Raw genomic sequence first — 57671 nt, forward strand, 5'->3', positions numbered from 1 at the left:
GCGCTGAAGTCAATGGCAAGCAGCTACGCTGTGGCCGTCCATTTTACTATATAAAGTTGGTTGAAAATGTTGTAATAACTTTTACACAATATTATGGACTTGACTGTCGTCACGACGAATTGGAAGTGAAATTCACCTTAAACTGGTTGAGATAGAGCTTCTCACGACGAATTAGAGGTAAAAGTCAACATGAATCGGTCATGATAGAGCTCCTCACGACATATTTGAGCTTGAACTCTCCACGAACTGGTTGAGACAAAGTCCGTCGTCACGTTTTCTAGGAAGACTCACCTACAATCTGCAGAGATAAAACCGAGTCATTTCGTTGTTCTATCCACGTAAAACGCGCTCCTAAAAAAAGCTATATTTCGAAGGGGGAAATACTAGTCATTGAACGGTTTTTATCAAATCAAAGTGATGGTATCCTAAGTAAAATTACGTTATCGGAGGTTTGAAAATTTGCTTGAATACGTTAAGAAATATAAATGGTTAGTGATAGCATTACCCCTTATTGTTGCCCTCACGATAGTCATGGTGATAGTAATTAAAAAAGATGATCCTATTCCGGTCACAAAGGAGCCACAAGCGGTCGATAAAAATGACGCAAACAACGACCATGTTTCAAACGACAATGATTCAAACGAAGAAAATGAGGAACCACTTGATGAGCAACCGGAAGATCCAGGACCGATTGTGATTGAAGAAAATATCCCCTCTTTGCAAGATGTATTCAAGGACAATTTCATTTTAGGAACTTCCCTCGGTGTGAATGAAATATATAACACGGAAGGTCCAGATGCACAGTTAATAAAAAAACATTTTAATAGTTTAACTCCCGCGAACGAATTGAAGTGGGATGCAACAGAGCCTCAAGAAGGAAAATTCAATTTTACAAGATCTGATAGAATAGTAGAGTTCGCTGAAGAAAATGACATAGCAGTACGTGGACATACTTTAATTTGGCACTCACAAACCCCAAATTGGGTTTTTTACGATGGAGAAGGAAATCTAGCAAGTAAGGAATTGTTGTACGCACGTATGAAACATCATATAGAGACAGTTGTTGGTCGATACAAAGGGAAGATTTATGCTTGGGATGTTGTCAATGAAGTACTAGAACCTGCTGATGGATTACCAAATGGTTTAAGGAATAGCCTATGGTATCAAATTGCTGGTGAAGAATATATCGAGAAGGCGTTTGAATTTGCCCATGAAGCAGATCCTGAAGCAATTCTTTATATCAATGATTACAATACACATATTCCGGAGAAGCGCGATTATTTATATGATCTAGTAAAAAGACTCAAAGATAAAGGGGTGCCTATACATGGGGTTGGGCATCAAACTCATATTGGCGTCTTTTATCCTCCTGTAAGAGAGCTTGATCAAATGATTGAGAAATTTAAAGATTTAGATGTAGAACAGGAAGTTACAGAAATGGATATGAGTATTTATCTAAATGATAATCAGAAATACGATACTTTTCCGGAGTATCTACAAATCGCTCAAGCTAATCGATATAAGGAAATCTTTGATATATTTAAAAAGCACGCAGATGAGCTGTCAGCTGTTATATTCTGGGGAAAAGATGATCTAAATACATGGTTACGTACATTTCCTGTCAGACGAAATAACTGGCCACTATTATTCGATGAAAGGTTACAAGCGAAGTATGCCTACTGGGCAATTGTGGATCCTAGCAAAGTACCTACAGAAGCAAGTGATAATTAGCCTATATGAAAACTTAAACGAATCAAATGATAGAGTTGTACAAATATTGTCAATAAATGAAAATATTTGTTGTCGTAGTTAAATAGAATTGCTATGATGAAGAGGATAAAGTAGGTGATATCATTGAAAATCCGTAATTGGAAGCGATTACTCTTGAGTCTGCTTTCTCTACTTATGATTATCAATATTACAAGCTGCTCCAAAAATGAGTCCAGTGTAAAATCTGCTCTACAAAGCGAAACTACTAGTATGGAAGATAATGTATATAAAGAAGTAGGTTTACGTAAATATAACCCGCCCATTGAAGTTCATTTTGTGAGAGAAATGACGGATAGTTTACAAGGCCTCTTAGACAATCTTCCTGATGAAACGCTTAATGATAATAGATGGAGCAACTTATTTGAAGAAGTGTTAGGTGTTCATATGAACAATGAATGGGTGGAAAGTGGAGAGATTTTTGCCTTGAAGCTAAACCATACGATATCCTCTGGAGAAATACCAGATATTATTAAAGTAAATGCTGATCAGTTAAGAATTTTATATAATGATGGTTTAATTGAAGATTTAACTCAAGTATATGAAGAATACGCAACACCATTAACGAAAGCGATATTTAGTCAGGAAGGTAATGCTCCATTTGATCTCGCGACGATGGAAGGGAATTTAATGGCCATTCCTGTCACAGGATCATCGATTGAAGAAGCAACTTATATATGGATTCGTACAGATTGGCTGGATAGTCTTGGATTAGAAGCACCTAAAACTATCGATGATTTGCTAAAAATATCAAAGGCATTTACCACGGAGGACCCTGATCAAAATGGAGAAGATGATACGTATGGGCTCATGCTCTCGAATTATTTATGGGATCCAATCGCAGATATGGAAGGATTTATGGCAGGGTTTGAGGCATTTCCACGTCTATGGGTGGAAGATGAGTCAGGTAAACTAGTATTTGGTGGCATTCAACCAGAAGTGAAAGATGCATTACAAGAATTGCAGAAAATGTATAAAAACGGCGAAATTGAAAATGAGTTTTATTATAAAAATGGTACTGATGTGAAGGAAATGGTGGTACAAGGCAAATTAGGAATGTTTTATGGAGAACAAGGAAGTTCTTCATTCTTGGAGGAAAGCCGTAAGTTTGATAAACAAGCTGAATGGCAGGCGTTTCCTATTGTTTCTGGTGCCAAGGAATCTGCGAAGGTGCCACTGAAATATAGTACGTCAGAATTTTTTGCCGTTAAAAAAGGGTTTGAACATCCAGAAGTGATTGTGAAACTAATAAATCTATACTTAGAAAAAGTGTGGGGAGAGACAGCTGAATTTGATACATATCATAGCAGTCCTTTACCTGTATGGCAGTTATCCCCTGTATCGCCGTATCCAGCTAGGAAAAATCTAGAGGCGTTCCGACAAATTGATTATGCACGCAAAAATGGAGATATGAGTCAGTTAACTATTCAAGCTAAGCACATTCAAACGTTTGTTGAGAAATACCTAAAAGATAGCGTGGAAAGTTTTTGGGGATGGGAAAGAACTTATGGAGAGAACGGTGCTTTCGCAATCCTTGACCAATATGAAAAAAATGGCCAGTTTTTATATGATAAATTTACAGGACCACCTACGGCCACAATGTTAGAACGTGAATCTTTCCTTGTTGACCTTCAGCATGAAACTTATTTTGATATTATTTTAGGAAGTCCAATAGATGAATTTGATAATTTTATAGAAAAGTGGAACAAGCTCGGTGGGGAGCAAATTACAAAAGAAGTAAATGCATGGTACACACATAATAAGTAAATACACAGAGGCTCGGGGGGGAAGCCGTGCTTAAGTTACCGAATATACAATGGAGGAAGTCTATCTTCTTTCGATTAGTCATCACATATTTGCTTGTTAATATTCCAATCGTTTTGCAAGGCTTTTACTTGTACAATTGGAGTTATAATAATGCTAGTGAGAATATTTCAAGAGCTACATACACAGAATTATCCTATTATCTCGATGACTTTAATAGTGGTGTTGACTGGATGGAGCGCCAGAAATATCAGCTCTTAAAGGATAATGAACTTACAAAGCTAGCAGTCTCATGGAATATTATCACGAGTGTGGAACGAAGAAAGAGTATGAGCTATGTGCTACATCGAATTTATTCCATTAAAAACAGTAGTAAATATATAAAAGATATAAAAGTATATGTTCCTCCGATCTCGAAAACATTCTCTACTACTAATTCTGTATATGATTTAGATGAGGCAGAGTTTAGAAGCGCTTATTTGAATTTGAATATAAGTAATCAGCAGATTATTAGTATGAAAGACAAATTATATTTAATGGATGTTCGCTATAGTGGTGGAAAAAAAGGGGGAGTATTGTTTGTCGTACAATTTGAACTCGATACCGAATATATTAAGGAAACATTACGACAGTTAAGTTTGTATCCTGGCAGTGGATCCATCCTGTATTCCAAAAAGGGAGTATTTGCTTTAAGTAGTAATCAAGATATTTATAACAGTGTTCAATTTGATTTGCCTGAAATACTAGAAAAAAATCCAGCAATGTCAATGATGAAAATAAATGGTGAAAACTTCCGTATTTATCAAGATTACTCACATAATTTAAATGTTAATATAATGACTTTAGTTCCTGAAAAAACATTAGAAAAGCCATTAAGCTTTTTCTCTGTATGGGCTTGGTCGTTTGTATTGTCTTCCCTTATTGCAATTCTACTAGTATATTTTAGTACGTATAGAATCATTCATAAACCGTTAGTACAACTTATACAAGGATTTAAGCGGATGGGTGCCGGTGAGTTAAACAGTCCGATAAAACATGATAAAAAGGATGAGTTTGGTTACCTCTATTCGTCCTATAATAATATGATCAAGCGACTTCGAACATTGATTGATCAGGATTATAAGCAGAAAATGATGATGCAAAAATCAGAGCTGAAGCAATTACAATCACAAATTAATCCACACTTTTTATATAATAGTTTTTTTATTCTTAATTCTTTAGCAAAAATAGGAGATGTGGAGCGGATTGAACAATTTACAATCATGCTTGGGGAATACTTCCGTTTCATTACTCGTAATGGGAATGATTTAGTTTCCCTATCAGAGGAAGTGAAGCACTCACGTGTGTACACTAGTATACAAGAATTGAGGTTTTCTAGACGGATAAAAGTAGAATTTGAGGAGTTACCGAAGGAAATGGAGAATATTAAGGTACCGCGACTCATTATTCAACCAATTATCGAAAATGCATATGAGCATAGTCTAGAAAATAAAGTAGAGGATGGCCTATTACGGGTAACCTTTGAGCATCATGAACAAGCAATTTGTATCATCATTGAAGATAATAATGATGATTTGAAGGATGAGCAGTTGAAAGAAATACAACGACGGATAAACAATCCAGCTGAAACAGCGGAAGTGACAGGGATGATAAATATTCACCGTAGATTACAACTCACTTTTGGTGAACAGAGTGGTCTTATTTTAGAGAGAAGTGAACTTCAAGGGCTCAAAGTAATTATATATATAGAACTTAGGGACTAGTAGAAGCAGCTTAATATAGAGCTGCTTCGTCTTTTTTTAGAAAAGAACTATATATCCACAGGTATAACACTATAGAAAGTAAGGTTGTTGGGATATAGGAAGAAAGATACAATCATTTATGTAAGCGCTTAACTTCTAAAAAATACAAAGGGGGAATAGGATTGCGTAAAAAGAAAGTGTTGCTAATGATGTTTTCATTGTTGATGGTTTTAATTTTAGCAGCATGTAAAGACAACGCAAAGCCAACAGAGTCAAACAATCAAGGGGATTCAAATGATGATGATAAGAAAGCAGAAGTGGATTATTATCAAACACCGGAAATGGATTTTGATTTAGGTGGGAAGACAATTAAGATAGTATCCTGGTTTGATATGGAGATAAAGGATGATAATCCAGATAGTATTAAGAAACTGGAAAATCTAGAAGCATTAAAGAAAAAACACAATTTTGATATTGAGTACGTATTGCTTGATTATGGTGAGTATCAAGATAAGGTAGTCGCTTCATTACTTGCAGGTGAGCCATTAGGGGACATTGTTCGCTTAGAAAAATTTTATACAATTCCTTCATTAGTTAAGCAAGATTTATTATGGCCAATTGATGAGTATACGAAGAATACAAATGCATTTAACCAAAAAGTGACGAATGAAATTATGACATTTGAAGGTCGAGGATACGGTTTTACAGATGATCAAGCCAACTTTTACTCTGGGATCTTCTATAATCGCACCCTAATGAATGAGCTAGGTATTACGCCATTACAAGAATATGTAGATGCAGATAATTGGAATTGGGATACATTTATTGATGTGGTGAGAGATGCAAACAGGGATACAAATAATGATGGTAAATTAGATGTTTGGGGCCTTGCCCAAGGGGAAGGGCTTCTAGATTCCGCATTATATTCCAATGAAACGGATTTAACAAAGGGTGATCAGCAAAACTTGGAAGATCCAAAAACCATTGAAGCATTTGAATTCATGGTACGTATAGGTACAGAGGAACTTGCTCGTCCAACAGAGGGTGGAGACTGGACAGAACCAAGTATGTTCTTCCGTCAAGGGAACACATTGATGTATGCTGGAGCATTCTGGGAATTAGATGGTTTTAAAGAAGATATGCCAGATTATGATATTGGTTTCTTGCCATTCCCGAAAGGACCTAGTGCGACTGCATATCATTCAGGTGAAACCCGATTCAATTCATCTGCTATTCCGAAAGCAGTAGATAATCCGGAACAACTGATGTATATAATGGAAAAAATCCATGATATTGAATCCATGTATGATTATCCACTTCAGAATCGTCTAGAGACTCAATATGTAAACGAAGATGATATTAACAATGCACTATTGGCAGCTGATGGATTTGTAGTACTGGACAATCAAACATTCCCATCTATGGATTATTATGGTCTTCGCTATGAGCTTGCTCAAGGGACTTCTGTATCGACTGTCATTGAAAAGTATAAAGATCAATATCAAGCAGCAGTTGATGAAGTGTATAATCAATAATAAATATTAAAAAGTAAGCTTCGGAAATACACTTCGCTAGTAACTTAACATTACTATTGTAGACAGACTCATCTTGTTAGAATAGTACATTTATATTGAAATGAAACCGAACTATCTTAAATTTTTTTGAATGATAGTTCGGTTTTTTTATTTCATCACGATTCTTAATGCCCTTTGATTTTTTTTGTAACTGAACTAATTTAGTGAATGTAAAGTCTGGGAAAAATCTGAATTTTTACATGGACCTATACTTTGACATGTATTAATCAATAATTTGAGGGGTTGTGAAATACCCAACTATTATTTAAAATCTTTTGTAAGCGCTTTTAAAAAGTGTTTTAAAAATATTCGAAATAGGGGGGCTGGCAATGAGGCTTAACAAGTTTTTTCTTTTGTTGTGCGCACTAATGTTCGCGATGGTGCTAGCAGCGTGTAGTGGAGATTCAAAACCAACAGATTCAGATTCAGATGATGGAAAAAAAGGTAGCAATGATGATGAATCAGCGCAAGTGGATTACTATCAAACACCTGAGATGGATTTTGACATGGGTGGTAGAACAATCAAGTGGGTATCTTGGTATAGTGAGGAGATTCCAGAAGATAATCCAGACAATATAAAGAAGAAGGAAAATCTGGAAGCTTTAATGGAAAAACACAATTTTTCTATTGAATGGGTTGTCGTTGATTATGGTGAATACCAAGAGAAGGTAACTACTTCATTGCTTGCAGGTCAACCTATCGGTGATATCATCCGTTTCCCAAGACCGTGGATGATTCCGACATTGACGAAGCAGGATCTATTCTGGCCAGTCGATGAATATACGAAGAATGACCATGTGTTTATACAACAGTATACACACGATTATTCCTTATATGAAGGTAGAGGATATGGGTTTAGAACAGGAATCAACGGAGCGTCTTCTGGTATTTTCTATAACCGTACATTAATGGAAGATTTAGGATTAACACCTCTACAAGAATATGTGGATAATGATAATTGGAATTGGGATACATTCATTGAAGTTGCAAAAAGCGCTAATAAAGACACAAATAATGATGGAGAACTCGATGTTTGGGGTCTTGCGACAGATGCACTTATAGTTCCAGCATTGGCAGCGAATGAAGCAAATTTAGTATATGAAGATAAACATGGGTTGGAAGATCCTAAAACAGTTGAAACCTTAAATTTCTTATCCCGTCTAGCTACTGAAGATGTAGCCAGACCTACAGAAGGTGGCGACTGGACAGAACCTAAGCAATTCTTTATGCAAGGTAATACGTTAATGTATTCTGGTAGCGATTATGAAATGAATGATTTTAAAGCAGATATGCCAGATTATGATATCGGATTTGTGCCATTCCCGAAAGGACCTAGTTCGGAGGGATATCGTTCCTTTGTTACGATTCCGAACTACTTGACGATTCCGAAAGCAGTCGAAAATCCAGATCAATTAGTATATATCTATGAAAAGATTAATGATATTCAATCAATGTATGATTATCCGAAACAAGCTTCGTTAGAGTCCTTATTTACAAAAGAAGAAGATATTGAAAATGCTAGAATTGCTGGGGAAGTGATTAATGTTGTTGATAACATTAATGGGTACCCTACAATGCCATACTATGAATTTGAAGGCGAAATTCGCGAAGGCACTTCTATTTCAACGATCATTGAAAAATATAAAGATCCATTCCAAGCATCGATCGACGAAGTTTGGAAGGACTAGTAAGTAGTCTTATAGATAAGCAGCTTCATTTCGAGGGTGCTTTTCTTTTACCCAATCCTATATATTCACAGGTATTTCTCCACCAATTCAACAGGTTGTACTGACAAATAGAAGAAGCTAACATTTAGGCAAGATCTATATTAAGGAGAAAAGGGTGGATGTTAAGAAAGTTTTGTTATTATAGTTTCTTATTGTTTTTGACCATGACTTTAGTGAGTTGTAATAAAGAGGCAAACAGAAAAGTTGATAGTCAGGAGTCGATTGGCGAAATGAAAAATGAAGTGAAAGAAAAAGTTGAGAAATTTCAGCCAGCATTGGCTGTAGGTAAGAATGTGGGAAATGGAAATCCTTTAGTATCCCATAAATTCGGTGCTGATCCATATGCGCTCGTATTTGAAAATCGAGTATATATTTACACGACAGCTGATACGATCGAGAAGGACAGCGAAGGAAATGTAAAAGATAATACTTACGCATCCATTAATAAGCTGTCTGTTATTTCATCTGATGACTTGGTCAATTGGACAGATCACGGATTTATACATGCAGCAGGTCCGAATGGTGCGGCAAAATGGGCAACACAATCATGGGCTCCAGCGATTACGCATAAGAAAATTAATGGTAAGGACCAATTTTTCCTCTATTTTGCTAATAACGCGAGTGGAATAGGAGTGTTAACAAGTGACAGTCCTTTGGGACCTTGGGTAGATCCAATTGGGAAACCATTAATCGGTAGACATTCTCCTGAGGCAAAAGGGGTTACGTGGTTGTTTGACCCGGCTGTTCTAGTTGATGACGACGGAACAGGATATTTGTACTATGGTGGTGGTCTACAAGAAGGGGAATGGGAAAGTCCCAATACAGCACGTGTGATTCAGCTCGGGGATGATATGATTAGTCTAGTTGGTGAACCAGAAGTTATACCAGCTCCTTTCATGTTTGAAAATGCTGGGATTAATAAAATAAAAGATAAGTATTATTATACGTATTGTTCTAATTTCTATAATGGTGAGCGTCCAGAAGGTAGTCCTCCTGCAGGGGAAATTGCCTATATGGTAAGTGATTCTCCAATGGGACCTTGGACATATAAGGGGACAATATTAAAAAATCCAGGGCATTTCTTTGGAGTTGGTGGTAATAATCACCATGTGATTTTTGAATGGCATAATCAATTATATATTGCCTATCATGCACAAACATTAGCGAAAGCGATGGGAATCGTAAAAGGCTACCGTTCAACTCATTTAAACTATGTAAATATGAATGAGGATGGAACAATACAAGAGATTGTTGCAGATTACAAAGGTGTTGAACAACTGCAAACATTAAATCCTTACAAAAAGGTAGAAGCGGAAACGATTGGTTGGCAAGCTGGTGTTAATACAGAGCCTGTTGCAATTGAAATGTTGGAAGAAAATTCATTAGCGAATCGTGTGTTGTCAGATGTGCATGATGGTGATTGGGTTGGCTTATCCAAAGTAGACTTCGGTGATCGAGGAGCACAGCTTTTTATAGCATCTATTTTAGCTGGTGAAGTGGATAGTACCATAGAGTTACATTTAGACAGCCCAGGAGGCACGCTCATAGGTACATTATCGATTCCAGCACAAGAAGAATCACAATATGAAGAATATGAAACTACGATAAGTGCTGCACAAGGAGTGCATGACTTATACCTTGTATTTAGAGGAGAAAAAGATAGAGAATTATTGAAGTTGGATTACTGGAAATTTACAGAATAAAATTGAACATGTACAAGTTACAACTAGTGAAGAACCATTTAACATAGGTGCATTTTTTGACAATTCCTGCACTTGTTTACCACTTGTATGTTAGTGAAATGAATTACACCGCATGAAATAAGGATACCTATAATTTGTGGGGTATAACTTCTAAACAAAGGCAGGTTGTTGGGGTATCAATGTAAGCGTTACACTTTCTTTGAAATGATATTTTAGTAGGGGGGAAAATAGGATGAGGTTGAACAAAGTATTTCTTCTCATGCTCACTAGCATACTTATTTTCGTGTTAGCAGCATGTAATGGAGATGCAAAACCAACAGATAGTGGTTCAAAAGATGGAGAAGACAAAGGCTCAGACAAACAAGTAGCAGATTATTACCAAACGCCAGAAATGGACTTTGATATGGGAGGTAGAACGATTAAAGTTGTTTCTTGGTGGGATATGACGATTCCAGAAGACAATCCAGATAATATTAAACGAAGAGAAAACCTGGAAGCTTTAAAGAAGAAGCACAACTTCGAAATGGAATATATATTTATTGACTATGGAGAGTATCAAGAAAAAGTAGTTGCATCCTTACTTGCAGGCGAACCAATTGGCGATATTGTTCGCCTTGGAAAAACATATACTATTCCTTCATTAGTTCGTCAAGATCTTCTATGGCCAATTGACGAATATACTAAAAATCCAAATGCCTTTAACCAAAAGGTAACGAATGAGTTTATGCAATATGAAGGAAGAGGCTATGGTTTTACAGAGGATCAATCAAACTTTGTTTCAGGAATTATCTATAATCGTACGTTAATGAATGAACTTGGAATTACACCATTACAGGATTATGTGGATGCAGACAATTGGAATTGGGATACTTTCATCCAAGTTGCAAAAGAAGCAAACAGAGATACGAATAATGATGGGAAAACAGACGTATGGGGACTTGCTCAAGGTGGAGGTTTAATGGATCAGGCTCTTTATTCAAATGAAGCGCAGCTAACATTAGGAGATAAACAAAACCTAGAAGATCCAAAAACAATAGAAGTATTAAACTTCAATTCCCGCTTAGCTACGGAACAAGTAGGGCGTCCATCAGAAGGTGGAGATTGGACAGAACCTGGTCTGTTCTTCCGACAAGGAAATACATTAATGTATGCAGGAGCACAGTGGGAAGTTGGAGGATTTAAAGAAGATATGCCTGATTACGATATTGGTTTTGTACCTTTCCCTAAAGGACCAAGTGCAACAGCATATCATACAGGTGAGGCATTGTTCCAATCATTAACAATTCCGAAAGCAGTCGAAAATCCAGATCAATTAATGTATATATGGGAGAAAATTTTCGATATAGATTCAATGTATGATTATTCTCTACAAGCTACTCTTGAGAGCAGTTATACAAATGAAGATGATATTGAAAATGCTAGATTAGCAAGTGAAGGAATGTTAGTACTAGATCATAATACATTCCCTAATTTCCCGTATTATGAAATTATTGGCGAGATAAATGCAGGTACTTCTGTCTCTACGGTAATTGAGCAATTTAAAGCACAAGCTCAAGCTGCAATTGATGAAGTATATGCGCAATAAGAAATAAGAATTGCTGGAACAGTCACCATACTTTGAAAGAAATATGGTGACTGTTCATTATTAAAACTCTTCTTCGTAAGGAGGGAAGACGATAGTGAAGATTTTCAAAAAGAAATCCGTAATTATTCTCCTAGTTTTCATTTTAGTAATTTCATCATTTGTTATCTTTAACCCTTCCAATTCAACCGAAACAAATATGGTATATGCAGTAAGTGAATTTGAGGCAATTACTAATAGCAAGAATGATGATGATTATGACCATTATTTAGAACAACACTCTTCAAAAGCTAGACCTAACCTGTCGATTCGAATTGAAGGGGAAGATTATAGCGAAATTGAAGGAGATGGCTTTGATGTAGTAAGTCAACTTGGAGGAGAAAGTAAGGAGTCAGTTGTCACACCTGAAACTGGATCCATCACATGGAAAGTGGATGTCCCTGAAGCAGGACTATATAATATCCGTGTTCATTATTACCCGTTAGAAGGGAAAAGTTCAGCAATTCAACGAGAATTCAAAATAAATCAGGAAATACCTTTTGACGGTGCGGACATATTACTTTTTGACCGTGCTTGGGATGATGCTGAAGGCGGAGTAAAGCGAGATGATCGCGGAAATGATATTACACCAAGACAAGTAGAAAAGCAGTATTGGCAAACTACTCCCCTGAAAAGTAATAATGGATATTATGAGGATCCGTTTTTATTTTATTTTGAGCAAGGGGAACAAGAAATTACGTTTACAGCTTTAAGAGAACCAATGGCGATTGATTACATTGAGTTATATCAAGAAGAACAACCACTTAGTTATGAAGATATAACTAAACAGTACGAAGAAAAAGGCTATAAAGAAACTAGTGGACAAAAGATCGTCATTCAAGCAGAGCAAGCAGCACAAAAATCTTCTCCTACACTTTATCCATTACAAGATAGATCAAGCCCTTCTGTGGAACCATATCACGTTTCTAAGCTTCGGATTAATGCGATTGGCGGAATCAATTGGAAGATGCCTGGTCAATGGATTGAATGGGAATTTGAGGTTGAAGAAGATGGACTCTATCAAATTGCCTTAAAGCGCAAGCAAAATCTACTACGTGGAGTCTACTCAACTCGTAGCTTGATGATTGACGGTAAGTATCCATTTGAAGAGATGAAACGTCTCCGCTTTAATTTTAATATGGACTGGCAAATGGATGTACTTGGTGGAGAGGAACCATTCCTTTTCTATTTAACAGAAGGAAAGCATACGATTCGTATGGAAGTGAAGATGGGTGATATTGCACCACTATTACGTACGATAGAATCTAGTGTCCTTCAGTTAAATGAAATGTATCGAAAAATATTGATGATTACATCGAATTCACCGGATCCATTCCGTGACTATCAATTAGAGCGAAGGATTCCAGATTTAATAGAAACATTTGAGGAACAAGCAGAGGTTATCAAAAAAGTTGCTACATATCTGGAAGAGTTAACAGGTGAACGTAGTGACAAAGTAGCACCATTACACTCTTTAGTGAGGCAACTAGAAGATATGGTAGAAGACCCTGAAACGATTGCATCTAGATTAGATACGTTCAAAGTGAATGTTGGTAGTTTAGGTACATGGATATTAACGGTGCAGGAACAACCTCTAACTCTAGATTACTTAATTGTTTCATCACCTGATGTTAAATTACCGAAAGCTGAAGCAAATATTTTAGCAGAGATAGGGCATGAAATTGGCGGGTTATTCGCATCATATACAGAAGATTATGACAGTATTGGTAATATTACCGAACATGAACAATCCATAGATGTTTGGATTACAACGGGTCGAGACCAAGCACAAGTAATGAAGAGATTAATAGATGACTCATTTACTACAGAATCAGGTATTTCTGTTCAACTACGTCTAGTACCTGGAAATATTTTATTACCAGCTACATTAGCAAACGAAGGGCCAGATGTTGCGATGCAAGTTGGGGAAGATATTCCAATCAACTACGCGATGAGGAATGCTGCTGCTGACTTAACACAGTTTGATGATTTTGAGGAAGTTACGAAGAGGTTCCGAGAAAGTGCGCTCGTTCCTTATCGCTATAACGATGGGGTGTATGCGCTACCAGAACAACAAACATTCCCAATGTTGTTTTACCGAAAAGATATATTAGAAGAGTTGGGATTAACTCCTCCAGAAACGTGGCAGGACGTATATAATATGATTTCTGTTTTACAGAAACATAACATGGAGTTTTATTTACCACTAGAAAGCGGAGCGACAAACATTACAATGGTGCCTAATGCAACCTTTGCAATGCTTCTTTACCAAAAGGGTGGAGAATTCTATCGCGATCAAGATAAGAAGAGTGGATTAGATTCAGAGATTTCAATGGAAGCCTTTAATATATGGACACAGTTCTATACGAACTATAAATTCCCTCTACAAGCTGATTTTCCAAACCGTTTTAGGGTAGGAGAAATGCCGATTGGGATTGCAGATTATACAACATACAATTTATTAACCGTTATGGCACCAGAAATTCGTGGACTTTGGGATTTTACGATGGTCCCAGGAACGGAAATGCCAAATGGATCTGTTAATAGACAAGTTGCTAGTGCCACTACAGCAGTTGTTATGTTGGAAAATGCAGAGAATAAAGAAGCTGCATGGGAATTTATGAAATGGTGGACAGATAAAGAGACACAGATTCAATATGGTCGTGAAATGGAAGGATTAATGGGTGAAGCTGCTCGTTATCCAACTGCTAATATTGAAGCTTTAGAGGAATTACCATGGCCAGTTAAAGATTATCAGAAACTAGAAAATCAATGGCAATGGGTAGAAGGAATTCCACAAGTTCCTGGTGGTTATTTTACAGGACGTCATTTGGATAACGCCTTCCGTAAAGTTGTTAATAACAATGAAAATCCACGTGAAGCGTTAAATGATTACATTATTTACATTAATGATGAGATACAGATTAAACGTGAAGAGTTTAATTTACCCTATTAGTTTGGAGGTGGAAGCTGATGCAAGGTGAAACAACTAGTCAAACCGTACAGGGCTCCATCCAGCCTATAAAGAAAACACGACGGGCTCATATAATGTCGAACTTAAAAAGAGACAGACATTACTATTTCTTAATGGCACCGTATATGATCATTTTCTTTACGTTTACGGTCATACCTGTCGTCTTTTCTTTAGCTTTAAGTTTCTTCTATTTTAATATGCTGGAATTCCCGAGATGGGTCGGCTGGCAAAACTATTCGAGGTTATTTTTAAATGATGATGTTTTCTTAATAGCCTTAAAGAATACATTCTTGTTCGCTGCTATAACAGGTCCAATTAGCTATATTGCTTGTTTCGTATTCGCTTGGATCATTAATGAATTGTCTCCGAAAGTAAGGGCGTTTATGACATTAATATTTTACGCCCCTTCGATTTCAGGAAACATATTCTTCATCTGGTTAATCGTGTTCTCGGGTGATAGCTATGGATATATGAATGGTATTTTAATGAAGCTTGGAATTATATTAGAGCCGATTCAATGGTTAGCGGATGAGAAATGGATATTGGCCATCCTAATTTTAGTTCAACTTTGGTTGAGTTTAGGTACGAGCTTCCTAGCATTTATTGCCGGACTTCAAAATATTGATAAGTCACTTATTGAGGCTGGAGCAATGGATGGAATTAAGAATAGATGGCAGGAATTATGGTTTATCACACTCCCATCTATGCGACCAATGTTAATGTTTGGTGCGGTTATGCAGATTACACAAGCTTTTGCTGTAGCAGATATCTCCATTGCGTTAGCAGGGTTTCCAAGTGTTAACTATGCTGGACATACAATCGTAACGCACTTGATGGACTTCGGTACTATTCGATTTGAAATGGGATATGCATCAGCAATTGCTACAGTGTTGTTTGGTCTAATGATTGGAACGAACTTAGTAACTCAGAAACTATTAAGAAAGGTTGGTGAGTGATGATGGCAGTAAAAGCTTTAAGAAGGTTCGGTGTAAAAAGAAGATTGAATCGTTCTTTCTCCGTTAGTTTTATGCTCTTCGCACTCCTAGCCGTATTTGGTGCTTTTATGGCATTACCTTTAGTGTATGCGGTAAACAATGCGTTCAAGCCGCTGGATGAGATCTTTATTTTCCCACCAAGGTTTTTTGTTCGAAATCCAACCTTGGATAACTTCTTCGATTTAGTAGCCTTGATGGGAGATTCCTGGGTACCATTTTCAAGGTATGTTGTAAACACTTTATTAATTACTTTAATAGGTACAGCTGGCCATATTATTTTGGCATCGGCGGCAGCTTATCCATTAGCGAAATATCGTTTCTATGGATCGAAAATTTTATTCCAAATCGTTGTACTAGCATTAATGTTCTCTCCTCACGTAACAGCGATTCCTAACTATATGGTCATGTCCTGGTTAGGCTGGATTAATACGCATGCTTCGATTATTGTTCCTTCGTTAGCATTTCCGTTAGGGCTGTTCTTAATGAAGCAGTTTATGGAGCAACTTCCTGACTCGATGCTAGAAGCTGCAAAAATAGATGGAGCAAGTGAGTATCGTATTTATTGGACGATTGTCATGCCAAATGTAAAGCCTGCTTGGTTAACTCTCTTAATTCTTCAATTCCCAGCATTATGGGGAACTGACGGAGGGAACTTTATTTACAGTGAGAATTTAAAAACTTTACACTATGCACTTGGACAAATCTCAGAAGGTGGGATTGCGAGGGCTGGTGTAGCTGCTGCAGTCGCCCTGATATTAATGATTGTGCCAATTACACTCTTTGTAATTTCCCAAAGTAGTGTCATGCAAACAATGGCGACTTCTGGGCTGAAGGATTAGAAAGGAGGAGCTTGCATGATGTGGAATTGGAAACGATCTGTACGAAGCTTTCTTTGCTTTTTGATAGGTGCAGTAGCGTTATTTAGTATAGATACTCAGCGGGCTGCAGCAGAGGGAGCAACAGATACTTATAACTACTCCTTCTGGGGGACTACCGTTAAATCTCCAGCCGCATATACTGCGGAAAAAATTATTAATGGCCAGCAATTCGATATTGGAGCATTTGCGGACCCAAATGATATTCATGTAACGGAAAATCAAGATATCTATGTAGTAGATACTGGAAATCAACGTATCGTTATACTTAATAAAAATCTTGAACTAGTTCATGTAATAGATTCTTTCATGAACAATGGGCAAGAAGATACATTTAATCAGCCAGAAGGGATTTTTGTTAATGAACTAAATGACATATATATTGCCGATACCGGTAATAAGCGCATTGTACATTTAAATGATAACTATGAACTTGAAAAGATAGTGGATTCACCACAATCTGAAGTTATAAAACAAGATTTTGATTTTAAACCAGTACGTGTCGTTGTGGATAAAGCACAAAGAATCTATGTAATGGCATCAGGAGTTTTCGATGGATTTATGGAGTTTAACGCAGATGGAGAGTTTACAACGTTCATCGGTGCAAACCGTGTACAAGTAAATCCAATCGAATATTTATGGAAGCAACTTGCTACGAAAGAACAGCGAAGTCAAATGGTGCAATTTATACCAACTGAATTTACTAATTTGGATATAAATGAGCAAGGCTTTATATATGCAACAAATGGTGATTCATTTGGAGATACGATTAAAAAACTGAATGCCCAAGGGAACGATATTTTACGAAGAGAAGGATATTTTAATCCTCGTGGAGATGAAAACTATTATGTCGATGATGGACCATCTAGATTAATAGATATCGATGTTTGGCACAGTGAAATCTATTCTGTTTTGGACTCTAAGCGAGGGCGTGTTTTTACCTATAATGGTGATGGGCACTTAATGTATATATTTGGTGGATTAGGAAACTTAAGAGGGGAATTTGTAAATCCAATTGCGATTGAAAGACTTGGAAATGACTTCCTCGTTCTAGACAGAGCACTAGGTGAAATTACTGTTTTCGAGCCAACTGTATACGGTACTACCTTAAACGAAGCCGTTAAAGCTTATTATAATGGCGAAGAAGAAGATGCTTATCATTTATACCAGGAAACAATTAATATGAATGCGAATTTAGACTTTGCTTATACAGGGATTGGAAAAGCATTGCTTCGACAAGGTAAATATAAAGAAGCGATGGAATATTTTAAGGTGAGTAAAGATCAAATGAATTATTCAAAAGCATTCTTACTACATCGGAAGCAAGTACTCAGAGGATATTTTCCATACATTATGACTGGAATCGTGGCATTTGTTCTGCTTTGGTTTGGTTGGAAAGTATTCCGAAACGTGAGAGGAGGTAGACGCATTAATGCTGTGGACTAAAGAAACGTTAAAATACCCTTTTTATGTAATGCTCCACCCCTTTAACGGTTACTGGGAACTAAAATATGAACGTAATAACAAAATAAATGTCGTTGTTTCACTCATTATTTTAATTCTACTTGCTTTGACTAATATTTTGCACAGTCAATATAGTGGATTTGTAATCAATATTTACAATCCAAAAGAAATGAACAGCATTATGGAAGTCGTATATGTAATAGTACCTGTTCTGTTTTGGTGTGTAGCTAATTGGTCCTTAACCACTTTAATGGATGGGAAAGGAAAGTTTATAGAAATTTTTAATGCGACTTGTTTCGCTCTAGCTCCAATTGTGCTGATACATTTTCCGTGGATATGGATCAGTAATTTCATATCAATTGAAGAATCAACATTTTATTATTTTTCAACAGGTTTTGCTTTATTTTGGTTCCTATATTTAATGTTTATAGGAAATATGACAGTCCATCAGTTTACACCATCGAAAACAATTGCAACGATGCTACTTACAATCGTAGCGATGGGCTTTATGGCATTTCTATGCTTACTATTTTTCAGCCTAATCCAACAGATTGTTTCCTTTGTATATGTACTTTACCAGGAAATTGTAATGAGAAACTAGGAAAGGAGGAGATCATTCATGCAGATAAAAAAATGGACACTTGTAATGGTTATGTTAATAATGATTGCCGGCTGCTCTTCAGCTTCCACTAGTACAAGTAGTATTGGTTATGAAGATTATGACTTAGCAGTTGGCGAACCTATTTCCTCACGTTTTCAAGATCAATCTTTACCTGGTATGAAGGGGATTGCTGAATCTAGTAGTATCCGCTTATTTATTGAAGAGGAAACAGGAGTAGTAGCGATAGTAGATAAAAACTCCGGAAAAACGTATTATACCAATCCACCTGAACGTGACTTGGATGCATTAGCAATGGGAGTGAATAAGGATATATTAAACTCTCAAATACGGTTAAACTTCTACAATCAATTTGGCCAGTTAAATAATATGAATTCCTATTCTGATAGTGTTGCTTATGAGCAAATTAGCTATGAACCTATTGATCAAGGAATTCGTATAAATTATAAATTTGGGACAAACCAAAGGTCTGCCGAAGATTTACCAATGTTATTAAGTTATGAGCGCTTTGAGGAACTATCCAATCAAATGGATAACGCAGGTAAACGGGCTCTAACAATTGGTTATAAGGAAAATAAGGAAAAAGAAGTATATGAACGGAATGACAGTGCATTATCTGGGATGCAATTACAGAGAGCATTAGAAGCGTTCGATGCGATTGGCTATTCAGAGGAAGATTTGGCAAAAGATGCTGCTGAGCATGGAATTACACAAGAGCAAGCTGGTTCACGTACATTTCTAGTATCGATTGAATACAAGGTTGATAATGATAGTTTAGTAGTGCGTATTCCGATTGATTCTATTAAGTTCCCTGCAGATTACCCGATTCACAGGATTTCAGCATTAAGCTTTTTAGGTGCTGCGGGTACAGAGGAAGAAGGTTCGATTTTTGTACCAGATGGATCAGGTGCACTTATTCATTTTAATAATGGTAAAGTGAAATATCCTGCATATGAGCAATCTGTGTTTGGTGCTGACCAAGCATTAGGTGTTACAGAAAGTGCTAGTCATGAGCTGGGAGCAAGATTACCTGTCTTTGGAATGGTGTATGAAGATTCAGCGATGCTAGGTGTAATTGAAGAAGGTGCTGAAGTTGCTTCGATTAATGCGGATATTAGTGGAAGATTAAATAGTTATAACTATGTGTATCCGTCATTTATAGTAATCAATAAAGACGATGTTACACTCGATGCGAATGGGAAGCAACGTTCACTACCAAAATTCCAACAAGAAATGATGACATCTGATTTTGTAGTTCGCTATAAATTTCTATCTACTGATCAAGCATCATATCAAGGATTAGCACAAGCGTATCAGAACTATTTAATCGAACATAATGGATTACCAGAAAGAGAAACAGTTGCCAAAGAGAATAGCCCATTTTATTTAGACTTAATTGGTGCTCTTACTCGTCAAAAACATTTTCTTGGTATCCCATATAAATCATTGGAATCTTTAACTACTTTTGAAGATGCGATGAAGATAATCGATAAGCTTCAAGCGGAAGATATTGATAATATTCAACTTAAATATTCTGGTTGGTTTAATGGTGGATTAGATCAGAAAGTACCAGAAAAAGTAAAAGTAGATAAAGTTATTGGTGGCAGTAAAGGGCTAGAGGAATTCATCGAATATCTTGAGGAGAAAGACATTCCGTTTTATCCTGAAGTTTCATTCGCAGAGGCCCGTTCTAAGAAAGGCTTTAATGAGAAGAAAGAAGCAGTACGCAATTTGAAACGAATTCCTGCGTCTGTATATCCAGTTGACCTAGCTATCAATCGAAGAGATAGAGAGAAAGATCCGTCTTATCTTGTGAAACCTACTTTGATTAAGGATTATGTTTCTTCTTATATTGATGAGGTGAAGGATTACTCATTAAACGGAATTGCATTGAGTGACTTAGCAAGCAAGCTTCATAGCGATTTTTATATTAAAGATAACATTGACCGAATGGAGTCTAAGCAAATTTCAGTAGAATCGATGAAACTCTTGAAAGAAGCTGGATTTGAATTAATGTCAGATAAAGCTAATAGCTATGCTTTTCCATACACTTCATTAATTACAAACACACCAATGTCCAGTAGTGGGTTTAAAATTCAAGATGAAAGTATTCCATTTTACCAAATGGTAGTGCGCGGGTTTGTCGATTACACTGGAGAACCATATAATCTAACTGCATTTAAAGATGCACGAGAATATGTGTTGAAAAGTTTGGAATATGGAGCAGGTGTCCATTTTGAATGGATTTATAAACCAAACCATTTGTTAAAAGAGACAAATCATGATCATTTATTTGCGGTCAATTATGAATTATGGTTCGATCAGTCGGTAGAACTATATCATGAAATAAATGAATTTCTGAAGCAAGTTCAAGGTGAGAGATTAGTAAATCATGAGAAGCTAGCTGACAATGTATATAAATCAACGTATGAAAATGGCTTGCATGTGATTGTAAACTATAATTCTACCTCAGTAACGGTGGATGGGGTTGTAGTTAAACCAGAAGGATATGTAATAGGTGGTGAGCAAAGATGACGAAAAAGAAGCGCTTTACATTAAAACCAAAAACGTATCAAGAACAGAAAGCTTTTTGGGGATTTATCTTTGTATTGCCATGGCTTCTTGGATTTATCTTTTTCTTCCTGATGCCATTAATTAATTCATTCCGATATAGCTTAAGTAAAATAACTGCTAATTCAAGTGGGATGATGATTGAGTTTATTGGTTTTGATAATTATGTAACCGCATTAACGAAAAATACAAGCTTTAACCGTACGTTAGTAGAATCAATTGGTGACATGCTTATTAATGTACCGTTAGTAGTTATCTTTAGCTTGTTCCTAGCAGTTTTACTTAACCAAAAATTCTTTGGAAGATCACCAGCACGTGCTGTTTTCTTCCTCCCTGTTATTTTAGCTTCTGGTGTTATTCTTACATTAGAAAGTACAAGTTTAATTCAAGCTGTGAATGATCAAAATGCTGGAGAATCAGGTATCACGGGTGCATTTACAAGTTTTGAATTACAAAGGCTAATGCTGCAGGCTGGGGTTAGTGAAACAATTGTCCTTTATTTAACGGGAGCAGTTGACCGCATATATGAAATTATTAGTATGTCCGGAGTGCAAATTCTAATTTTCCTTGCAGGCATTCAAACAATCTCACCACATTTGTATGAGGCTTCAAAGGTAGAAGGTGCAACTGGATATGAATCATTTTGGAAAATTACTTTTCCAATGGTAAGCCCATTAATTCTTGTTAATGTAATTTATACAATAATAGATTCGTTCTCACACAATGACTTAACGACACTCATACGTGATACTGGTTTTACATCATTTAATTTCGGACTTAGCTCTGCAATGGCATGGATCTACTTCATATGTATCGCGATTATACTAGCCATTAGTACCTGGATTATTTCGAAACGAGTATTCTACCATGAATAGAAGGAGTGTGAGATGAACGTGTCTAAGTTATTAATACTAGAAAGCTGGAAGAAGTGGTCATGGATTGTTGTTCGTGCGGTTCTTATTATTGGATTATCATTTGTTATCTTATTTCCAATAATACAGAAAATATCCACAGCAATTAAACATCAGAGTGATTTATACTCACCAATTGTTGTGTGGATACCACAAACGATAACACTAGATAATTTTAAAGAAGTAATTCGTATTATGGATTACTGGGAGACACTGTTGAATACCGTTTTATTATCATCAATGACGACCATTCTTACAGTAGTCTCCTGTGCATTAGCTGGTTACGGTTTTGCTAGATTAAAATTTAAAGGGAGTAATATTTTATTTGCTGGTGTACTCTTAACAATCCTTGTACCACCAACAACAATTCTTATTCCTATCTATATGAACTTGAAGGATTTTACATTGATGGGGATCATTCCGTTGATAACAGGAAAGCCAATTAATTTACTAGATTCTTATTGGCCATTTATACTCACTTCTGCAACTGCGAATTCTCTAAAAGCCGGTTTATATATCTTTATATTCCGTCAGTTTTTTAGAGGGATCCCGAAAGAAGTGGAAGAGGCTGCATATATCGATGGAGCAGGAATCGGAAAGACATTTACAACCATTATGTTGCCAAATGCCATTCCAGCAGCGATCACAGTTACATTATTCTCATTCGTATGGCAATGGAATGACAGCTTCTTTACGACAACATATTTAACGTCAAGTAAGGTAATGTCAACGCAATTATCATCCTTACCACACAATTTGCAAATTCAATTAGAAAGTACAACATCTGGGGTAGATCCGTTTTACTTAAGTTTGGCTCAAGATACAGGAATTTTATTAGCCATCTTACCGTTAATTATCATCTATCTATTTGTACAAAGATATTTCGTAGAGAGTGTGGAAAGAACAGGTATCGTTGGATAATTTAAAAAAAAGTGAGCTAGGTAAACAGTGTGTTTACACTAGCTTATTTTTTCGCTCGTATGAAGGACGCAATTAAATAGAAGTTGAAGTGGGAGTGGAGTTACTATGAAGATTTTGTGCTATACAAGGAAACCAAAAGATGATGCAGTATATTCAGAGAAATTAGCCTATAGCATGCACCTAGCATGGAGTGAAGATGGCGAGTACTTCCAAGCATTAAACCATAATTCTGGTGTTTTGTTTGCAAAAGCGACAGAAAATGTAGATGGGACAATGAACCCAAAAAGCTTGAAATCCCCATATATGTTTCCCATGAACAATGGTTTATTTGGAGTAGTTGCTATTCGTACGCAGGCAAACGGAGAAAATGATGATGAAAGTATAGGTAAGGTGTTGTTTTTTCAAACAAGTGATTTTTTACAATATGAAGAAATAGGCTTAGTAGATATTTGTGAGAATGAATATATCATGGATGTTACTTGCCATTACGATGAATTGAATGATGTATTTATTATTAATTGGTGTAATGAAAAAGGAAATTGGTACAGAAGTGAGATAGTAAAAATAAAGAGCGGAGGAAAAGCTTCTAAACCAAGCACCATTCATCAAGTAGAGTTAGAAGAAGTAAATACAAATATTGAGGGGATTGTACCGCGTAATATGATTCCAGTTTCAACAGAGATTGGGAATAGACTAAAATATCGGCTGTCTCCTCCAATAAATACAACAATTAATGTTCCTAATAGTATTAATGCATCTTCCCCTGACGAATTAAAAAATATAAAGGCTACAGCTATATACAATGATGGTACTACCTCAGACAAAAAAATAGATTGGCAGTTGGAAGAAGTAGATTGGGATAATCCAGGCATATATGAAATAAATGGAACAGTTTATCAGGACGAGTATACATTTCCTGCTGCAATAAACCGTGCAGATCCAAATGTCGGTAAATGGGATGGTAAGTATTATTTCATTGCTACGAATGATGAAAATGGTAATAAAACATTATCTATTAAGGAAGCAAATTCTATTCCGGAGCTAGTAAATGCGAAAGAAGAGTTGATTTTAGACACTGTGACATATGAACATATTGGAAATCTTCTTTGGGCTCCAGAATTACATGTCATAAATGATGATTTATATATTTTCTTTGCTGCTACTCCAGAACAATTCCTACATGAAGAAGCACATGTGATGAAGCTGAAAAAAGGTGGTAACCCAATTTGTAAAGATGATTGGACGGAACCTAAACGAGTCGTAAAAAGGGATGGATCTTTTTTATGTGAAGCAGGCAAGACAATTTCACTGGATATGACGGTTTTCAAATACAACGGAGACTATTATGCCTCGTGGTCAGAACGACAATTTGTTCCTGTTGATATAGGTGCTTGGATATATTTAGCTAAAATTGATCCATTAGAACCTTGGAAGCTAATCACAGATCCAATTCTATTGACGAAGCCTGATTACGGGTGGGCGAATAATCATACTTTTGTAGATGAAGGGCCGTTCGTTATTCAAACAGATAAGAAAATATTTATGACATTTTCAAGCGCTCTTGTGGATGCTACTTATTGTGTTGGACTTCTTACAGCCAATAATGGTGCAGATTTATTAGACCCTAAAAGCTGGACGAAATCCAATTATCCATTATTAACAAGTAGAAGTGTTAGTGGAGAATATGGTCCTGGACATAATTCATATGTGATGGACGATGATGGAGTATTATGGAATGTATACCATGCGCGTAATGGTATCGACGGACCACGCTGCACAGGCATAAGACGAGTGCATTTTGATATAGATGGGTATCCTGTTCTTGACTTAACGGAAGAAAGGGATATTAACCCAGAACTAAAACACGTATCAACAAAGCTGATTGTACAAAAATGAATAACAAACAGGATGGCCTAGGAAAAAAATATATAACTAGAAGAAAATCCGAAAATTGTTAGTGCAACTATCCCGCTACGGAAATACACTACGCTGGTGTTTTATTTAATCATTCATTTAAAATTTATCACCAACAGTCCTTCCTGTAAAAACAGCACTTCGAAGATATAAGGAGATACACTTTTAGTAAAAGTTATATCTATAGAAAAAAGCCAAACTATCATAATTCAAGTAGTTTGGCTTGTAATTTCATCTATATTCTGTTGTTCTAGTTTAAATAATATTATGCCATTTTTTTGCGGTATTCTTTTGCGCTAACACCGGTATACTCTTTGAATTTCTTATAAAACCAATCCATTTCGGTATAGCCGACTTTATTCGCTACTTCATATATTTTTAAGTCTGTTTGTTTTAGTAATTGCTTTGCTTTTTCCATTCGTTGTTGTAAAAGATATTCATTAAAAGTCATATTCTCATGTTGTTTAAATTTTTGTCCTAAATATGCACTATTAAAATGTAATAAACGTGAGATCTTCTTTAATGTGATATTTTGGTTCATTTCAGCACTTACATAATATTTCACTTTCTCAATGATGGAAGCCGCAGACTGATTGGTGTTTTTCCCAGGTTGTGGTCTATAAAATTGAGAATCTATCGTATGTTTGAAGTCTAATTCTTTTTTCAATGTTAATAAGCTTTTTGTTAATGCTTCCTTATCAACCGGATCTGTCAGATAATCTCTCACTTGATATGTTAAAGCTTTCCTGGCAATTTGGAAGTCGTCGCTACCACCAATAAGAATAATTGGGATGTTATGTTGTTTGCGAATACGATGTACCAGCATAACCGCGCTAGAATTATAGTTCTTCATATTAATAATGATGAGAGAAAAGTTCCATTCCGCAAGTAAAGGAATTACTTCAGAGAATTGATCGGTACTCTCACTAACTTGAAAGCCGATGGATTTCCAATCAAGTAGAGTCTTCGTACGATTCAAGGCATGTTTATTCTGGTCGACAAGTAATACACTATACATGGATACATACTCCCCCTTTAAATATCGTAAGCGCCTTCTCTGTACATATAATTATGGATTTAAAACCCAATATTCTCAATGTCCAATTCTTTGCTCTTGTTACATCTGTTTACTTGTTTCTAATTATTCATAAAATAGCTTGGACAGTTATATTGGTTCTCTTTATACTTAACTTGAAACTATGTTTGAAACCGCTATCAATAAAAATGTGAATCAGGAGGTTCGTTACATGGCTATTCATAATGTAGTAGATCAGATGGATGTGAAGGAGGCTTATAATTGCTGGTTACAGTATAGAAAAGTAGATAATGACAAGTTATTTCAATTGTATTTTAAGTCAGTTGCTGCTGTAAGTAATTCGCTTATTATTCAATCTGTAATACAAGAACTTGAACTGGCTTTTCACTCCATGTATGGCAAGGGTCCAGATATTTCACAACAAATACATGAGCAAACAACTCTTATTTTAGCAACTTATCAAGATATCAAATTAGCTGACTATGGATTGAATGGTGATATTTTTCAGGAAATAAACGATGAAGGATATGTTATCAAATCATCAAAAAATGGCGATAAAGAAGCGATTTTACTAATAGGAAAAACAGATAAAGGTGTGCTATACGCAACCCACCATTTATTACGGCTTATCCAAACAGGAGAAACACTAAAAGAACTAAACATTTTGGAATCCCCACGAAATAAAATTCGAATGATTAATCAATGGGACAACATGAATGGCAGTATAGAACGTGGTTATGCAGGGAAATCCATTTTCTATGAGAATAATAAAATTACTTCCAATATGGAGCGAATTAAAGATTATGCGAGATTATTATCTTCCGTTGGGGTTAATGCCATTTCTATTAATAACGTAAATGTATGGAAAGTGGAAACAAATTTAATAACAAATGTATTACTGCCTGATGTGGCTAAAATTGCGGATATTTTACGAGCTTATGGAATCAAAACTTTTCTAAGTATTAATTTTGCAAGCCCAATCGAAATAGGTGATTTAACAACTGCTGATCCACTCGATAACGATGTAAAACAATGGTGGAAGCAAAAAGTAGAAGAAATCTACCGTTATATCCCAGATTTTGGAGGGTTTGTTGTAAAAGCTGATTCTGAGCATCGCCCAGGTCCGTTTTCATATAACAGAAATCATGCAGATGGAGCAAATTTATTAGGAGAAGCATTACAACCTTTTAATGGAATAGTTATTTGGAGATGTTTCGTTTATAACTGCATGCAAGATTGGCGAGATCGTTCTACAGATCGTGCAAGAGCTGCATATGATCATTTTAAACCATTAGATGGTCATTTCTTGGACAATGTTATTTTACAAATCAAAAATGGACCAATGGACTTCCAAGTACGTGAGCCTGTTTCACCGCTATTTGGAGCATTGGAAAGTACGAACCAAGTGCTTGAATTCCAGATTACCCAGGAATATTTAGGGCAACAGAGAGATCTGTGCTATTTAGTACCAATGTGGAAGGAAGTGCTTGAATTCGATACGTATAGTAAAGGTGCAGGTTCAACTGTAAAAACGATTGTGGATGGTTCGCTTTTTAGTTCTAAAATTAGCGGAATAGCTTCAGTCTCCAATATAGGAAATGATGTGAATTGGACAGGGCATACATTAGCACAGGCGAATTTATTCGGGTATGGACGTCTCATTTGGAATCCGGACTTAGCGGCGGAAGAGATTTCGAGGGAATGGATTCAACTGACATTTGGTAATGATGAAACTGTCATCGAACAAATTAATCATATGTTACTAGACTCATGGGGAATATATGAAAACTATACAACACCATTAGGAATCGGATGGATGGTGAATCCAAACCACCATTACGGGCCAAATGTTGATGGTTACGAGTATTCAAGATGGGGCACCTACCATTTTGCTGATCGAGATGGAATTGGAGTAGACAGAACGATGGAAACAGGAACAGGTTATACAGGTCAATATTTCTCTCCTAATAAAGAAATGTTTAACTCGTTAGATACATGCCCAGATGAATTATTACTATTTTTCCACCATGTGCCATATACACATACATTAAAGTCTGGAGAAACAGTTATTCAACATTACTACAATTCTCATTTCAAAGGTGTAGAGCAGGTAGAAGAATTGATTGCTAGATGGATTCTCCTCGAAGATAAGATAGATTCATATAGATTTCACAATGTCCTGGAGCGTTTGAAAATGCAATTAAAGAATGCGAAAGAATGGCGTGATCAAGTTAATACGTATTTTTATCGTAAATCTGGAATTCCCGATGAAAAAAACAGAAAAATTTATTGAGGATTGTGATCATAATGAATTCGAAAGTGCTTTTTAATAATGGATGGGAGTTTGCCATAACGGCTCTAAATGAATCATATAACAAAGAGCTACCTTTCGAACCTATCGATATTCCACATGATTGGCTTATTTATAACACATTGAACCTTTACGAAAATAGTATTGGCTGGTATCGAAAGCGTTTCTCTTATGTAAAGAATGAAAACGAAGAAGTTCTCTTATGTTTTGATGGTGTCTATATGGATTCTTCTGTATTTATAAATGACCAGTTTGTTGGTGAATGGAAATATGGATATTCATCCTTTGAGCACGAGATAACGGAAGCGTTGGTAGACGGAGAAAATGAAATTATTGTAAAAGTTGTATATCAAAGCCCGAACAGTAGATGGTATTCAGGTGCTGGAATCTATCGTAATGTTTGGCTAAAGACCAGAGGTAAAACACATATCGATACGAATGGTATTTACATTTCCACGAAAAAGCAAGAGCAAGGTTGGACCGTGGAAGTAGATACATCATTGAAAGTGAAGGAGGATGTACAGCTCTCTCATACCATCATGTATAAAGGTGTGGAAATCACTAGTTCGAAATCACAGATTCATGTAGAAGATAAAAGTGAAAAGCTAAATGAACAAAGTCTATTCGTTGCGGATGCTTTATTATGGAGCATGGAAGAGCCGATTCTTTATGAAATACGAACAGAACTAAAGAGTGAAAATGGGACGCTAATCGAAACGATAACACAAAAAATTGGATTTCGAACACTTGAATTAGATGCAAATGATGGTTTCCTCCTGAATGGAGTAAGGATGAAGTTAAATGGGGTATGTGAGCATCATGATTTAGGAGCATTAGGCGCAGCTTTTAACAAAACAGCGTTAAAAAGAAGGCTGGATATTTTGAAAGAGATGGGTGTTAATGCAATTCGTACTGCTCATAATATGCCGGCTAAGGAATTAATGGACTTGGCGGATGAAATGGGATTTCTTGTGATTACAGAAGCTTTTGATATGTGGGAAAGACCGAAAACACGTTATGATTATGGGCGTTTTTTCAAGGAATGGGCACCTGTTGATGTGAAAAGTTGGGTGATGAGAGATCGTAATCATCCAAGCTTATTAATGTGGAGTATTGGAAACGAAATCTACGATACACATGCGGATGAGCGAGGACAAGAAATTACTAGAATGTTAATGACAGAGGTACAAAAATATGATCCGAAAGAGAATGCAAAAATTACAATTGGGTCAAATTATATGCCATGGGAAAATGCCCAAAAAGTAGCTGATATTGTGAAGGTCGCTGGCTATAATTATGGTGAAAAATATTATCATACTCATCATGCAAAGTATCCAGATTGGATAATTTATGGGAGTGAAACAGCGTCTGTCGTCCAAAGTAGAGGAATTTATCATTTTCCATATGAGCAATCCATCCTTGCAGATGATGATGAGCAATGTTCTGCACTTGGAAATAGTTCAACGAGTTGGGGTGCTAAATCAGCAGAAGCTTGCATTATAGCGGATAGGGATGCTCGATTCTCACTCGGTACGTTTATTTGGACTGGATTTGATTATATTGGTGAACCTACACCATATCATACGAAGAATTCATATTTTGGTCAGATTGATACTGCTACATTTAAAAAGGATTCTTATTATGTGTATCAAGCTGCATGGACAGATTACAAGAAAAAGCCAATGGTACACATTTTACCTTACTGGGATTGGAATGAAGGACAAATAATCGATGTTCGTGTTTGCTCGAATGCTCCAAAAATTGAATTAAAGCTGAATGGAAAAACGATAGGAACTCATAAGATTGATCATCAAAAAGGTTTTGAAATAACTGGTTGGTGGAAAGTACCGTATGAGCATGGCGAATTAAAAGCAATAGCTTATGATGAAAATGATGTTGTAATTGCAACAGATGTAAGAAAATCATTTGGGGATGCTGCGAAAATTCGCTTAAAAGCAGATAAAGAAGGCCTTGTCGCCAATGGCACTGACTTACTTTTTATAGAAATCAGCATGGAAGATAAAGACGGAAATCCAGTAGAGAATGCAAATAATCGGGTTCATGTAAATGTGACAGGCGCAGGTCGTTTAGTTGGACTTGATAATGGGGATAGTACAGATTTTGACCAGTACAAAGGTACAAGCAGAAGACTATTTAGTGGAAAATTGATGGCTATAGTTGCCTCTACATTGGAGTCTGGAAGTGTTCAAATAGAAGTGACGTCGGAAGGTTTGGAAAGTGAGAAACTTGAGTTTGTGATATTACCAGCTGAAGAGGAAATATTGGAAGGAATTTCAGCTAGCACCAAAAATATAGAAGCTCCTATAGTGATAGGGGAAATGGAGAAGGAAATCCCGCTTCGCAAGTTAGAGATAATTAGTGATACAGGACAGAATTTCCACCCTGAGCTAAAGGAAAGGACAGTTCGAGTCAAACTGCATCCTGAAAATACTTCCTACCGAGAAGTAGAGTGGAGTGTAGTAAATGATGCAGGTATAGAATCGAATATCGCTAAAGTAGAGCCAAGTAGTCATGAAGTGAAGGTAATTGCTTTAGGGGATGGCCATTTTAGGCTGAGATGCACAAGTAAGAACGGTACAGAGAAAACAAAACTTATTTCAGAATTGGAATTTTCTGCAGAAGGTATAGGAACTGCATACAAAGATCCTTATAGCTTTATTTCTGGTGGATTGTTTGACTATAGTAAAGGTGAGGTAACAAATGGGAATGACCGCGGTGTTGCCACTAGTAGAGATGGTGAGACACAAGTAGGTTATAGAAATATTGACTTTGGCCCATATGGTTCAGATACAATCACAATTCCAATCTTTGCTTTGTCTAGCGAGGAATATCCAATTCAGATTTGGGAAGGTATGCCAGAGGAAGCAGGCAGTGAACTACTTGCTGATGTGATATATCAAAAAGAATCTAGATGGAATGTATACCAAGAAGAAACGTATACATTACCGAAAAAGTTAAAAGGTATTACCTCCATATGTTTTGTTCTAAACAATAAGGTTCATATTAAAGGTTTTTCTTTTGAAAAACAAAATAGAGCTTTTATAGAGAATAGCGCAAATACTTGTGACCATATTTATGGTGATGCATTTACAATGACAGATTGTAGTGTAGAAGGTATTGGCAACAATGTTTCATTGGAATTTAATGAAATGGATTTTACTACAGATGGAGCTACGAAACTAGTAATCAATGGGAGAACTCCGATTAATAATACGATTCATGTGCGCTTTACTAGTGAGACAGAGGAAAGTAATCAAATTGTAGAATTTATTAAATCAGATGAGTATGTGGAACGAATATTTGAACTCGAAAAAATACCAGGTCTACAAAAAGTAACGTTTGTATTCCTACCTGGAAGTAATTTCGACTTCAAAGCGTTTAAGTTTGAAAAATAATGGGATAGTAAAAACCAATGTCCTGTGTGTAAATATGGACGGTGATAATGCAACAATTCCGCTACGGAAATACACTTCGCTGATTTTTTAAGTTTTTATTAATTATTTCTATTGTTAGACAGCTCCTTCCTGTAGTACAACAATTCAAGCACTTCAGGAAAGTCATCTTGCTAAATAATCTATCAAAGAAAGCCAAACTATTCTGATTTACTTCAGCTTAGTTTGGCTATATATTTATTATCTTATTTCTGTTGTGAATGGTGATGCTGGGAGGCCTTCTTTGTTGTATAGGTTTGCTCCTTCTGGGTTGGATGCCCATGCGTAACGGACGCTGGTTGGTTGTTTTACATGGTTGCTGCTTACTATCACTTTATCTCCGCTGATTTCGGCCATAGCAGGTACGAAGTTTCCGTCTTCACCACTAATTACAAATGTTTTTAGTTCGCCACCATGTGCAACTAATCCACTGCCAATATTAGTAAAATATAAATGGATGCTACCATCGATAATCTCCATCTTCTCGTACAATGGGCCACTATAAACGAGCTCTTCCCCATAAGCAATTTTCATTGCTCCTAAAGCGAGGCGCTCACCTACCGTTTTCTTATCTTGAGGATGAAGGTCATTATGCTCACCAGCATCTATTATAACAGCCATCGCAGTGTTTGGAACATGTAGCGATAATCGTTGCTCATCACGAAGTAATGCCCAATGACTGAAATTCGCATCTTTTTCACCAGTGTCTAAACTTGTTAATTGTGTAAATAGAAAAGGAAGATCTCCTTGTCTCCAATTTTCTCTCCAGTCCTTTACCAAATTCGCAAAAAGGTTACTATAACCAATAGGTCTTCCAGTATTTGATTCACCTTGATACCATGCAAATCCTTTAATTCGGTAATCCCGAAGTGGTGTAATCATCGCATTGTATACTCCTGTAGGTTTAAATTGGAAGAAGGTCGGAGGTCCTAATGGTTCAGTAATCGCTCCAATTTTATACTTCCATGTCCCCTCTAAGTTGAGTTCTTCACCATTTGCAGCTATTTTATAAGGCATGTCTTTAATAAAGCCTCCAGCTGAACCGGAACTAATAACACGAACCGTAATGGAATTTTTCCCTTCACGAAGTACACCTGCAGGTATGGAATAACGTCTTGGTGGGTAACGATAGCCTGTTGTCCCTACTAGTGTCCCATTAATATACGTTTGATCAGCGTCAATCAGCGTACCAAGGTATAACTTTGCTTCTGTACCTGCAAGAGATTTTGGTACCTCAAATTCACGTTTACACCAAACTGCTCCTCTAATATCTAGGTCGCTATTTTCCCATGTATTGGGTACTTCCAACTCACTCCAATTATTTGTATCTACTTCCTCCGTAAACCAATGTTCTTGTAATCCTATATCTTTTTCATTTAAATTGCGGTGCCAATCTTGCATCCGCTTCTCATCGTTTTCCTTTGTTTTTCTTACATACTCATCATCTTTGATTTGGTCTAACTCTTCATCATAACCGCCGATTTCTCTAAGTGTTATTTCACTCATCCAAGCTTCGATTGGAGTTCCTCCTACAGCAGTATGGATTAATCCAATTGGCACGCCATGTTTTTTATATAATTTTTGCGCAAAAAAATAGCCAACTGCGCTGAAGTTCATCACGTTTTCACCAGTTGCATTCATCCAACTACCACCATCTAACTCATTTCTTGGACCTTTGAAATCATATATTTGCGGCACATTGAATTGTCTTATATTTGGTTCGTTTATATCTTTTACCTCATCGTATAATAAATCTAGTGTTCTATTAATAGGTAATTCCATGTTGGATTGCCCACCAAGCACCCAAACATCTCCAATTAATATATCTGAAATTACAACTCTTTCATCTTCTGTAGATATCTCCATTTCATAAGGTCCGCCGGGTTGTAAATTAGCTAGTTCAATCGACCATTCCCCACTGTGATTGGATAATGTCGTGTATGTTTCGCCTAGGAAAGAAAGACTAACTTCCTTAGAAACTTCAGTCTTCCCGGAAATAGCTATTTGTTCATTACGTTGGAGAACCATCCCGTTACTAATTAACGTTGATAATTTCATTTGACTTCCTTCTTTCATTTTAATAGTTCGTTATATTTTGATAATATGCCAAATAAAACTAAATCAAAAGACTTCTAATAAAGGAACTATACTTTGAGGGGTAATTGAGTAGAGAGAGTAGGGTAATTTTGTTAACTGAAACGTTTATAATGGTACATGACTATGCTAGTAATATAAATATTTAGGGGTGGACAGAATGAGTGAGGCTGCATTTTATAGCGGGAAGTATAGGAATGTCTTTCGTGAATATGGCTATTCGGAAGAAGAAATAAATGAAAGATTACAAGATACTTGGGATAAATTATTTTCTGATAAGCATCCAGAAACACAGATTTATTTCACAGTTGGTGATGATGAGGCATATATGCTAGATACTGGTAATAACGATGTGAGAACAGAAGGCATGTCTTATGGAATGATGATGGCAGTTCAATTGGATAATAAAGAAGTTTTTGATCGCTTATGGAAGTGGACCTATAAAAATATGTATATGACAGAAGGAGTTCATGCAGGCTATTTTGCATGGTCATGTAACCCTGATGGCTCAAAGCGTGCATACGGACCAGCCCCGGATGGAGAGGAATATTTTGCGATGGCACTCTTCTTTGCCTCACATCGATGGGGGGATGGGGAAGGAGTATTTAATTACGGCCAACAAGCAAGAGATTTATTGAGATCTTGTCTACATAATGGCGAAGACGGAGAAGGATATCCAATGTGGAATCCGGAAAATAAATTGATCAAGTTTATTCCGGAGGTCGAATTCTCTGATCCTTCCTATCATTTGCCGCATTTCTATGAACTGTTTGCATTGTGGGCGTATCCAGAAGATCGTGCTTTTTGGAAGGAAGCAGCAACTGCTAGTAGAAAGTATTTAAAGATTGCCTGTCATCCAGAAACAGGATTAGCACCAGAATATGCATATTATGATGGTACACCAAATAATGAAAGGGGTTACGGACATTTCTTCAGTGACTCCTACCGTGTTGCCTGTAATATCGGATTAGATTATGAGTGGTTTAAAGATGAGGAATGTCCAGTTGAAATTAATGAACGAATTCAACAGTTTTTTGTTGATAAGGATCCAGAGGATTTTCGTAGATATACGATTTCAGGAGAGCCTTTTGAGGAGAAATCTCTACATCCAGTAGGACTAGTGGCTACAAATGCAATGGCATCACTTTGTACGAGTGGCCCAAATGCCCAGAAATGTGTGGAATTATTTTGGAATACACCAGTTCGTACAGGAGACAGAAGATATTACGATAATTGTTTATATTTATTTAGCTTTCTAGCATTGAGTGGAAATTATAAAATTTGGATGCCTACTGAATAAGTGTGTAGAATTGGGCATTTCGAAAGGGTCGATATAATGAGTAGATTTATATTATCTGCTTTTGCAGATGAAATTGATAGTAACTTAGATACACAAATGGACGTGCTGGACGCACATGATATTAAACATATTGAAATGAGAGGCGTTAATGGCAAACTTTTAGTTCATTATACTTTGGAAGAAGTAAAAGAAATTAAGAGAAAACTAGATGATAGAGGTTTTAAACTGTCTGCTATTGGTTCGCCTTTAGGAAAAATTGGCATTACGGATGAATTTGAACCGCATTTAGAGTTATTTAAACATACATTAGAAATTGCCAAATTAATGGAATGTAAGTATATTCGTATGTTTAGCTTTTACATTCCAAAAGGCGAGGACCCTAGTAATTATCGAGATGAAGTGATGAGCCGTTGGCAAAGCTTTGCTGATGCAGCAGAAGGAAGTGGAGTAATTCTTCTCCACGAAAATGAATCTGGAATTTATGGGGATACACCGGAAAGATGTTTAGATTTGATGAAGACATTGAATCGCCCACATGTTAGGGCAATATTCGATTTCGCAAACTTTGTTCAATGCAATGCGAAAAATTATCCAGAGGGCTATGAGCTTCTCCAAGATTATATCGAATATATTCATATAAAAGATGCCTTGTATAGCAACCATCGTGTCGTCCCTGCAGGAGAAGGCGATGGGAATGTAGCTGAAATTCTAAAAGTATTACATGAAAGAGATTTTGAAGGTTTTTTATCACTTGAACCACATCTTTGGGGATATTCCGACTTCTCTTCACTTGAACCTGGAGATCCAGGATACGAATTAGAAGAAAGCGAAGCAAAAAGATTTGCAGTTGCCGTAAAAGCTTTGAATAAAATAATAAAAACGATAGTTTCATAAACATCAAGTTAAAGGAGTTCAATAAAAATGAAAACATTTGAAAATCCAATACTACCAGGATTCTATCCTGATCCATCAATTTGTAGAGTAAACGATGATTACTATTTAGTAACATCCACTTTTGCTTATTACCCGGGAGTTCCAATTTTTCACAGTAAGGACTTAGTGAATTGGGAACAAATAGGACATGTACTGGATAGGCCATCACAATTACCATTAGATGGTTTAAGGCAATCAGAAGGAATTTTTGCACCAACCATTCGCTATCATGATGGTGTATTCTACATGATTACGACAAATGTAGGTAGAGGTGGGAACTTTTTTGTAACCGCTACAGATCCTGCTGGACCATGGTCTGATCCCTATTATTTAAAAGCACCAGGTATCGATCCATCATTGTTTTTTGATGATGATGGAAAAGTTTATTATACGGGAACGAGACCAGCACCAGAAGGGGAAAAATACTTTGGTAACTATGAAGTATGGTTACAAGAATTAGATTTAGAAACGAAACAATTAGTAGGAGAACCTGTTGGGCTGTGGCGTGGTGCTCTAAAGGATGTTGTTTGGCCAGAAGGACCTCATATATACAAAAAAGACGATTACTATTATTTGTTAATTTCCGAGGCAGGGACTGCTCATCACCATGCAGTTACGGTTGCTAGAAGTAAAAAAATTGATGGTCCATACGAGGGGAATCGCGGAAATCCAATTCTTACTCATAGACATTTAGGTAAAAACTATCCAATTGTGAATGTTGGTCACTGTGATTTAGTTGAAACACAAAATGGCGAGTGGTGGGCTGTAGGGTTAGCTTCACGACCATATGGTGGCTATTATCGAAACTTAGGAAGAGAAACATTTTTAATCCCTGTCACATGGGAGGACGGCTGGCCAGTCATGTGTGAAGGAACCGGTAGGCTGGAAGCAACATACCCTGTTCCTAATCTACCAATTGGAAAACCAGCATTACAATCTGCTTGTGACCATTTTGAGAGTGAAGAACTCGATTTCAAATGGCATATACTTCGTACACCAAAGGAGAAGTTTTATAGTTTATCAGAACGACCTGGATATTTAAGTTTACAATTAAGACCGCAAAAAATTACAGAACTAGATCAACCAAGTTTTATTACTAGAAGACAACAGCATATTAACTTCTCTGCAACAACAGTAATGGAATTTTCTCCAGAAAATGAAAATGAAGTGGCGGGAATTGTGTTACAACAAAGTAATGAATATCACTTCAGCTTTATTTATACACAAAAAGGTGATGAAAAGATTATAAAACTAGTTAAATGTTCAAATAAGGAAGAAGAAGTACTGGCAGAAGCACCAATTCAGTCCAATAAACTGTATTTAAAAGTAACAGCATATGGACAAGATTATAATTTTTACTATGGTGAGAGTATAAATAATTTTGAAACTCTCATTGAAAATGTAGATGGAAGAATATTGAGTACTGATGTAGCAGGTGGTTTTGTCGGAGCTGTAATTGGTTTATATGCTAGTTCAAATGGAGCGGAAAGTAATAATAAAGCATATTTTGATTGGTTTGAATATGTAGGGTTATAAAGAAGGGATTGCAAATCATGACAAATGTTACTCGTAACAATAAATTGCTTTGGTATCGACAGCCTGCTAGAAATTGGAATGAAGCATTGCCAATTGGGAATGGAAGACTAGGTGCTATGGTTTTTGGTCTAGTTGGAAATGAGCGGATTCAGCTCAACGAAGATTCTGTATGGTACGGAGGCCCAAGAGATAGAAACAACCCTGATGCACTTAGCAATTTGTCAAAAGTAAGAGAATTGTTAGCTGAAGGTAGGATAAAAGAGGCAGAAGAATTAGCTGCACTTGCACTCGTTGGAATTCCAGAATCACAGCGTCATTATGAACCACTGGGAGATGTATGGATTAACTTCCATCATCGTCAGGAACTCGCTACTAACTATAGACGGGAATTAAATCTTGCCAACGGATTAGTAAATGTTGAATACGAATACAATGGTGTCGAATATAAGCGTGAGATATTTGCGAGTTATCCTAATGAAGTCATCATGATGCGAATCACTGCTTCTGAAAAACAAGCAATTTCATTTCAATTGCACTATGATCGCGGGAATACGCGCAACTTAGATGAGACAGTACCCTTACATTCTAATTGTTTAATAATGCGCGGGGAAACCGGCGGCGGAAATGGGATCAGCTTCCGAAGTGGTGTGAGGGTAATACCAGAAAACGGAGAAGTAACTACGATTGGAAATCGACTCATTGTGAAAGATGCAGATGCAGTAACGATTTTAATAGCTGCAGCAACTTCCTATCGTTTTGTGGAACCTGAGACTCAATGCCTGAAGGTGTTAGAGAGTGCAGCAAACATAAGTTATTTGAATTTGCTACAGAATCACCAAGACGATTATCAATCATTGTTTAACCGTGTTGAGTTAGAGCTAGGAAAAGAAAACGATAAGCGCCAACTTCCAACTGATGAGAGACTACAGTTATTAAAAGACGGGGAAGAAGATGCGGATTTAATTAGTACGTATTTTCACTTCGGGCGTTATTTGCTTATTTCTAGTAGTCGCCCCAATTCCTTACCAGCTACATTGCAGGGAATTTGGAACGAGAGTATGCTCCCGCCATGGGATAGTAAATATACGATAAATATTAATACACAAATGAACTATTGGACTGCAGAAGTTTGTAATCTATCCGAATGTCATCAACCGTTATTTGATCACATTGAGAAGATGAGAGAACCAGGAAGGAAGACAGCTGAAGTTATGTATGGCTGTCGAGGTTTTACAGCTCATCATAATACAGACATTTGGGGAGACACTGCGCCACAAGACATCTATATGCCTGCTACGATATGGCCATTAGGAGCAGCATGGCTATGTCTTCATTTATGGGAGCATTTTGAATATAACGGTGATATTTCATTTTTGAAAAATGCATATGAGACAATTAAAGAGTCAGCGTTATTTTTCGTTGATTATCTAGTAGAAACTCCTACTGGTGAGCTTATTACAACACCATCTGTATCTCCAGAGAACACTTATATTTTGTCCAATGGAGAAAGGGGCACATTATGTGAAGGTCCATCCATGGACAGTCAAATTATTTATGAGCTATTCTCCAGTTGTATTTCTGCTAGTAAGATATTAGAAATCGATGAAGAGTTTCGTCAGGAGTTAGCTCGTTTGAGAGATAAGTTACCGAAACCGAAAATCGGAAAACATGGCCAAATCCAAGAATGGTATATAGATTATGATGAAGCAGAACCTGGACATCGGCATATATCCCATTTATTTGCTCTCCATCCAGGAAAGCAAATTGTACCTGGAGAAACGGATGAATGGGCACGTGCTGCAAGAGTGACATTAGAACGGAGATTACAGCATGGTGGTGGTCATACAGGCTGGAGCCGTGCATGGATCATTAATATGTGGGCTCGCCTGCATGATGGTGAACGAGCATACAACAATGTTCATGAATTATTGAAATCATCAACATTACCTAATATGTTTGATAATCATCCACCTTTTCAAATTGATGGAAACTTTGGAGGTACTGCTGGTATCGCAGAGATGCTGTTGCAAAGCCACAATGATGTAATTCATATCCTCCCAGCACTTCCGAAAGCTTGGAAAGAAGGTAGTGTTAAAGGATTAAAGGCACGAGGTGGATTTGAGGTTGAAATCAAGTGGAGTAACGAACAATTAGAGTATATGGCAATAACATCTGAAAAAGGTGGAGTATGTAAAATTAGATTACCACATAGTCAAGGAAAAGTATTTGAAGTGGAAATTGCACCAGGTCAAAGTTTCGTGTATGAGTCACAACTAAGTGAAAAAACAGTATGAGTGGGAATTGATGGTGGTGTATGATTCCCATTGGAGTGAAAAATAGGTGATGATGGGAATCAAAGTGGTATTATGATTCCCGTTGAGGTGGAAAATTGTGGTGAATGGGAATCAAAGTTGCCTTATGATTCCCCTTGGAGTGAAAAATAGGTGAGGATGGGAATCAAAGCGGCCGAATGACTCCGGTTGAAGTGAAAAACAGTCGTGCATGGGAATCAAAACAGCTGTATGATTCCCATTGAAGCAAAAAACACGCATGAATAGGAATCATACAAGTTTCTTTTATAATTTTTATCGTGGCTCAAGATTATAGGTAAATAGCAAACTAGCTTATACCCATGTTAAAAGGATAAGCTAGTTTTTTATTAAATAGTTTTATTTTGAATACGCTCAATTGTTTTATGCAGGTCATCTGGTCGATGAAATTCGATTGGAGATACGCCTTTTTCAAAAATAACAGAATCTGCTTCTACTAATAAAACATATTTGTGGTTTATTTTTGCTAAATGGATGTTCTCTCCAAAATCGGCTAGTTTTCCTTTGATAGAAGTGTCGCCAATTTTTAATTTCAATTCTGTTTCAGGTGCAACTTCTACAATTTGCGCTGTAGCTTCCATTACTTGTTCTGTTGTTAAACGCTCCTGAATTTCCCTTTGAGGACTCGCTTCCCAGATTTCCATTTCTTTTTCGAACTGCTGAAGTTCTTCACTATTATCCTCTAATACTTCATGGAAATGTTCTTCTACCATCGTTTTTACTTGATTGCGTAAAATCTCTGGCATTGGCTCTCCATACTCCACAAACTTTAAAAAATCCTCAAAGTAGCGAGCATGTGAAGCTTGATGAATCTTTAATTCGCTTTCCTCTACCATGCCGTCTTCTGGCATATAAGGATACTGAATAGATTTCATGTTCTTTGTAGTAATCGCCATTTCTACATTTTTGATTAAAGTCGATTCGTCGGAAATGGATGCTACCTTTGGTTCGAAGTCGCATTTCATTATAAAGACAAAACGATCATCGAAGAACTTTTTTGGTTTTGCAGCAGCTACAAGAAATGCTCCGCCTCGAACAGCACTCGTATCAAGATACGCTCGCAATAATTCTTCACTTGCAGTTTGAAAATCAGTTTTTTGTTCTGCGGTCCTTAAGCGATGTAATAAATTGTAATTTGGATTGGAACTAAGCTCATGCCCTTCTTCCACGATAAAACGTCCCAATTTTGTGGGTACTGTATCGGATTTTGGATGGCGTTCCACTTTTCGTTTGACGATTTTTGTTAATTCACCATCAAGGAAATCCTTAATCGCATGTTGTTCATACTCGTCTGTATCTAATGTTTGAAAATGTTTATAATGTTTTGTAGCATTGTCGTCATTACCTTCAACTTGAATTACATTGAAGGACAAATATAAAATATCGAAGTCCATGTACTCACCTTGTTTGTTTTATTCACAACTCTTCAAGTATAGGAAACTCACAATCTGGCGTCAATGGATATTGATGGTGGGAATTTTATGTGATAAATATCACTGTAATTATTTAGGTTAGGGTTATGATAAAATAGAGAGGATAGGGAGGTTATTTAATGGCTGAGCAAAAATTACAATCGGTATATGATCAGATTGGCCCAGACATGATTGAACAGTTAGTAAATGCATTTTATCCAAAAGTATATGCTGATCCAAATATAAGTCATCTCTTCGAAGGTGATATGAGTATTATAATGGAGAAACAAAGAATGTTCTTAACACAGTTTCTTGGAGGTCCACCGTTATATAGTCAAGAATACGGTCCACCTGCAATGCGCCGACGTCACTTGCCATTTGAGATTACACCAAGTCGTGCACAAAGTTGGTTAAGGTGTATGGGAGAAGCGTTTGAAGAGATTGGTTTAAGTGAACATCCTGTAGGTCCGATGTTTTATGAGCGACTTAAGCAAGTAGCTGCAATTATGGTTAATACAGAGGAGTGATCCATTCGGTCGCTCCTTAAAATGGGGGAAGAACGTTGGCAACCATATACAGTATTCTAGTGGTTATTCATATATTTTCTGCAATCCTTGGCATGGGCCCAGGATTTATTTTAACTTTTGTAGCAAGATCTGCGAAAACGATGCAAGAGTTAAGACATGCATATGCGATAAAGCATCGTTTACATATTTTTGTTATGGTTGGGGGATCGTCATTACTTATTTCGGGGTTATTAATGGGAGCAATCAACCCAAGTCTATTTTCAATGGGGTGGTATGTGACAAGTCTCACACTCTTTCTAATTGCTTTAGCATTTGGTCCATTCCTGTTAAAACCAATATCTACACCCATAAAAGAATTACTCGCAACATATGAAGGTGAGGAAATCCCCCCTGAATATTATCGTTTGGCTAAAAAGCTAGACAATGTGGAACACTTAGAAAATATTATTTTTCTAGTGATTATTGCATTAATGATTTTAAAACCATGGTGAAATTGATCTATGATGTAGAGAGATTTGCGCAGTTCTAAAAATAGCGCAGTCTCTCTATTATTTTCTAGCTAAGAAATCATTTATTGCTTTCCGATGACTACCAACCATTTTTTCAGGAAGATTGTTTAGTGGGTAGTATTGGATATTCAGTGACTCATCGTCATGAACAGATGCGGTTCCTTGTATAATATCATTCGTGACGTAAATCATTGTAACTGCATAGTATTCGTCTCCATTTTGGGCTACGACATAACTTTGAGGACCGGAAGATACATTCAGTAATTGTAGTTCACCAAGTGTGAGTCCAGTCTCCTCGAACACTTCCCGGCGTGCACAGTCTTCAGTTGATTCACCTAGCTCCATTAACCCACCAGGTAATCCCCATACACCATAAGGATAAGTGCGTTGCTGCAATAAAACTTCATTTTTGTCATTTAAAATAATGCAAATGGAACCGACTAGAATTAGTGGTCTCGTCCCCACTATTTTTCTTAATTCTTCTACATAAGACAAATTAATCACCTCTCTACAAGAGCTTATACATATTAAGTTTCCTATCATCTATTATGCACGAAAAAACTTATGGTGACAGGCTTATTGCGAATTTAGACCATTGCCTATCGAACTTGATCCTTGCAACTCACGTACATTCTTGGGAGATCGCATTTTATTCATGCGGGTTCGGCTGTTATTCTTGCGGGTTCACTTGTTAATCTTGCGGGATCACCTGTTATTCTTGCATGTTCACCCCATAATCTTGCGGCAACTGCTCACTTTCTTGCGAGATATTCCACTAATCTTGCGGTTGAACAGGTTATTTTTGCAGCTCCCTTGGATTCTTGCCCAATCACCCGTTATTCTTGCAGGTTCACTCCATAATCTTGAGGCAACAGCCCACTTTCTTGCGAGATATCCCACTAATCTTGCGGTTGAACAGGTTATTTTTGCAGCTCCCCTGCATTCTTGCGGAATAACCCGTTATTCTTGCATGATCACTCCATAATCTTGCGGCAACTACTCGCTTTCTTGCGAGACATCCCATTAATCTTGCGGATACACAGGTTATTTTTGCAGCTCCCCTGCATTCTTGCGGAATCACCCGTTATTCTTGCATGATCACTCCATAATCTTGCGGCAACTGCTCACTTTCTTGCGAGATATTCCACTAATCTTGCGGATACACAGGTTATTTTTGCAGCTCCCTTGGATTCTTGCGGGTTCGGCAGTTATTCTTGCAGGTTCACTTGTTAATCTTGCGGCAACAGCTCACTTTCTTGCGAGAAATCCCACTAATCTTGCGGATACACAGGTTATTCTTGCAGCTCCCTTGCAATCTTGGGGGATCACCCGTTATTCTTGCAGGTTCACTCCATAATCTTGCGGCAACTGCTCACTTTCTTGCGAGACATCCCATTAATCTTGCGGATACATAGGTTAATCTTGCAGCTCCCTTGCATTCTTGCGGGAACACCCGTTATTCTTGCGGGTTCACTCCATAATCTTGAGGCAACAGCTCACTTTCTTGCGAGACATCCCACTAATCTTGCGGATACATAGGTTATTTTTGCAAAATGATTCAGTAACATAACTTATTATTGCTCTTGTACATATTTTTCCTCCAATAGCAGAAAATAATGACGATTAATAAACGGAGGTGTTGCTGATGTGGAAGAAGAGTTGGCTCCTATTCGTTCTATTCGGAATTGGATTTGTATTGAATCATGCTGTATTTGCGACAGAATCAGTACAAACATTATTAGAATATCGTCATGATGTCACTGGTGATGGAAAGCCAGAGAAAATTACAGTTTACGGCATTCCTTTTGAAACGGGCTCTGGTTTTTTAAGGGAGATTTGGGCCATTATTGAATTAAATAATGGAGAGACGCTTAGGATTGATTATGAAGGTGGGTATGAACCGAAACTAGAATTTGCTGATTTTAATCATGATAACGTTGATGATATTCTCTTTTCTAGTCCTACTGGAGGAAGCGGTGGTCTGTATAATTATGCTTTACATACTGTTAAAGATAACAAACTCGAGGAAATTCCTCTTCCATCGCCACTTCCAATTGAATCGTCGTTTCAAGATAACTTTAAAGCTAGTATAAAAATACCTGGCATAGAAGAAACCATTATTTTGGATGTATCTGATCGTAAAGATGAATATATAAGGTTAGGGTTATATCAAAAAAATGGCTTATTAAATGAGCCGATGGAATTAATGCTTGATCCGATTGCAATGTTTGAAGTAATTGAAATGGAAGGAAAAGAAGGATACGGTTTAAAAAGTTTTCGGCAAGTAAGTGGTGCATATCATGCAGATCAACTAGGTAGGGTAGAAGTTGAGTGGTATTATGAAAATGGTGAATGGAACCCTATTCATGTAGAATGGGTGCCAACTGGAGTAAAAACTAGAAAATAAACGATATTAAAGGTCAATGCTCATCATGGAGAATTGGCCTTTTTCATTTTTATTAATATTTTCTTGCGTAACTTCCTAATCAATTGCATACTAATCAGTATACAACTAAGGGAAATAGGGGTTTTTACATGATTAACAAGCTAGAAAAATTGCAAGAAATGACACCTACAAGAGATCCATGGGAAGCATATTTGGATGTGGAAGAGCACGGACAATTAACATTATCGAATATTGAATTTACAACCACATATCTTTGCAACATGCGTTGTGAGCACTGTGCAGTTGGATATACTTTGCAGAATAAAGATCCGGATGCTTTGCCAATTGATCTTTTGTTAAAAAGACTGGACGAGGTTAAGCATTTACGTGCGATAAGCATTACAGGTGGAGAACCGATGTTTTCAAAAAAATCGGTGGAGCAATATGTACTTCCTTTGTTAAAATATGCCCATGAACGCGGTGTACGTACACAAATGAATTCCAATTTAACAATGCCTCTAGATCGATATTTGTTGATAGCACCATATTTGGATGTGCTTCATATTTCTCATAACTGGGGAACGGTAGATGACTTTATTGATGGTGGGTTTGCTAATATGGAGCGGAAACCATCTAGAGAAAGACGGGCACAACAATTTGAGAGAATGATAGAAAACAGTCGTGCATTAGCAGAAGCAGGGGTAATGGTTTCAGCGGAGACGATGCTAAATAAAAGAACACTACCACATTTGGAGCATATCCATAAACAAATCGTGGAGGAAATGAAATGTGCTCGTCATGAGATTCATCCAATGTATCCAAGTGACTTTGCATCGAATTTAGAGGTTCTTTCTTTAGATGAGATAAGAGATGCTATTCATCATTTACTAGATGTCCGCGATGAAAATGTATGGATGCTCTTTGGTACGTTGCCATTCTATCCGTGCAGTCAAAATCCCGAAGATACGGTGCTGCTGCAACGATTATACAAAAGCAAGAATATATCATTAAGAAATGATCCAGATGGAAGATCACGCCTAAATGTAAATATTTTCTCAGGTGAGGTAATCGTAACGGATTTTGGCGATACGCCAGCACTAGGTAATATTTTAACTGAACCATTACAACCGATGTTCGATCGGTGGATTGAAGGACCTCTCGCAAAATCACTAAACTGTCATTGTCCAGCCGTGAAATGCTTAGGGCCAAATATTTTAGTGAAAAATGCATATTACAAAGATGTGAAATTCGAAGATCGTAAAGCAAACCCAACTCTTTCTATGTAAATCCTATGATTTCGTAGGTATGTGGTAAAAGAGGATTGAATAGTGACCTGTATTCAAGAATTTAAGGTATTCGGTCAATATTTCGGTTGAATAGTGCCCTTAATTAAGGAAGTTATCCAAATAGGTAACGAATCATCTGGAATAGAGCCCTGAATAATAGATTTTATGATAATAGGTCATTAATCAAGAGGAATAGAGCCCTTGATTAGAGATTTAATAAGAATCGGTCATTAATCAAGGCGAATAGTGCCCTCCATTAGGGATTTAACCAAAATAGGTTACATTGGTTACATCGAGTCTTTATAGTATGAAATATTCGAGTAAATAAGAAAAAGGTTGAGATATTTACGTCTCAACCTTTTTTTTGTCATTGACTCACTTATTTAATTCGTAAATCGAGCCATTTTATTTCGTCTTCTGTTAGTTTAATCTCAGCTGCTTCGCGGCAGGATAGCATTTCTTTTTCGTTTTGTGGTCCGATTATTGCCGCGGCAGGGAATGATTGATTCAGTACATATGCAAGACTAATTTGAATGGTCTCCACACCTTTTTCTTTGCCTAACTGTTCCGCACGTCGATAGCGTTCCCAGTTTTCATTATTATAAAATACGCGCACTAAATCGGCATTTGAACGGTCTTCAGGTGTAAATCGTCCCGTGAAAAAGCCACGTGCTTGTGATGACCATGAGAATAAAGGTAATTTAGTTTGTTCATGCCAAGCAAGCATTGGCTCGTCAACAGATACACATCCTGCCCAATATGGTTCCTGTGCTTTTGCTAAGCTCAAATTAGGGCTGCTGAACGTGAATCCAACTAAGCCGTGTTTTTCAGCATATTCATTTGCTTCTTGCAGGCGTTCCTGTGACCAGTTAGATCCTCCGAACGCACCAATTCTTCCTGCTTCCACATGCTCATTCAAAATTTCCAAAATCTCTCCGACCGGAACATTTGGATCATCACGATGAAGCGCATACAATTCAACGTAATTAGTGCGGAGTCTTTCTAAACTTTTATTTAACTCATCGCCAATAGCTTGCTTATTAATTTGAGGGCCGTGCTGATTAGGATGGCCACCCTTCGTTAAGATAATTACATCATCTCGACGCTTATTTTCTTCCATCCAAATACCGATTGCTTCTTCACTTTTACCACCAGCATAAATATAGGCAGTGTCAATTGTATTTCCACCGATTTTTAAAAAGTTATCAAGAACATCCGATACTTTGTCGATGATATCGGGTGTAAAATAGTCAGAACCCATTACAAGATTAGAAATCTCTTTTTCCACATTAGGTATACGAATAGATTTCATATAGTCCACCAACCTTTAGTTTAGAATAACTCTTTCTCTTTTTTCAGCGGAGTCCAATGCTCCTTTTACTGCACGAATATTATGAATGATATCGGTTGCAGAAAATGGTACAGGTTTTCCACCTAGAACGCTATCAGCAAAACTATCTGCTTGTAATGCATATGGATTTGAAGCTTCCTTCTCTACTGTTACGACTTTTCCACCTTTTATAATGTCGTATTTATGTTCACCGAAGAAGGCATTTGGTAAAACGATTCTACCCTCAGAACCTAGTATTTCTACTTCCATACGACCTTCTGCCCACATTGCGCAGTCAAAAGTTAAGGCAACACCGTTTGAGAATTCCATCAAGCCAGAAGCCATCATGTCCACATCTCCATGCTCTGGTGAGAAAAATGCTTGAGTTGTAACTGCTTTAGGTTCTTCACCAAGTATAAGTCGAGCAGCACTAATTGGATAGCAACCAACATCATAAATAGAGCCGCCACCCCATTCCTTTTTATAACGGATATTATTGTAATCTTTTGGATTATTGAAAGAGAAAACACCGTGAATTCCTCTTATCTCACCAATTTCACCTGCAGCAATTAATTCCTTTATTTCTGTGTATTTATTGAGGTGACGATACATGAATGCTTCTGCCAATACTACTCCAGCTTCTTTACAAGCATCAATCATTTCCTGTGCTTCTGCCTCATCTAAAGCTATTGGTTTCTCGCATAATACATGTTTTCCAGCTTGTGCAGCCTTAATCGTCCATTCCTTATGTAAATGGTTAGGGAGTGGGATGTAAACGGCTTCAATTTCTGGATCGCTTAATAATTCTTCATAACTTCCATATGCTTTAGGTATTTCTAATTCATCTGCAAAACTTTGAGCTTTTTCTAATGACCTACTTGCAACTGCAACTACTTCATTTCTATTTGAAGCTCTAATACCTGGAATGACAGATCGTTTTGCAATTCCTGCAGTGCTAAGAATACCCCAACGAACTTTCTTCTCTGACATAATACTCGCCTCCTATTAGAATATAAGTCTAGTATATAACCTTCCAAACATTCTGTCATTCATTTCCTATAGTAAGTAAAATTAATGCTCTCGGAAAATATAATAACAATTCTATTCGTATGCTATTTTTAAATAAGAGTTTTGTTGGTTTTTGTCGAAATATTTTGGGTAGTAGTAGAATGATCCCTCCTTATTGAAACCTTTTTTAGTAATTGTCCGTTATTATATTTATTCGGTTATAGCACTATAATTCCAATTATTGGGGTAAAGTATATAATAGAAATACATTGAGAAGGAGTCGGTGGCAATGACTGAAAAAGAAATCCAACAATTAGATTTACAGACAACTACTGAAGATATGGATAAACACTATTCTGATACTAAATTTTTAAATAAGTTAAAGAAAACCGGTGGAAAACTAGCAGAAAAGGCAATCTATGCAAGTTTAGTTCTTTTTTATGCATTACAGAGCCCAGAAGTGCCAAAGAAATCTCGTATGTTAATACTGGGTGCTTTAGGCTACTTCATTTTCCCTGTTGATTTATTACCTGATTTTCTTCCAGCAGTAGGCTTTACAGACGATGCTTTCATTATCATAGCTGCATTTGGAAAATTAATAGGTGCAATTAATGAGGAAACGAAAGAGAAAGCGAGAAAACGAATGGAGAAATGGTTTGGCAAGCCAAATGAGAGTATATACGAAGAATAAGGCGTTTTGTACTATTTGAGTTATTTTCTAATCATGTTATGATAATCCCAAACCACATAATAGGATGACACTAGGGGTGCCTTTGAAAAGGCCGAGATTAAAGTATTACTTTAAAACCCTTTGTACCTGATCTGGTTAGTACCAGCGGAGGGAAGTGCGGATAATATACAGCAATAGTTTCTTTTGCGTAGCCACATTTCATCTCTGGAATGTGGTTTTTAATTTTTATACGGAGGGGAATTGCTGTGAAATTATCAAGTCAATGTTTACAAGCGTCAAAGGAATTATGGGATGCAAGTTTCAATCATCCTTTTGTAAAAGGGATTGGGACAGGGGAATTAAGTTTGGAGAAATTCAAGCATTATGTTTTACAAGATTCCTATTATTTATCTAACTTCGCAAAAATTCAATCATATGGAGGAGCAGTTGCTCAAGATTTGCACACTACAAATCGCTTGGCTATTCATGCTCAAGGTACATATGAAGCAGAGATGGGGCTACATCGTAAGTTTTCAGAACTTCTTGGTATTACGGAAGAAGAAAAGAAGAATTTTAAACCTGCTCCAACAGCCTATGCATACACTTCCCATCTTTACCGTGCTGCTTTTTCAGGGAAACTTGGGCATATTATTGCGGCATTATTACCTTGTTATTGGTTGTACTTGGAAGTTGGCGAAAGGCTAAAAGATTGTAAACCTGAAGAGCCTATCTATCAAGAATGGATTGCAACTTATAATGGAGAATGGTTTAGAAAGTTAGTTCTCGAACAAATTGAAAGACTCGATGAGATTGCAGATAAAGTAACACAAGCAGATCGAGATGAAATGGTAGAAATTTTTAAAATTAGTAGTTATTATGAATGGCAATTCTGGGAAATGTCATATACTTTAGAAGATTGGTCTGTTAAGGAATATGAAGTAACAAATGCTTAACTAATTGGGTGTCTCCATATGGAGACACCCTTATTTATTATTTTCTTGAAGTCATATTTTTAAATTGATTCATTAACTTATTTCGTGATTTTTCATTTCTTAGTAAATATGCTGCACCGAGTGCTACAGTTGCAAGAATGGTTTTATTTTTCATCTCCATATCTCCTTTCAAATGTCGTTCTCCATTCTTTTTCCCTAAAAGTAAGATATTAAACTGCTTGGCCAATAGTAAGATTTACTACAAATCGACATTTCCCGGGAAATGTGTCGATGGTGAAAAGTAAAGTAGTAAGTTTAGCGCATGAAATTTGTTTGTTAGCTGAATAATACAATGGATGTGTTTATTAAGGATTATAAAGGAGGAATTTATATAATGACAAAAGTAGCAGATGTAATGACTAAAAATGTTAAATCGTGCAGCCCGCAAGATGCTGTTTCCAATGCTGCAAAAATCATGCGTGATATTGATTGTGGATCTGTTCCAATTTGTGAAGGGAATAAAGTTGTTGGAATGATTACAGATAGAGATATCGTTTTAAATTGTGTTGCTGATAACAAGGATAGTAATGCAGTTCAATGTCAAGAATGCATGACGAGTGATGTCATTACATGTTCTCCAGACACTGACTTACATGAATGTTCTAGAATGATGGCCGAGCATCAAGTTCGCCGTATTCCTGTTGTAGAGAATGGTGCTATGGTTGGTATTTGTGCGATAGGTGATTTAGCAACAGTTGATATTCATGTGAATGAAGCAGGAGAAGCATTGAGTAATATTTCCGAACAAACTCATTAATAAGAATAGGAAATAAAAAGAACCAAGCTCTGAAGCTTTGGTTCTTTTTGTTTTTTGAATTTATGTTATTGCATTACCAGAAAAATCCATATGGTGAGTATGGGTAAAATGGATAACCATAAGGTCGGATGAACGCTCCAGCCGCAAGTCCTCCAAGAAAACCACCTAAGAATGGTGCTCCGAAAAATGGACGTCCAAAACCAAATGGGCGACCAAATCCGAATGGACGACCAAATGGACGTCTGTAAATTCTTTGATCCATAGGCATATGATAGCTAATTTCGTTCATATTATAATGTTCATTCATATGACATCCTCCTAATATTTCTATTTACTTCACTTCATCATATGCATTTATCCCAGTAGTGAAATAGGTATATAACATATACAAAAAAAGGAATGAAACAAATTAAACAAATGGAAGAACATGTCGATATAAAAAGTAACTAATTACATAACGGTAGGGGAGAAATCGTATGGTTGGTCAAATAACTGGTCAAGTATCTACATCTGTATCAATTAATAAAGCAACAGAATATGTAGAAAAAGTTATGAATGTGAATAATCAAGTAAATGATGGGTTTACATCCGAAGAGAATAGACATCCATTTCCTTCCGCAAAAGCGAAAGAAAATGTAAGGAATGTCGTGAATAGTATGAACGACTTCCTAGTAGCATCCCCTAATACTCATTTAAAATTTGAATTTCACGAACAACTCGATGAATATTATGTAACGCTTATAAACGAAGAAACAAAAGAGGTAGTAAGAGAAATTCCACCTAAAAAGATGCTGGATATGTTTGCAGCAATGACTGAATTTCTCGGATTGATGGTGGATAAGAAGGTTTGAGATGGAGGGTTAACCAATGAGAATCGCAGGATTAGCAAGTGGTATGGATATCGACTCTATAGTAAAGGATTTAATGAGAGCTGAGCGAATGCCACTTGATAAATTAAAGCAGAAGAAACAAATTCTAGAATGGCAACGGGACGATTACCGTGCTATTAATACAAAATTACTTTCATTTCGTGACAAGCTCGCACAATTAAAATTAACAAGTAATTATCGAGCAAGAACAACTAGCTCATCGAATGATGCATACGTATCAGCAACAGCAACAAGCGGTGCATCCCAAGCGTCATATTCGATATCAGAAGTAACACAATTGGCAAGTGCGGCTACGAGGGTGAATGCTGGGGAGATATCAGGTGATTCATCAGCTAAAATCGATCCCACTAAAAGTCTCCATAGTCAGGATTCAGCATTTGCTACCGGTATAACATGGTCAAAAGGCGTAGTCGAATCTAAAACACAGAATATAAAAGAAAATACTAATGCTATAGATCTAGGTGTGAAGAAAGATAACATACAAGAAACAGTGGTAAAAGTGAATGGTAAACTAATTCCACCTGCTGAGTATGAGATAGGACAAGATGGGAAAATAACGTTTGTTAGTGAATTGAAAAAAGATGATAAAGTTAAAATCGATTACGTTCTGAAAGAGAAAACAGTTGAGTTTACCTATTCAGGTGAAGAAGAACCTCCTAAGCAGTGGAGTATTGGTGTAACTAATATAAATGTGACATCAATTTTGATTGGTGAGAATGATGTCACAGATCAATTAGTAAAAGTTGAAGGTTCTGAGAGTAAATATAAAATTGACAATGTTGGTGTGATAGATCTCGCAACAGGAATCATTACTTTCGACGAGCTTGAAGAAGGAGAAACTCCACCATCAGATATTAAGTTAACTTATACTCAAAATTACTCTAACATAGAACTTAATACACACACATCAAAAGGAGAAGTGAACGAAAAGATATTCTTCACTAGCAGTGATTCTCTAAACTCCGTCATTCGTAAAGTGAATGATTCAGATGCTGGTGTAACGATGTTTTATGATTCATTCTCAGATCAAGTGACACTCACGAGAAAAGAAACTGGTGATTATAATCAAAATTCTGCAGTGAACGGTGGTAATGAAATCAATGTCTCAGGTGATTTCATGACTAAAGTTTTAAAATTCGAAGGTAGTACGGAAACCGGCGGAAAGAACGCCATGTTCACGATAAACGGTCTTACTACTGAACGTACTTCCAATACCTTCGACATGAATGGTGTAACCTTTACTCTAAAACAAAAGTTTGCTAAAGATTCGATTGAACCAGCAACCATTTCCATCGCAAATGATACAAATCAAGTTTTTGAGAACATAAAAGAATTTGTGAATCAATATAATGAACTAATTGCTGAAATTAGTGGGAAACTCAATGAGGAACGTCATCGAAGCTATAAACCATTAACGGACGATGAACGAGAAGAACTTTCAGACAAACAACAAGAGAAATGGGAGGAAATGGCTAAAAGTGGTCTTCTAAAAGGTGACCCTCTCCTTTCCGGTGTGTTAACGAACATGCGCCTAGACATGTCTAGTGTAGTCGAGACAAATGGTTTATTTAGCCAATTAGCAAGTATCGGAATTTCCACCACTTCCAATTACTTAGATGGTGGTAAATTACAAATTAATGAGGCAAAGCTGAAGGAAGCAATTGAACAAGATCCCGATTCTGTTGAAAGCTTGTTCAGAAGTGATGGAAGTACATCTGACCTCGGTATTATTCACAAATTATATAATACCGTTGATGCTTCATTAAATAGATTACGTGAAAAAGCTGGACGTGCGACATCCACTAACCAACAATTTTCAATTGGACGTGAACTTTTAAATGTAGATAAAAGTATCGATCGTTTTGAGGATAAAATGAAAATTACAGAAGATCGTTACTGGCGTCAATTTACAGCAATGGAAAAAGCAATACAACGTGCAAATCAGCAATCAATGTTCTTAATGAATCAATTCGGTGGCATGTAATACTTGCCATCTTTTACATAAATATTAGGAGTGAAAAAAGTGGCTAAGCCAAATCCATTTCAAGCGTATAAAACAAATTCTGTAACAACAGCATCTCCAGGTGAGCTTACATTAATGCTCTACAATGGTTGCCTAAAATTCATAAACATGGCGAAAATTGCCGTCGATAAAAATGATATCCAAGAGAAAAATACTAACATCCAAAAAGCACAAAACATCATCTCTGAATTGATGGTAACGTTAAATATGGATATGGAAATTTCCAAAAATATGATGGCTTTATATGATTTTGCTTTAAGAAGATTAGTGGAAGCGAATATTCGCAATGATAAAGCAATATTAGTGGAAGTAGAGGAAATTATTACAGAATTTAGGGATACATGGAAACAAGTAATTCAAAAAAATCGCCAACTTCAACATGCGTCAGGGAGTAATGGCGCCTAATGAATGCAATTGAACAATGTATCCAACTGACAGAAGAAATAATTCGTACTGCGGAAATAGTAGACGAAAAAGATCGTGATGCTCGTATAGAAAAAATAGATGCATTATTAGAGGAAAGAGAGCAATTATTTTCTCTAATGGAAGTACCTACTTCTCTCCGAGAAAGAAACGAGGGAAAAAGATTACTCGATCTAAATAAAAAGATGGAAAAAACCTTGAACAATTTACAAGCTCATATTCAGATGGATATAAATCAATTGAGCCAAAAGAAAAAATCGGCAAAACGGTATGGGAATCCTTATGCGGCAACAGAGAGCTTAGATGGAATGTTTTATGATAAGCGAAAATAAGACAAATAAATAGTAAAAACGACAAAAAAATTTAGAAAAAAAGCAGGATTTTTTAATTTATGTATAGAAGTATATATACATAGCATTTTATAAGGAGGAGTTATTATGCTGAACTTCCAAATTCGTGGTGAAAACATCGAGGTTACTAGTGCAATTCGTGACCATGTGGAGAAGAAAGTAAGTAAATTAGAGAAATATTTTAATGGAACTCCTGAAGCAAATGTTCATGTAAATCTTAAAGTTAATCCTGATAAAAAATCAAAAGTCGAAATAACTATACCAATGCCGGGTCTCGTTCTTCGAGCTGAGGAAACTAATAATGATATGTATGCGGCAGTAGATTTAATTGTAGATAAATTAGAAAGACAAATTAGAAAGCATAAAACAAGAGTAAATCGCAAATTTAGAGAACAAGGCAACGCGAAAGAATTTTTCAGCTCTACAAATGGCCAAACCGCTGTTGCAGTTGAAGAAGATGAGGACGAATTTACGATTGTCCGTACAAAACGATTTGATTTAAAACCAATGGACAGTGAAGAAGCTGTTCTACAAATGAATATGCTTGGACATAATTTCTTCATCTACACAGACGCAGAGACAAATGGAACAAATATTGTATATAAGCGTAAAGATGGAAAATATGGTCTAATTGAAACAAACTAATCAACACAAGCATACGATATAATAAGCACGCAATCACTACGATTGCGTGTTTTCTGTTTTATTTGTCCTCCACCTTTATTTATGTGAAAATAAATATTCCAATACTAACGTTTAAAAGGATGGCTAAAATAATGATAAAAGATTTGTTTATTGCCTTTTTTCGTTCCGGAATACTTGGGTTCGGTGGTGGACCTTCTGCTATTCCTCTAGTACATAGGGAAGTTGTTATCACATATAAATGGATGACGGATGAAGAATTTTCTGATGTTCTTGCATTAGCAAACGCACTCCCAGGTCCAATCAATACGAAGATGGCTGGTTATATTGGGTGGCGAGTTCATGGTTTTCTAGGGATGATCTCCGCTCTTGTTGCTACTGTTATTCCTACAGTTGTATTAATGATTGTCTTTTTAACGATTCTAACAACGCATAAAGATAAGCCGTGGGTAGAAGGAATGACAAATGCTGTTGTCCCTGTCGTTGGGGTATTAATGGGAATTTTGACGTGGGACTTCATTGTAAAGTCGAAGGATACGCTTGGTTGGAAATGGACAGTGATCATCGTAATCGCTAGTTTAATTATATTGGAATTATTAGGGATTCATCCAGCAATTGTGATTGTCACACTGTTATGTGTAGCACTTTTATCTGGGGGCAAAAAGCGAAAAGCAAGGGGCGAAAACTAGATGATATATTGGTACATATTCTTAGCCTTTTTCATTCCTGGAATTCTTGGATATGGGGGTGGTCCTTCTTCTATTCCTCTTGTCGAGAAAGAAGTTGTTGATCACTATGATTGGTTAACAGTAAATGAATTTAGTGAAGTACTTGCGTTAGCAAATGCCTTACCTGGACCTATTGCAACTAAAATGGCTGGTTATATAGGATATCAACAAGCGGGAATACTAGGAGCATTTGTAGCCTTATTTGCAACTGTCGCTCCTTCGTTAATTTTAATGATTACGTTATTAAGTATTCTGCTTAAATATAAGCATTCACCACAAGTTAAGAAAATGACGCAACTTGTAAGACCTGTTATTGCAGTTTTACTAGGCGTTATGACATGGGATTTCTTCCAACACTCTTTATCGATCGAGGGCGCAGGTTTTCTACATACCATCATCATCGGACTTTTGAGTTTACTACTACTTGTAAAGTGGAAAGTCCACCCAGCTTATGTTATTGGTGGAGCACTTCTTTACGGAGCTTTTATATTATAGATGCACGATAAAAGTAAGCGAAACGTAACAATGTTGTCACCAAAAGGTGTTAGTGATAAGATAAATAAGGGATAGTGTAGTTGTAATCACACATTTTGATAAAAAGCAACTATGAAGGTTATGTTTCAATGGAATATATACCCGTATTATAATAAAGGGGAGTTTTGTAGGATGGCTTTTTTAAATAAAATTTTCGATCCAAATAAACGTGAATTAAAAAAATTAGAAAAAATTGCTGATAGCGTTGAAGCATTAGCTGGAGACATGGAAAAGCTATCTGATGATGCTCTACGTGCAAAAACAGATGAGTTTAAAGAAAGACACCAAAATGGTGAAACGCTCGATAGTCTTTTACCAGAAGCATTTGCGGTTGTTCGTGAAGGTGCTCGCCGCGTGCTAGGAATGTATCCATATCCCGTACAAATTATGGGTGCAGCAACACTTCATGAAGGTAATATTGCTGAGATGAAAACTGGTGAAGGTAAAACATTAACTTCCACTATGCCTGTGTATTTGAATGCACTTGCGGGAAAAGGTGTTCATGTAATTACAGTTAACGAATACTTAGCAAGCCGTGATGCAACGGAAATGGGAGCTTTATATGAATTTCTTGGCTTAACAGTCGGTTTAAATACAAATGGTGCTTCTAAGGAAGAGAAAAAAGAAGCATATGCTGCTGATATCACTTATGGTACGAATAATGAATTTGGCTTTGATTACTTACGTGACAATATGGTTATTTACTCGGAGCAACGTGTACAACGACCATTGCATTATGCCGTTATTGATGAGGTCGACTCGATTCTAATTGATGAAGCGAGAACACCATTAATTATTTCAGGACAAGCGCAAAAGTCAACACAATTATATATTCAAGCAAACTCCTTTGTTAGCATGCTGAAGAAGGATGTTGATTACACATATGATGAGAAAACAAAAGGTGTTCAATTAACAGAAGAAGGAATAAATAAGGCGGAGCGCGCATTTAAAATTGACAACCTTTTCGATATTTCTCACGTAACGTTAAATCACCATTTAAATCAAGCGTTGAAGGCACATGTTAGCATGCATAAGGATATTGATTATGTTGTTCAAGATGGAGAAATTGT

General features: G+C 36.7%; 44 protein-coding genes and 1 riboswitch (1 of these 45 running past the window's edge). Of the genes, 37 read left to right on the plus strand and 7 right to left on the minus strand.

Annotated elements, in window-relative coordinates; all coding sequences use genetic code 11:
* The first annotated feature begins 459 nt into the window (after positions 1–459).
* The 16 genes from ACFPM4_RS20170 (at position 460) to ACFPM4_RS20245 (ending at position 25124) form a co-directional block, all read left to right on the plus strand.
* Positions 460–1731, plus strand: coding sequence for an endo-1,4-beta-xylanase (locus tag ACFPM4_RS20170; protein WP_382355873.1), 1272 nt, complete (start codon positions 460–462; stop codon positions 1729–1731).
* 174 nt (positions 1732–1905) lie between these two features.
* On the plus strand, positions 1906–3534 hold the full coding sequence (locus tag ACFPM4_RS20175; RefSeq protein ID WP_382355994.1) for an extracellular solute-binding protein: 1629 nt from the start codon (positions 1906–1908) through the stop codon (positions 3532–3534).
* 26 nt (positions 3535–3560) lie between these two features.
* A complete protein-coding gene (locus tag ACFPM4_RS20180; RefSeq protein ID WP_382355876.1) occupies positions 3561–5294 on the plus strand; it encodes a sensor histidine kinase in 1734 nt (577 codons plus the stop codon).
* A 161-nt stretch (positions 5295–5455) separates the two neighbouring features.
* Complete coding sequence (locus tag ACFPM4_RS20185) at positions 5456–6808, plus strand: ABC transporter substrate-binding protein (protein WP_382355879.1); 1353 nt, start codon at positions 5456–5458, stop codon at positions 6806–6808.
* Between the two features lie 368 nt (positions 6809–7176).
* Positions 7177–8535 (plus strand): ABC transporter substrate-binding protein, encoded by a 1359-nt coding sequence (locus ACFPM4_RS20190; protein WP_382355882.1) that lies wholly within the window; start codon positions 7177–7179, stop codon positions 8533–8535.
* A gap of 158 nt (positions 8536–8693) precedes the next feature.
* Positions 8694–10277, plus strand: a complete 1584-nt coding sequence (locus ACFPM4_RS20195; RefSeq protein ID WP_382355885.1) for a glycoside hydrolase family 43 protein — start codon at positions 8694–8696, stop codon at positions 10275–10277.
* A gap of 232 nt (positions 10278–10509) precedes the next feature.
* A complete protein-coding gene (locus ACFPM4_RS20200) occupies positions 10510–11862 on the plus strand; it encodes an ABC transporter substrate-binding protein (RefSeq protein ID WP_382355888.1) in 1353 nt (450 codons plus the stop codon).
* A 94-nt stretch (positions 11863–11956) separates the two neighbouring features.
* Positions 11957–14854, plus strand: coding sequence for an extracellular solute-binding protein (locus ACFPM4_RS20205; RefSeq protein ID WP_382355891.1), 2898 nt, complete (start codon positions 11957–11959; stop codon positions 14852–14854).
* 17 nt (positions 14855–14871) lie between these two features.
* Entirely contained in the window at positions 14872–15828 is a 957-nt protein-coding gene (locus ACFPM4_RS20210; protein WP_144928509.1) for a carbohydrate ABC transporter permease, read from the plus strand.
* Between the two features lie 2 nt (positions 15829–15830).
* Positions 15831–16706, plus strand: a complete 876-nt coding sequence (locus ACFPM4_RS20215; protein ID WP_144928525.1) for a carbohydrate ABC transporter permease — start codon at positions 15831–15833, stop codon at positions 16704–16706.
* Between the two features lie 15 nt (positions 16707–16721).
* Positions 16722–18188: a hypothetical protein gene (locus tag ACFPM4_RS20220; RefSeq protein WP_382355895.1), complete on the plus strand. Its 1467-nt coding sequence runs from the start codon at positions 16722–16724 to the stop codon at positions 18186–18188.
* On the plus strand, positions 18175–18807 hold the full coding sequence (locus tag ACFPM4_RS20225) for a YIP1 family protein (protein WP_144928511.1): 633 nt from the start codon (positions 18175–18177) through the stop codon (positions 18805–18807). Before ACFPM4_RS20220 ends, ACFPM4_RS20225 begins: the two co-directional genes overlap by 14 nt.
* Before the next feature lie 18 nt (positions 18808–18825).
* Positions 18826–21360: a DUF5696 domain-containing protein gene (locus tag ACFPM4_RS20230; RefSeq protein WP_144928513.1), complete on the plus strand. Its 2535-nt coding sequence runs from the start codon at positions 18826–18828 to the stop codon at positions 21358–21360.
* Positions 21357–22271, plus strand: coding sequence for a carbohydrate ABC transporter permease (locus ACFPM4_RS20235; protein ID WP_144928515.1), 915 nt, complete (start codon positions 21357–21359; stop codon positions 22269–22271). Before ACFPM4_RS20230 ends, ACFPM4_RS20235 begins: the two co-directional genes overlap by 4 nt.
* A 12-nt stretch (positions 22272–22283) precedes the next feature.
* The gene (locus ACFPM4_RS20240) at positions 22284–23228 is read left to right on the plus strand and encodes a carbohydrate ABC transporter permease (protein ID WP_382355900.1); all 945 of its coding nucleotides are present in this window, start codon (positions 22284–22286) and stop codon (positions 23226–23228) included.
* Between the two features lie 105 nt (positions 23229–23333).
* Positions 23334–25124, plus strand: coding sequence for a family 43 glycosylhydrolase (locus tag ACFPM4_RS20245; protein ID WP_382355903.1), 1791 nt, complete (start codon positions 23334–23336; stop codon positions 25122–25124).
* A gap of 283 nt (positions 25125–25407) precedes the next feature.
* On the opposite strand, the gene ACFPM4_RS20250 is transcribed toward ACFPM4_RS20245, so the two are convergent.
* Positions 25408–26160, minus strand: a complete 753-nt coding sequence (locus ACFPM4_RS20250; RefSeq protein WP_144926888.1) for a response regulator transcription factor — start codon at positions 26158–26160, stop codon at positions 25408–25410.
* A gap of 229 nt (positions 26161–26389) precedes the next feature.
* Here ACFPM4_RS20250 and ACFPM4_RS20255 point away from each other — a divergent pair, with 229 nt between their 5' ends.
* Both ACFPM4_RS20255 and ACFPM4_RS20260 read left to right on the plus strand, forming a co-directional pair.
* Positions 26390–28471, plus strand: a complete 2082-nt coding sequence (locus tag ACFPM4_RS20255; protein ID WP_382355906.1) for an alpha-glucuronidase family glycosyl hydrolase — start codon at positions 26390–26392, stop codon at positions 28469–28471.
* A gap of 14 nt (positions 28472–28485) precedes the next feature.
* Positions 28486–31905 (plus strand): glycoside hydrolase family 2 TIM barrel-domain containing protein, encoded by a 3420-nt coding sequence (locus tag ACFPM4_RS20260; protein ID WP_382355909.1) that lies wholly within the window; start codon positions 28486–28488, stop codon positions 31903–31905.
* A gap of 237 nt (positions 31906–32142) precedes the next feature.
* On the opposite strand, the gene ACFPM4_RS20265 is transcribed toward ACFPM4_RS20260, so the two are convergent.
* Entirely contained in the window at positions 32143–33999 is a 1857-nt protein-coding gene (locus tag ACFPM4_RS20265; protein WP_382355912.1) for a sialate O-acetylesterase, read from the minus strand.
* A 196-nt stretch (positions 34000–34195) separates the two neighbouring features.
* Here ACFPM4_RS20265 and ACFPM4_RS20270 point away from each other — a divergent pair, with 196 nt between their 5' ends.
* From ACFPM4_RS20270 to ACFPM4_RS20285, 4 genes are read left to right on the plus strand one after another with little or no spacing between them, the layout of a single operon-like run.
* Complete coding sequence (locus ACFPM4_RS20270) at positions 34196–35335, plus strand: glycosyl hydrolase family 8 (protein ID WP_382355915.1); 1140 nt, start codon at positions 34196–34198, stop codon at positions 35333–35335.
* A gap of 36 nt (positions 35336–35371) precedes the next feature.
* The gene (locus ACFPM4_RS20275) at positions 35372–36229 is read left to right on the plus strand and encodes a sugar phosphate isomerase/epimerase family protein (protein ID WP_382355917.1); all 858 of its coding nucleotides are present in this window, start codon (positions 35372–35374) and stop codon (positions 36227–36229) included.
* 27 nt (positions 36230–36256) lie between these two features.
* Positions 36257–37804, plus strand: a complete 1548-nt coding sequence (locus ACFPM4_RS20280; RefSeq protein WP_382355919.1) for a glycoside hydrolase family 43 protein — start codon at positions 36257–36259, stop codon at positions 37802–37804.
* Positions 37805–37821: 17 nt separating this feature from the next.
* The gene (locus ACFPM4_RS20285) at positions 37822–40098 is read left to right on the plus strand and encodes a glycoside hydrolase family 95 protein (protein ID WP_382355922.1); all 2277 of its coding nucleotides are present in this window, start codon (positions 37822–37824) and stop codon (positions 40096–40098) included.
* A gap of 365 nt (positions 40099–40463) precedes the next feature.
* Here the strand turns inward: ACFPM4_RS20285 and ACFPM4_RS20290 are convergent, their stop codons facing one another.
* On the minus strand, positions 40464–41528 hold the full coding sequence (locus ACFPM4_RS20290) for a DUF3900 domain-containing protein (RefSeq protein WP_382355925.1): 1065 nt from the start codon (positions 41526–41528) through the stop codon (positions 40464–40466).
* Positions 41529–41686: 158 nt separating this feature from the next.
* Here ACFPM4_RS20290 and ACFPM4_RS20295 point away from each other — a divergent pair, with 158 nt between their 5' ends.
* Positions 41687–42073, plus strand: a complete 387-nt coding sequence (locus tag ACFPM4_RS20295) for a globin domain-containing protein (RefSeq protein WP_382355928.1) — start codon at positions 41687–41689, stop codon at positions 42071–42073.
* 35 nt (positions 42074–42108) lie between these two features.
* Positions 42109–42564: a DUF2269 family protein gene (locus ACFPM4_RS20300; RefSeq protein ID WP_382355931.1), complete on the plus strand. Its 456-nt coding sequence runs from the start codon at positions 42109–42111 to the stop codon at positions 42562–42564.
* A 57-nt stretch (positions 42565–42621) separates the two neighbouring features.
* On the opposite strand, the gene ACFPM4_RS20305 is transcribed toward ACFPM4_RS20300, so the two are convergent.
* On the minus strand, positions 42622–43086 hold the full coding sequence (locus ACFPM4_RS20305; RefSeq protein WP_318281107.1) for an NUDIX hydrolase: 465 nt from the start codon (positions 43084–43086) through the stop codon (positions 42622–42624).
* A gap of 1141 nt (positions 43087–44227) precedes the next feature.
* Here ACFPM4_RS20305 and ACFPM4_RS20310 point away from each other — a divergent pair.
* Positions 44228–44989, plus strand: a complete 762-nt coding sequence (locus ACFPM4_RS20310) for a hypothetical protein (RefSeq protein ID WP_382355936.1) — start codon at positions 44228–44230, stop codon at positions 44987–44989.
* Between the two features lie 128 nt (positions 44990–45117).
* Complete coding sequence (gene yfkAB / locus ACFPM4_RS20315) at positions 45118–46254, plus strand: radical SAM/CxCxxxxC motif protein YfkAB (protein ID WP_382355939.1); 1137 nt, start codon at positions 45118–45120, stop codon at positions 46252–46254.
* Positions 46255–46633: 379 nt separating this feature from the next.
* Here yfkAB and ACFPM4_RS20320 read toward each other — a convergent pair whose 3' ends face one another.
* Together ACFPM4_RS20320 and ACFPM4_RS20325 are read right to left on the minus strand one after the other, a co-directional pair.
* Positions 46634–47566, minus strand: a complete 933-nt coding sequence (locus ACFPM4_RS20320; RefSeq protein ID WP_382355942.1) for an aldo/keto reductase — start codon at positions 47564–47566, stop codon at positions 46634–46636.
* Positions 47567–47581: 15 nt separating this feature from the next.
* Entirely contained in the window at positions 47582–48574 is a 993-nt protein-coding gene (locus ACFPM4_RS20325) for a Gfo/Idh/MocA family protein (RefSeq protein WP_382355945.1), read from the minus strand.
* Positions 48575–48881: 307 nt separating this feature from the next.
* Here ACFPM4_RS20325 and ACFPM4_RS20330 point away from each other — a divergent pair, with 307 nt between their 5' ends.
* The 3 genes from ACFPM4_RS20330 to ACFPM4_RS20340 all read left to right on the plus strand — a co-directional run bounded on the left by ACFPM4_RS20330 (position 48882) and on the right by ACFPM4_RS20340 (position 51011).
* Positions 48882–49283 (plus strand): YkvA family protein, encoded by a 402-nt coding sequence (locus tag ACFPM4_RS20330; protein WP_382355948.1) that lies wholly within the window; start codon positions 48882–48884, stop codon positions 49281–49283.
* 62 nt (positions 49284–49345) lie between these two features.
* Positions 49346–49453, plus strand: a riboswitch (TPP riboswitch).
* A 75-nt stretch (positions 49454–49528) separates the two neighbouring features.
* Positions 49529–50215 (plus strand): thiaminase II, encoded by a 687-nt coding sequence (tenA, locus tag ACFPM4_RS20335; protein ID WP_382355951.1) that lies wholly within the window; start codon positions 49529–49531, stop codon positions 50213–50215.
* Positions 50216–50588: 373 nt separating this feature from the next.
* Positions 50589–51011, plus strand: a complete 423-nt coding sequence (locus ACFPM4_RS20340; protein WP_382355954.1) for a CBS domain-containing protein — start codon at positions 50589–50591, stop codon at positions 51009–51011.
* Positions 51012–51084: 73 nt separating this feature from the next.
* On the opposite strand, the gene ACFPM4_RS20345 is transcribed toward ACFPM4_RS20340, so the two are convergent.
* Entirely contained in the window at positions 51085–51300 is a 216-nt protein-coding gene (locus tag ACFPM4_RS20345) for a hypothetical protein (RefSeq protein WP_382355997.1), read from the minus strand.
* Between the two features lie 187 nt (positions 51301–51487).
* Between ACFPM4_RS20345 and flaG the strand changes: the two genes are divergently transcribed.
* The 8 genes from flaG to secA form a co-directional block, all read left to right on the plus strand.
* Positions 51488–51862, plus strand: coding sequence for a flagellar protein FlaG (gene flaG / locus ACFPM4_RS20350; protein ID WP_382355957.1), 375 nt, complete (start codon positions 51488–51490; stop codon positions 51860–51862).
* Between the two features lie 16 nt (positions 51863–51878).
* Positions 51879–53885, plus strand: coding sequence for a flagellar filament capping protein FliD (gene fliD / locus ACFPM4_RS20355; protein ID WP_382355960.1), 2007 nt, complete (start codon positions 51879–51881; stop codon positions 53883–53885).
* A 39-nt stretch (positions 53886–53924) separates the two neighbouring features.
* Positions 53925–54329 (plus strand): flagellar export chaperone FliS, encoded by a 405-nt coding sequence (fliS, locus tag ACFPM4_RS20360; RefSeq protein ID WP_144926831.1) that lies wholly within the window; start codon positions 53925–53927, stop codon positions 54327–54329.
* The gene (gene fliT / locus ACFPM4_RS20365; protein WP_382355963.1) at positions 54329–54679 is read left to right on the plus strand and encodes a flagellar protein FliT; all 351 of its coding nucleotides are present in this window, start codon (positions 54329–54331) and stop codon (positions 54677–54679) included. Before fliS ends, fliT begins: the two co-directional genes overlap by 1 nt.
* 105 nt (positions 54680–54784) lie before the next feature.
* Positions 54785–55342, plus strand: coding sequence for a ribosome hibernation-promoting factor, HPF/YfiA family (gene hpf, locus ACFPM4_RS20370; RefSeq protein ID WP_144926824.1), 558 nt, complete (start codon positions 54785–54787; stop codon positions 55340–55342).
* A 131-nt stretch (positions 55343–55473) separates the two neighbouring features.
* Entirely contained in the window at positions 55474–56028 is a 555-nt protein-coding gene (locus ACFPM4_RS20375) for a chromate transporter (RefSeq protein WP_382355966.1), read from the plus strand.
* Positions 56029–56562 carry a chromate transporter gene (locus ACFPM4_RS20380; protein ID WP_382355969.1) on the plus strand — a complete coding sequence of 178 codons (534 nt, stop codon included), beginning with the start codon at positions 56029–56031 and terminating at the stop codon, positions 56560–56562. It abuts the gene before it with no gap.
* A 171-nt stretch (positions 56563–56733) separates the two neighbouring features.
* Positions 56734–57671 carry the beginning of a preprotein translocase subunit SecA gene (gene secA, locus ACFPM4_RS20385; protein ID WP_382355972.1) on the plus strand. 1573 nt of this gene lie beyond the right edge of the window, so the window shows 938 of its 2511 coding nt (coding positions 1–938); its start codon is at positions 56734–56736; its stop codon lies off the right edge, out of view.

The organism is Lederbergia graminis (assembly GCF_042655485.1).
Classification (GTDB): Bacteria; Bacillota; Bacilli; order Bacillales; family Bacillaceae_C; genus Lederbergia; species Lederbergia graminis.

Bases quoted from the DNA above. Each gene is read 5' to 3' on its own strand.
- ACFPM4_RS20175 (WP_382355994.1), top strand. From the start codon at position 1,906: ATGATTATCAATATTACAAGCTGCTCCAAAAATGAGTCCAGTGTAAAA.
- ACFPM4_RS20190 (WP_382355882.1), top strand. From the start codon at position 7,177: ATGAGGCTTAACAAGTTTTTTCTTTTGTTGTGCGCACTAATGTTCGCG.
- ACFPM4_RS20195 (WP_382355885.1), top strand. From the start codon at position 8,694: ATGTTAAGAAAGTTTTGTTATTATAGTTTCTTATTGTTTTTGACCATG.
- ACFPM4_RS20200 (WP_382355888.1), top strand. From the start codon at position 10,510: ATGAGGTTGAACAAAGTATTTCTTCTCATGCTCACTAGCATACTTATT.
- ACFPM4_RS20210 (WP_144928509.1), top strand. From the start codon at position 14,872: ATGCAAGGTGAAACAACTAGTCAAACCGTACAGGGCTCCATCCAGCCT.
- ACFPM4_RS20215 (WP_144928525.1), top strand. From the start codon at position 15,831: ATGGCAGTAAAAGCTTTAAGAAGGTTCGGTGTAAAAAGAAGATTGAAT.
- ACFPM4_RS20220 (WP_382355895.1), top strand. From the start codon at position 16,722: ATGATGTGGAATTGGAAACGATCTGTACGAAGCTTTCTTTGCTTTTTG.
- ACFPM4_RS20225 (WP_144928511.1), top strand. From the start codon at position 18,175: ATGCTGTGGACTAAAGAAACGTTAAAATACCCTTTTTATGTAATGCTC.
- ACFPM4_RS20230 (WP_144928513.1), top strand. From the start codon at position 18,826: ATGCAGATAAAAAAATGGACACTTGTAATGGTTATGTTAATAATGATT.
- ACFPM4_RS20235 (WP_144928515.1), top strand. From the start codon at position 21,357: ATGACGAAAAAGAAGCGCTTTACATTAAAACCAAAAACGTATCAAGAA.
- ACFPM4_RS20240 (WP_382355900.1), top strand. From the start codon at position 22,284: ATGAACGTGTCTAAGTTATTAATACTAGAAAGCTGGAAGAAGTGGTCA.
- ACFPM4_RS20245 (WP_382355903.1), top strand. From the start codon at position 23,334: ATGAAGATTTTGTGCTATACAAGGAAACCAAAAGATGATGCAGTATAT.
- ACFPM4_RS20250 (WP_144926888.1), bottom strand. From the start codon at position 26,160: ATGTATAGTGTATTACTTGTCGACCAGAATAAACATGCCTTGAATCGT.
- ACFPM4_RS20255 (WP_382355906.1), top strand. From the start codon at position 26,390: ATGGCTATTCATAATGTAGTAGATCAGATGGATGTGAAGGAGGCTTAT.
- ACFPM4_RS20260 (WP_382355909.1), top strand. From the start codon at position 28,486: ATGAATTCGAAAGTGCTTTTTAATAATGGATGGGAGTTTGCCATAACG.
- ACFPM4_RS20265 (WP_382355912.1), bottom strand. From the start codon at position 33,999: ATGAAATTATCAACGTTAATTAGTAACGGGATGGTTCTCCAACGTAAT.
- ACFPM4_RS20270 (WP_382355915.1), top strand. From the start codon at position 34,196: ATGAGTGAGGCTGCATTTTATAGCGGGAAGTATAGGAATGTCTTTCGT.
- ACFPM4_RS20275 (WP_382355917.1), top strand. From the start codon at position 35,372: ATGAGTAGATTTATATTATCTGCTTTTGCAGATGAAATTGATAGTAAC.
- ACFPM4_RS20280 (WP_382355919.1), top strand. From the start codon at position 36,257: ATGAAAACATTTGAAAATCCAATACTACCAGGATTCTATCCTGATCCA.
- ACFPM4_RS20285 (WP_382355922.1), top strand. From the start codon at position 37,822: ATGACAAATGTTACTCGTAACAATAAATTGCTTTGGTATCGACAGCCT.
- ACFPM4_RS20290 (WP_382355925.1), bottom strand. From the start codon at position 41,528: ATGGACTTCGATATTTTATATTTGTCCTTCAATGTAATTCAAGTTGAA.
- ACFPM4_RS20295 (WP_382355928.1), top strand. From the start codon at position 41,687: ATGGCTGAGCAAAAATTACAATCGGTATATGATCAGATTGGCCCAGAC.
- ACFPM4_RS20310 (WP_382355936.1), top strand. From the start codon at position 44,228: ATGTGGAAGAAGAGTTGGCTCCTATTCGTTCTATTCGGAATTGGATTT.
- yfkAB (WP_382355939.1), top strand. From the start codon at position 45,118: ATGATTAACAAGCTAGAAAAATTGCAAGAAATGACACCTACAAGAGAT.
- ACFPM4_RS20320 (WP_382355942.1), bottom strand. From the start codon at position 47,566: ATGAAATCTATTCGTATACCTAATGTGGAAAAAGAGATTTCTAATCTT.
- ACFPM4_RS20325 (WP_382355945.1), bottom strand. From the start codon at position 48,574: ATGTCAGAGAAGAAAGTTCGTTGGGGTATTCTTAGCACTGCAGGAATT.
- ACFPM4_RS20330 (WP_382355948.1), top strand. From the start codon at position 48,882: ATGACTGAAAAAGAAATCCAACAATTAGATTTACAGACAACTACTGAA.
- ACFPM4_RS20340 (WP_382355954.1), top strand. From the start codon at position 50,589: ATGACAAAAGTAGCAGATGTAATGACTAAAAATGTTAAATCGTGCAGC.
- ACFPM4_RS20345 (WP_382355997.1), bottom strand. From the start codon at position 51,300: ATGAACGAAATTAGCTATCATATGCCTATGGATCAAAGAATTTACAGA.
- flaG (WP_382355957.1), top strand. From the start codon at position 51,488: ATGGTTGGTCAAATAACTGGTCAAGTATCTACATCTGTATCAATTAAT.
- fliD (WP_382355960.1), top strand. From the start codon at position 51,879: ATGAGAATCGCAGGATTAGCAAGTGGTATGGATATCGACTCTATAGTA.
- fliT (WP_382355963.1), top strand. From the start codon at position 54,329: ATGAATGCAATTGAACAATGTATCCAACTGACAGAAGAAATAATTCGT.
- hpf (WP_144926824.1), top strand. From the start codon at position 54,785: ATGCTGAACTTCCAAATTCGTGGTGAAAACATCGAGGTTACTAGTGCA.
- ACFPM4_RS20375 (WP_382355966.1), top strand. From the start codon at position 55,474: ATGATAAAAGATTTGTTTATTGCCTTTTTTCGTTCCGGAATACTTGGG.
- ACFPM4_RS20380 (WP_382355969.1), top strand. From the start codon at position 56,029: ATGATATATTGGTACATATTCTTAGCCTTTTTCATTCCTGGAATTCTT.